64 protein-coding genes and 6 pseudogenes are annotated in these 55,034 nt (G+C 53.7%); 58 read left to right on the forward strand and 12 right to left on the reverse strand.

Annotated features, from left to right (window positions below):
• The 3 genes and pseudogenes from HV477_RS23350 to HV477_RS28585 all read left to right on the forward strand — a co-directional run.
• Positions 1 to 490 (forward strand): annotated as a pseudogene (locus tag HV477_RS23350) (hypothetical protein); the annotation flags it as partial.
• 452 nt (positions 491 to 942) lie between these two features.
• Positions 943 to 1,377 carry an antirestriction protein gene (locus HV477_RS23355; RefSeq protein ID WP_080102342.1) on the forward strand — a complete coding sequence of 145 codons (435 nt, stop codon included), beginning with the start codon at positions 943 to 945 and terminating at the stop codon, positions 1,375 to 1,377.
• A gap of 124 nt (positions 1,378 to 1,501) precedes the next feature.
• Positions 1,502 to 1,681: a hypothetical protein gene (locus HV477_RS28585; RefSeq protein WP_309224868.1), complete on the forward strand. Its 180-nt coding sequence runs from the start codon at positions 1,502 to 1,504 to the stop codon at positions 1,679 to 1,681.
• Positions 1,682 to 2,052: 371 nt separating this feature from the next.
• Here the strand turns inward: HV477_RS28585 and HV477_RS28590 are convergent.
• A pseudogene (locus HV477_RS28590) lies at positions 2,053 to 2,204 on the reverse strand (hypothetical protein); the annotation flags it as partial.
• A gap of 85 nt (positions 2,205 to 2,289) precedes the next feature.
• On the opposite strand from HV477_RS28590, the gene HV477_RS28595 reads away from it, so the two are divergent.
• The 11 genes and pseudogenes from HV477_RS28595 (at position 2,290) to HV477_RS23410 (ending at position 11,257) form a co-directional block, all read left to right on the forward strand.
• Complete coding sequence (locus tag HV477_RS28595) at positions 2,290 to 2,493, forward strand: single-stranded DNA-binding protein (protein WP_254621701.1); 204 nt, start codon at positions 2,290 to 2,292, stop codon at positions 2,491 to 2,493.
• A 30-nt stretch (positions 2,494 to 2,523) separates the two neighbouring features.
• On the forward strand, positions 2,524 to 3,087 hold the full coding sequence (gene ssb / locus HV477_RS23370; RefSeq protein WP_175065418.1) for a single-stranded DNA-binding protein: 564 nt from the start codon (positions 2,524 to 2,526) through the stop codon (positions 3,085 to 3,087).
• Between the two features lie 559 nt (positions 3,088 to 3,646).
• The gene (gene ltrA, locus HV477_RS28270) at positions 3,647 to 4,456 is read left to right on the forward strand and encodes a group II intron reverse transcriptase/maturase (RefSeq protein WP_217487829.1); all 810 of its coding nucleotides are present in this window, start codon (positions 3,647 to 3,649) and stop codon (positions 4,454 to 4,456) included.
• A gap of 92 nt (positions 4,457 to 4,548) precedes the next feature.
• Entirely contained in the window at positions 4,549 to 4,992 is a 444-nt protein-coding gene (locus HV477_RS28275) for a group II intron maturase-specific domain-containing protein (RefSeq protein WP_217487830.1), read from the forward strand.
• A gap of 162 nt (positions 4,993 to 5,154) precedes the next feature.
• Entirely contained in the window at positions 5,155 to 5,397 is a 243-nt protein-coding gene (locus HV477_RS23380) for a DUF905 domain-containing protein (protein WP_175065419.1), read from the forward strand.
• A 66-nt stretch (positions 5,398 to 5,463) separates the two neighbouring features.
• Positions 5,464 to 7,488, forward strand: a complete 2,025-nt coding sequence (locus HV477_RS23385) for a ParB/RepB/Spo0J family partition protein (protein WP_175065420.1) — start codon at positions 5,464 to 5,466, stop codon at positions 7,486 to 7,488.
• A 55-nt stretch (positions 7,489 to 7,543) separates the two neighbouring features.
• Positions 7,544 to 7,975, forward strand: coding sequence for a conjugation system SOS inhibitor PsiB (gene psiB, locus HV477_RS23390; RefSeq protein WP_175065421.1), 432 nt, complete (start codon positions 7,544 to 7,546; stop codon positions 7,973 to 7,975).
• Positions 7,972 to 8,703, forward strand: coding sequence for a plasmid SOS inhibition protein A (locus HV477_RS23395; RefSeq protein ID WP_175065422.1), 732 nt, complete (start codon positions 7,972 to 7,974; stop codon positions 8,701 to 8,703). The genes psiB and HV477_RS23395 overlap by 4 nt, the downstream gene beginning before the upstream one ends.
• Positions 8,700 to 8,909, forward strand: coding sequence for a hypothetical protein (locus HV477_RS23400; RefSeq protein ID WP_175065423.1), 210 nt, complete (start codon positions 8,700 to 8,702; stop codon positions 8,907 to 8,909). Before HV477_RS23395 ends, HV477_RS23400 begins: the two co-directional genes overlap by 4 nt.
• Before the next feature lie 126 nt (positions 8,910 to 9,035).
• Complete coding sequence (locus HV477_RS23405) at positions 9,036 to 9,983, forward strand: Rpn family recombination-promoting nuclease/putative transposase (RefSeq protein WP_175065424.1); 948 nt, start codon at positions 9,036 to 9,038, stop codon at positions 9,981 to 9,983.
• A 527-nt stretch (positions 9,984 to 10,510) separates the two neighbouring features.
• A pseudogene (locus tag HV477_RS23410) lies at positions 10,511 to 11,257 on the forward strand (DUF932 domain-containing protein).
• 307 nt (positions 11,258 to 11,564) lie between these two features.
• On the opposite strand, the gene HV477_RS23415 reads toward HV477_RS23410, so the two are convergent.
• Complete coding sequence (locus HV477_RS23415) at positions 11,565 to 12,074, reverse strand: transglycosylase SLT domain-containing protein (protein WP_175065425.1); 510 nt, start codon at positions 12,072 to 12,074, stop codon at positions 11,565 to 11,567.
• 423 nt (positions 12,075 to 12,497) lie between these two features.
• Here HV477_RS23415 and traM point away from each other — a divergent pair, with 423 nt between their 5' ends.
• The 30 genes from traM to traG all read left to right on the forward strand — a co-directional run bounded on the left by traM (position 12,498) and on the right by traG (position 35,641).
• Positions 12,498 to 12,884: a conjugal transfer relaxosome DNA-binding protein TraM gene (gene traM / locus HV477_RS23420; RefSeq protein ID WP_175065426.1), complete on the forward strand. Its 387-nt coding sequence runs from the start codon at positions 12,498 to 12,500 to the stop codon at positions 12,882 to 12,884.
• 104 nt (positions 12,885 to 12,988) lie between these two features.
• On the forward strand, positions 12,989 to 13,660 hold the full coding sequence (locus HV477_RS23425; RefSeq protein WP_175065427.1) for a hypothetical protein: 672 nt from the start codon (positions 12,989 to 12,991) through the stop codon (positions 13,658 to 13,660).
• Between the two features lie 133 nt (positions 13,661 to 13,793).
• Positions 13,794 to 14,021 (forward strand): conjugal transfer relaxosome protein TraY, encoded by a 228-nt coding sequence (gene traY, locus HV477_RS23430; RefSeq protein ID WP_175065428.1) that lies wholly within the window; start codon positions 13,794 to 13,796, stop codon positions 14,019 to 14,021.
• A gap of 36 nt (positions 14,022 to 14,057) precedes the next feature.
• Positions 14,058 to 14,420: a type IV conjugative transfer system pilin TraA gene (traA, locus tag HV477_RS23435; RefSeq protein WP_175065429.1), complete on the forward strand. Its 363-nt coding sequence runs from the start codon at positions 14,058 to 14,060 to the stop codon at positions 14,418 to 14,420.
• Positions 14,421 to 14,434: 14 nt separating this feature from the next.
• Complete coding sequence (traL, locus tag HV477_RS23440) at positions 14,435 to 14,746, forward strand: type IV conjugative transfer system protein TraL (protein ID WP_175065430.1); 312 nt, start codon at positions 14,435 to 14,437, stop codon at positions 14,744 to 14,746.
• A gap of 21 nt (positions 14,747 to 14,767) precedes the next feature.
• Positions 14,768 to 15,334, forward strand: a complete 567-nt coding sequence (gene traE, locus HV477_RS23445) for a type IV conjugative transfer system protein TraE (protein ID WP_154074320.1) — start codon at positions 14,768 to 14,770, stop codon at positions 15,332 to 15,334.
• Positions 15,321 to 16,061, forward strand: coding sequence for a type-F conjugative transfer system secretin TraK (gene traK / locus HV477_RS23450; protein WP_175065431.1), 741 nt, complete (start codon positions 15,321 to 15,323; stop codon positions 16,059 to 16,061). Before traE ends, traK begins: the two co-directional genes overlap by 14 nt.
• Entirely contained in the window at positions 16,061 to 17,485 is a 1,425-nt protein-coding gene (traB, locus tag HV477_RS23455; RefSeq protein WP_175065432.1) for an F-type conjugal transfer pilus assembly protein TraB, read from the forward strand. The genes traK and traB overlap by 1 nt, the downstream gene beginning before the upstream one ends.
• Positions 17,475 to 18,020, forward strand: a complete 546-nt coding sequence (gene traP / locus HV477_RS23460) for a conjugal transfer pilus-stabilizing protein TraP (RefSeq protein ID WP_175065433.1) — start codon at positions 17,475 to 17,477, stop codon at positions 18,018 to 18,020. Before traB ends, traP begins: the two co-directional genes overlap by 11 nt.
• A complete protein-coding gene (locus HV477_RS23465; RefSeq protein WP_175065434.1) occupies positions 18,007 to 18,312 on the forward strand; it encodes a conjugal transfer protein TrbD in 306 nt (101 codons plus the stop codon). The genes traP and HV477_RS23465 overlap by 14 nt, the downstream gene beginning before the upstream one ends.
• Positions 18,309 to 18,824 (forward strand): type IV conjugative transfer system lipoprotein TraV, encoded by a 516-nt coding sequence (gene traV, locus HV477_RS23470; protein ID WP_175065435.1) that lies wholly within the window; start codon positions 18,309 to 18,311, stop codon positions 18,822 to 18,824. Before HV477_RS23465 ends, traV begins: the two co-directional genes overlap by 4 nt.
• 134 nt (positions 18,825 to 18,958) lie before the next feature.
• Positions 18,959 to 19,180 (forward strand): conjugal transfer protein TraR, encoded by a 222-nt coding sequence (traR, locus tag HV477_RS23475; protein WP_154074314.1) that lies wholly within the window; start codon positions 18,959 to 18,961, stop codon positions 19,178 to 19,180.
• Entirely contained in the window at positions 19,173 to 19,640 is a 468-nt protein-coding gene (locus HV477_RS23480) for a hypothetical protein (RefSeq protein ID WP_175065436.1), read from the forward strand. Before traR ends, HV477_RS23480 begins: the two co-directional genes overlap by 8 nt.
• Positions 19,637 to 20,020 (forward strand): hypothetical protein, encoded by a 384-nt coding sequence (locus tag HV477_RS23485; protein ID WP_079955209.1) that lies wholly within the window; start codon positions 19,637 to 19,639, stop codon positions 20,018 to 20,020. The genes HV477_RS23480 and HV477_RS23485 overlap by 4 nt, the downstream gene beginning before the upstream one ends.
• Positions 20,021 to 20,035: 15 nt before the next feature.
• A complete protein-coding gene (gene traC / locus HV477_RS23490) occupies positions 20,036 to 22,684 on the forward strand; it encodes a type IV secretion system protein TraC (protein WP_175065437.1) in 2,649 nt (882 codons plus the stop codon).
• Positions 22,659 to 23,045 carry a type-F conjugative transfer system protein TrbI gene (gene trbI, locus HV477_RS23495; RefSeq protein WP_154074311.1) on the forward strand — a complete coding sequence of 129 codons (387 nt, stop codon included), beginning with the start codon at positions 22,659 to 22,661 and terminating at the stop codon, positions 23,043 to 23,045. Before traC ends, trbI begins: the two co-directional genes overlap by 26 nt.
• On the forward strand, positions 23,042 to 23,674 hold the full coding sequence (traW, locus tag HV477_RS23500) for a type-F conjugative transfer system protein TraW (RefSeq protein WP_175065438.1): 633 nt from the start codon (positions 23,042 to 23,044) through the stop codon (positions 23,672 to 23,674). The genes trbI and traW overlap by 4 nt, the downstream gene beginning before the upstream one ends.
• Positions 23,671 to 24,657 carry a conjugal transfer pilus assembly protein TraU gene (gene traU / locus HV477_RS23505; RefSeq protein WP_175065439.1) on the forward strand — a complete coding sequence of 329 codons (987 nt, stop codon included), beginning with the start codon at positions 23,671 to 23,673 and terminating at the stop codon, positions 24,655 to 24,657. The genes traW and traU overlap by 4 nt, the downstream gene beginning before the upstream one ends.
• Positions 24,658 to 24,670: 13 nt before the next feature.
• Positions 24,671 to 25,213: a hypothetical protein gene (locus HV477_RS23510; protein WP_175065440.1), complete on the forward strand. Its 543-nt coding sequence runs from the start codon at positions 24,671 to 24,673 to the stop codon at positions 25,211 to 25,213.
• Between the two features lie 109 nt (positions 25,214 to 25,322).
• Entirely contained in the window at positions 25,323 to 25,904 is a 582-nt protein-coding gene (locus HV477_RS28600) for a hypothetical protein (RefSeq protein WP_254621702.1), read from the forward strand.
• 90 nt (positions 25,905 to 25,994) lie between these two features.
• A complete protein-coding gene (locus tag HV477_RS23520) occupies positions 25,995 to 26,297 on the forward strand; it encodes a hypothetical protein (RefSeq protein WP_175065441.1) in 303 nt (100 codons plus the stop codon).
• On the forward strand, positions 26,282 to 26,917 hold the full coding sequence (gene trbC, locus HV477_RS23525) for a type-F conjugative transfer system pilin assembly protein TrbC (protein ID WP_175065442.1): 636 nt from the start codon (positions 26,282 to 26,284) through the stop codon (positions 26,915 to 26,917). Before HV477_RS23520 ends, trbC begins: the two co-directional genes overlap by 16 nt.
• 173 nt (positions 26,918 to 27,090) lie before the next feature.
• A complete protein-coding gene (locus HV477_RS23530) occupies positions 27,091 to 27,510 on the forward strand; it encodes an HNH endonuclease (protein ID WP_175065443.1) in 420 nt (139 codons plus the stop codon).
• Positions 27,507 to 29,333, forward strand: a complete 1,827-nt coding sequence (gene traN / locus HV477_RS23535) for a type-F conjugative transfer system mating-pair stabilization protein TraN (RefSeq protein WP_175065444.1) — start codon at positions 27,507 to 27,509, stop codon at positions 29,331 to 29,333. The genes HV477_RS23530 and traN overlap by 4 nt, the downstream gene beginning before the upstream one ends.
• Before the next feature lie 96 nt (positions 29,334 to 29,429).
• Positions 29,430 to 29,645: a conjugal transfer protein TrbE gene (gene trbE, locus HV477_RS23540; RefSeq protein WP_175065445.1), complete on the forward strand. Its 216-nt coding sequence runs from the start codon at positions 29,430 to 29,432 to the stop codon at positions 29,643 to 29,645.
• Positions 29,646 to 29,657: 12 nt separating this feature from the next.
• Positions 29,658 to 30,404, forward strand: a complete 747-nt coding sequence (gene traF, locus HV477_RS23545; RefSeq protein ID WP_154074302.1) for a type-F conjugative transfer system pilin assembly protein TraF — start codon at positions 29,658 to 29,660, stop codon at positions 30,402 to 30,404.
• A gap of 211 nt (positions 30,405 to 30,615) precedes the next feature.
• Positions 30,616 to 30,909, forward strand: a complete 294-nt coding sequence (gene traQ / locus HV477_RS23550) for a type-F conjugative transfer system pilin chaperone TraQ (RefSeq protein ID WP_175065446.1) — start codon at positions 30,616 to 30,618, stop codon at positions 30,907 to 30,909.
• Positions 30,896 to 31,453 (forward strand): type-F conjugative transfer system pilin assembly thiol-disulfide isomerase TrbB, encoded by a 558-nt coding sequence (trbB, locus tag HV477_RS23555; RefSeq protein ID WP_175065447.1) that lies wholly within the window; start codon positions 30,896 to 30,898, stop codon positions 31,451 to 31,453. The genes traQ and trbB overlap by 14 nt, the downstream gene beginning before the upstream one ends.
• Positions 31,443 to 32,825, forward strand: a complete 1,383-nt coding sequence (gene traH / locus HV477_RS23560) for a conjugal transfer pilus assembly protein TraH (protein ID WP_175065448.1) — start codon at positions 31,443 to 31,445, stop codon at positions 32,823 to 32,825. Before trbB ends, traH begins: the two co-directional genes overlap by 11 nt.
• Positions 32,822 to 35,641: a conjugal transfer mating-pair stabilization protein TraG gene (gene traG, locus HV477_RS23565; protein WP_175065449.1), complete on the forward strand. Its 2,820-nt coding sequence runs from the start codon at positions 32,822 to 32,824 to the stop codon at positions 35,639 to 35,641. The genes traH and traG overlap by 4 nt, the downstream gene beginning before the upstream one ends.
• A 2-nt stretch (positions 35,642 to 35,643) precedes the next feature.
• On the opposite strand, the gene HV477_RS23570 is transcribed toward traG, so the two are convergent.
• Entirely contained in the window at positions 35,644 to 35,955 is a 312-nt protein-coding gene (locus tag HV477_RS23570; RefSeq protein ID WP_175065450.1) for a heavy metal-binding domain-containing protein, read from the reverse strand.
• 98 nt (positions 35,956 to 36,053) lie between these two features.
• Here HV477_RS23570 and traT point away from each other — a divergent pair, with 98 nt between their 5' ends.
• Positions 36,054 to 36,785 (forward strand): conjugal transfer complement resistance protein TraT, encoded by a 732-nt coding sequence (traT, locus tag HV477_RS23575; RefSeq protein ID WP_154074296.1) that lies wholly within the window; start codon positions 36,054 to 36,056, stop codon positions 36,783 to 36,785.
• Positions 36,786 to 37,150: 365 nt separating this feature from the next.
• The gene (gene traD, locus HV477_RS23580; protein WP_175065451.1) at positions 37,151 to 39,307 is read left to right on the forward strand and encodes a type IV conjugative transfer system coupling protein TraD; all 2,157 of its coding nucleotides are present in this window, start codon (positions 37,151 to 37,153) and stop codon (positions 39,305 to 39,307) included.
• A gap of 8 nt (positions 39,308 to 39,315) precedes the next feature.
• Here the strand turns inward: traD and vapC are convergent, their stop codons facing one another.
• Positions 39,316 to 39,714, reverse strand: coding sequence for a tRNA(fMet)-specific endonuclease VapC (vapC, locus tag HV477_RS23585; protein ID WP_175065452.1), 399 nt, complete (start codon positions 39,712 to 39,714; stop codon positions 39,316 to 39,318).
• Positions 39,714 to 39,941: a toxin-antitoxin system antitoxin VapB gene (gene vapB / locus HV477_RS23590; protein ID WP_175065468.1), complete on the reverse strand. Its 228-nt coding sequence runs from the start codon at positions 39,939 to 39,941 to the stop codon at positions 39,714 to 39,716. Before vapB ends, vapC begins: the two co-directional genes overlap by 1 nt.
• Positions 39,942 to 40,022: 81 nt before the next feature.
• Here vapB and traI point away from each other — a divergent pair, with 81 nt between their 5' ends.
• Genes traI through HV477_RS23610 form a run of 4 tightly spaced genes read left to right on the forward strand, consistent with a single transcriptional unit; the run spans position 40,023 to position 46,910 of the window.
• Positions 40,023 to 45,293, forward strand: coding sequence for a conjugative transfer relaxase/helicase TraI (gene traI / locus HV477_RS23595; protein WP_175065453.1), 5,271 nt, complete (start codon positions 40,023 to 40,025; stop codon positions 45,291 to 45,293).
• 9 nt (positions 45,294 to 45,302) lie between these two features.
• Entirely contained in the window at positions 45,303 to 46,031 is a 729-nt protein-coding gene (traX, locus tag HV477_RS23600; RefSeq protein WP_175065454.1) for a conjugal transfer pilus acetylase TraX, read from the forward strand.
• Positions 46,032 to 46,084: 53 nt separating this feature from the next.
• Positions 46,085 to 46,648, forward strand: coding sequence for a fertility inhibition protein FinO (locus tag HV477_RS23605; protein ID WP_175065469.1), 564 nt, complete (start codon positions 46,085 to 46,087; stop codon positions 46,646 to 46,648).
• A complete protein-coding gene (locus tag HV477_RS23610) occupies positions 46,623 to 46,910 on the forward strand; it encodes a hypothetical protein (protein WP_309224866.1) in 288 nt (95 codons plus the stop codon). The genes HV477_RS23605 and HV477_RS23610 overlap by 26 nt, the downstream gene beginning before the upstream one ends.
• A 4-nt stretch (positions 46,911 to 46,914) precedes the next feature.
• On the opposite strand, the gene HV477_RS23615 is transcribed toward HV477_RS23610, so the two are convergent.
• On the reverse strand, positions 46,915 to 47,274 hold the full coding sequence (locus tag HV477_RS23615; RefSeq protein WP_175065455.1) for a hypothetical protein: 360 nt from the start codon (positions 47,272 to 47,274) through the stop codon (positions 46,915 to 46,917).
• Positions 47,275 to 47,408: 134 nt separating this feature from the next.
• Here HV477_RS23615 and HV477_RS23620 point away from each other — a divergent pair, with 134 nt between their 5' ends.
• The 6 genes from HV477_RS23620 to HV477_RS23645 all read left to right on the forward strand — a co-directional run bounded on the left by HV477_RS23620 (position 47,409) and on the right by HV477_RS23645 (position 49,534).
• Positions 47,409 to 47,753, forward strand: coding sequence for a hypothetical protein (locus tag HV477_RS23620; RefSeq protein WP_175065456.1), 345 nt, complete (start codon positions 47,409 to 47,411; stop codon positions 47,751 to 47,753).
• A 31-nt stretch (positions 47,754 to 47,784) separates the two neighbouring features.
• Positions 47,785 to 48,108, forward strand: a complete 324-nt coding sequence (locus tag HV477_RS23625) for a PerC family transcriptional regulator (RefSeq protein WP_175065457.1) — start codon at positions 47,785 to 47,787, stop codon at positions 48,106 to 48,108.
• Positions 48,102 to 48,458: a hypothetical protein gene (locus HV477_RS23630; RefSeq protein WP_175065458.1), complete on the forward strand. Its 357-nt coding sequence runs from the start codon at positions 48,102 to 48,104 to the stop codon at positions 48,456 to 48,458. Before HV477_RS23625 ends, HV477_RS23630 begins: the two co-directional genes overlap by 7 nt.
• 124 nt (positions 48,459 to 48,582) lie before the next feature.
• Positions 48,583 to 48,849 carry a hypothetical protein gene (locus HV477_RS23635; RefSeq protein ID WP_154074279.1) on the forward strand — a complete coding sequence of 89 codons (267 nt, stop codon included), beginning with the start codon at positions 48,583 to 48,585 and terminating at the stop codon, positions 48,847 to 48,849.
• Positions 48,850 to 49,000: 151 nt separating this feature from the next.
• Positions 49,001 to 49,207: a hemolysin expression modulator Hha gene (gene hha / locus HV477_RS23640; RefSeq protein WP_175065459.1), complete on the forward strand. Its 207-nt coding sequence runs from the start codon at positions 49,001 to 49,003 to the stop codon at positions 49,205 to 49,207.
• Between the two features lie 108 nt (positions 49,208 to 49,315).
• Positions 49,316 to 49,534, forward strand: a complete 219-nt coding sequence (locus HV477_RS23645; RefSeq protein WP_154074277.1) for a YdcH family protein — start codon at positions 49,316 to 49,318, stop codon at positions 49,532 to 49,534.
• Here the strand turns inward: HV477_RS23645 and HV477_RS23650 are convergent.
• Positions 49,508 to 49,744, reverse strand: coding sequence for a hypothetical protein (locus HV477_RS23650; protein WP_175065417.1), 237 nt, complete (start codon positions 49,742 to 49,744; stop codon positions 49,508 to 49,510). The genes HV477_RS23645 and HV477_RS23650 overlap by 27 nt on opposite strands.
• 152 nt (positions 49,745 to 49,896) lie before the next feature.
• Between HV477_RS23650 and HV477_RS28605 the strand changes: the two are divergent.
• Both HV477_RS28605 and HV477_RS28610 read left to right on the forward strand, forming a co-directional pair.
• Positions 49,897 to 50,043 (forward strand): annotated as a pseudogene (locus HV477_RS28605) (DsbA family protein); the annotation flags it as partial.
• 27 nt (positions 50,044 to 50,070) lie between these two features.
• A pseudogene (locus tag HV477_RS28610) lies at positions 50,071 to 50,532 on the forward strand (thioredoxin domain-containing protein); the annotation flags it as partial.
• A gap of 683 nt (positions 50,533 to 51,215) precedes the next feature.
• Here the strand turns inward: HV477_RS28610 and HV477_RS23660 are convergent.
• The 5 genes and pseudogenes from HV477_RS23660 to HV477_RS23680 all read right to left on the reverse strand — a co-directional run bounded on the left by HV477_RS23660 (position 51,216) and on the right by HV477_RS23680 (position 54,826).
• Complete coding sequence (locus HV477_RS23660; protein ID WP_175065461.1) at positions 51,216 to 51,587, reverse strand: molecular chaperone; 372 nt, start codon at positions 51,585 to 51,587, stop codon at positions 51,216 to 51,218.
• Positions 51,588 to 52,017: 430 nt separating this feature from the next.
• Positions 52,018 to 52,377 (reverse strand): annotated as a pseudogene (locus tag HV477_RS23665) (IS110 family transposase); the annotation flags it as partial.
• A 399-nt stretch (positions 52,378 to 52,776) separates the two neighbouring features.
• Positions 52,777 to 53,568 (reverse strand): site-specific integrase, encoded by a 792-nt coding sequence (locus tag HV477_RS23670; RefSeq protein ID WP_175065462.1) that lies wholly within the window; start codon positions 53,566 to 53,568, stop codon positions 52,777 to 52,779.
• A complete protein-coding gene (locus HV477_RS23675; RefSeq protein ID WP_154074273.1) occupies positions 53,558 to 53,869 on the reverse strand; it encodes a cytoplasmic protein in 312 nt (103 codons plus the stop codon). The genes HV477_RS23670 and HV477_RS23675 overlap by 11 nt, the downstream gene beginning before the upstream one ends.
• Positions 53,870 to 54,826, reverse strand: coding sequence for a hypothetical protein (locus HV477_RS23680; RefSeq protein WP_175065463.1), 957 nt, complete (start codon positions 54,824 to 54,826; stop codon positions 53,870 to 53,872). It lies immediately after the preceding gene.
• Between the last annotated feature and the right edge of the window lie 208 nt (positions 54,827 to 55,034).

Consider the following 55,034-nt stretch of genomic DNA (forward strand, 5'->3'; position numbering starts at 1 on the left):
CCCTGCCACGGTACGCGAATGTACCGAAATCCGCCTGCCATATGCACAGGAATGGCTGACCACGGAAGAATGCGCCGACCTGCTGACGTTCCTGAAAGCATCCGCTGACCGGGTATGTGAAATTGTCCGCCAGGATGCGCGGCGCATTGTGGCGGCACTGACGCCGTCCGGCGTGCCCCGTCTGCTGGAAAAGCGCATCGGGAACTGGCGGCTTCTGGCCGACGAATACGACCATGAGAACTGGCTCGATGCAGACGACGGGGACGAACTCGATAAGGTGCTGGATGCCATTCTTGTCCGCAATGCCCATTTCTGCCCGGTACTGCTGACGCTGGTTAATGAGCAGGAGGAGGATATCGAAGGTTGTGCTGTGATGACTGATATTCTGCGCTTCCCGGGGGAACCGGTCCGCCGATGGCTTGACCGCCGCGTGCTCCGGGATGTGGTGAACGAAGCCCGGAGTATCAGCCAGGTGAGCGATAAGCTGTAAACGGTAACGGGTGAGAGAAGGGGAGGCGAATCCCTTCTCTTTTTTAGTTTTTCAGCCGGCGGCTGCGACGATGCCGGGGATGACAGGCAAAAATGATGTCGCCTTTCCGGCTCCGCATTCACCCGGCTCAGGCCTCCCGGCCGTCGCCTTGTGGTTTTCCACTCTGCGGCTTCTGTGTTGTGACGGGCTGTGCCGTGCATCCATCGTAGCCGGGCTGCCGTGGATGCAAGGGTAAAATGCACGCTGCGGTCACCCGGTCCTTCCTTCCCGTCAGGCGTCATCCTCCGGTCGTTCGTCCGCTCAGGTTTCGCGTCCTCACCCTCCGGCTTCCGTCTGCCGTGTCGTCAGGCTGCGGCTTCCCTTGCGCCCCTGCATCCCCGGCTTTAACGCCCGGCTGTTATGGATGCACGGCACCGCCCGGTGTCGCGGACAATGTGATTACGGAGGTTTTTATGCATCATTCAAATCAGCAACATGCGCGCATCATTAACGTCGAAGAGTCAGACCGCCTGTCTTTTCTGCCGTACCTGTTTGGCGATGATTTTATGATTGCAGAAATGCAGGTGTACGCGCTGGCCGGAAAAATGATTACCGGATATGAGGGCGGTTTCTGGCACTTCATCCGCCTGCCGGACGGTGGCGGCTACATGATGCCGGACTGCGGGCCTGTACATCTGGTTAACAGTGAAAACTGGTTTGACCGTACCGTCAGCGCGGATGCGGCTGGGATTATCCTCACCACCCTCGCCGTTAACCGCCGTCTGTGGACGCATCACGAGTGCGGTAACGCCGCGCTGACACGCCTTTTTCAGATGCGGGACGCTCAGTTATGGAATCACGTCGAATTTCACCCCGAATGCAACGCGATTTACGCGGCACTGGACTGATTTACGGACGGGGCGGCAATGCCGCCCCTGTAAAGGAGACGAGAAAATGTACCGTACTGTTAAAGAAATCATCCGCGAAGTGCTGGATACAGACGTGCCGGACAGTGAATGTGTTTTTGCCGTGGTGCTGACCCGCGAAATTCTGCGCAATTACAGGGCCGTGATTAATGCGCGGCGTCGTGAGATGGGGCAGAAACCGCTCACCACCGCGCAGATTGTTGATGAAATCTGCGATTTTGTGGTGATTCAGCAGGCTGTTTTCCTGGGCGGTCACTACATCCTTCAGGGCAGCAGACACAGGTGATACAGGGGCAGGCGGTGGAGGCCGCCTGTCAGCCCGCGCGAAAACCCTTGGCAGGCTGGCACCTGCCGGAAGGGAAGCGGGCCACGCTGACGCGTCGCCCGTTACCCTTCCCGTTTGTGATGTGTCCGGCTCAGGAATGTTTCTTTCTTATGTTATGGCACTGTTCCTGGTGGTGGTGTTGTTTTTTTATCTGCTGCTCTGATTCTGACTTCTGCAGTGTTGTCCTGTCTGCTGGTTGCACCTTCGGCTCCCGGCTGCCTGGAGGCATCCGGTCGTCAGGCCCGACTCCGACAGGCAGCTGCTGACGCACCCGCCGGTCTCCGCCGAACCCGCTGGCGCGGTTTCGGGCTGCCGCTACGGTCCGATACATGAAAACCCCGGCCTGCAGCGACCGTTCCGGTCGCGCCGTCTCTGTCGCGCCGTGGCCTGCGCTTCCTGCATCCCGGCAACAGGACGCCGGGATGTAAGGTGCAACGCCGTTTCGCGCACGCGCTCTTCGTCGTTGCGGCGGGTCCCTGCTCATCTCCGCTTCTGGCGCCGTTACCCGTTTAAGCCCCTGTCGCCGGGGGCTGATACAGCCACAACCTGCCGCACCTGTCCAGGGTGAAATGAACAGCCCACAAAACTTTTTGCCGCAGACGTCAAAAACTTTTGCGTTCTGCCCCGGACAGGTGCGTCAGGCCGTGGCAGTGATGCCCCTTGCGGCGAAGGTTCTCAAACGGGTGATGGCAGTACCAGAGGGAACAGAACAGCAGGTCCCCGCAAAACGTCAAAACCGCGGCTCCCGAAACTCAACGGGTGATGGTTTTTAAAGTCAGAACAACGAATTAAGGAGATTTATCATGTCAGTACGCGGCATCAACAAAGTCATTTTAATCGGCTTCCTGGGCAATGCGCCGGAAATCCGTTACATGCCAAACGGCAACGCAGTCGCCCATTTAAGCCTCGCCACCTCCGAAACGTGGCGAAGCAAGCAGACCGGAGAGATGAAAGAACTGACCGAGTGGCACCGCGTGGTGCTGTTCGGAAAGCTAGCGGAAGTGGCTGGCGAGTATCTGCGCAAGGGGTCACAGGTTTACATCGAGGGACAACTGCGCACCCGTAGCTGGGACGATAACAACGGCGTCACCCGCTATACCACTGAAATCGTGGTCAGCACACAGGGCACCATGCAGATGCTGGGAAACCGTCAGGCACAGAACTCCGGTGACTGGTCACAGCAGCAGCCGCAGGGAAATCAGTCTTCCGGCGCTCAGTCCGCGTCATCACAGGCGGCAAAACCTGCTGCTGCCGCGAAAAAAGGGCGCGGAAAGGCTAAAAGCAACCAGACAAAAAACCCGCCGGCACCCGTCACGCCGGACCCGTCTGAACCACCTTATGACTTTGATGACGATGTGCCGTTCTGAGCGGTTCGAAAGCTGCTCAGTGTCTTGCAGGTGAGAGTCCTGCCGCAGTAATTGGTTAGTTTGACTGCGTAGCGATGGCGTACATGTGGAGGGCGACCGAAGCATGGGAGCAACGCCGGATAAACGTGTCCCCCGACCCAGACAGTGGGAGCGCGCAAGTATGCAGCCCGTAACGCAAGTGAACCTGAACAAGCCTCGTAAATGTCAGACACATATTCATGCTGGGAGAGTGTGGTGTAGGGTGGTTCCGCCGAGTCTTTAGAATGGGGACGAAGGCCAGTGTGTCATGGTGGATCAACAACCACACGAAGCCATGACAGGAACTCGGGGTATTGAGGATGGGATGCATACACAGCACTGAGCGGAACGAACGAGACCTCTACCCGTCGCGGTCTAACCCACCGTGTAATCGACGATATAAGGTAACCGCCGAAGTTCTGAGAAACGCGGGATAGAGGAGTCGGAGGGGGTCATAGTACTGCTGATGTCGAGGACAACATAACCTCGGCGGAGGGAAGGACCCCTGCTTCTGTCATGCTTATTTTGTAGGAGGCACTGCGTGATTGCGAAAGCTATAAACACGCCGCTAGAAAGTGTGCGAGTACTGCAACGCAAGCTATACCTGGCAGCCAAGGCGAATCCGAAGCGGAGATTCGGAGTGCTGTACGACAAGGTATGCCAAATTGATGTGCTTTGGTCGGCTTACGAACAGGTTCGGGCCAACAAAGGTGCCCCAGGCATCGACCGACAAACCTTCGACGTGATCGAAGGTGAAATCGGGGTGGCTACGTTCCTAGACGAAATTCGAACACGGCTCATCGAAAAGCGGTACAGGCCAATGCCGGTCAGACGGGTGTACATCCCCAAGACCGACGGAACGCAAAGACCGCTGGGCATTCCTGTCATTGCAGATCGTGTAGTGCAGGCAGCAGTGAAACTCGTCATCGAGCCAGTATTCGAGGCGAGCTTCAAGGATTTTTCGTATGGCTTCCGGCCTCGCAAGAGCGCCCAGCAAGCCCTGCGCGAAATCTACAAGTGGCTGAACTTCAAGTGTCACTGGGTTGTTGATGCGGATCTGAAGGCGTATTTCGATACGATCCCGCACGACAAGCTGCTGCTGTCGGTAAGGTCCAAGATCATTGATCGGTCTGTTGTGAAACTGATCGAAATGTGGCTGACGGCTGGTGTGATGGAAGATATGCGTCTCCGGCGGGAAACCACCGGAACGCCGCAAGGAGGGGTTATTTCTCCCCTGCTGGCGAATCTTTACCTGCATTGGCTGGATCACTCTTGGGAGATGAAGTCGTTTGGCAAACGGCCACATGATGCTCACATCGTGCGGTACGCGGATGACTTTGTGATTTTGTGATTTTGTGCAAAGAGAATCCAGAATTTTATCTGAAACAGGCTAAGAAGGTTTTGGACCGACTTGGGCTGACACTCAATGCTCAGAAGACGAGGGTGGTGAACGCCCGGGAAGAGCCGTTCGACTTTCTGGGGCATAGGTTTGCAGTTCAGCCGTCGAAGCTGACGGGCAAACTGAAAACCTACTACTACCCTGCTCCCAAGGCGATGAAATCCATCAAGAGGAAGATTCGGGAAGTTGTCCGGACTGGGCAACACTGGAATCTACCGCAGCTCATCAAGGAAAAAGTCAATCCGATTCTGCGGGGCTGGGGCAATTACTTCAAGACAGGTAATTCAAGGAAGCACTTCTTGAGCATCGCGAACTACACGACTTGGACACTCTGCATCATGTTGAGGAAGAAGCACAAGAAGCGAACTAAGGGGTGGCGGGACCACCCGCCGTCATGGTTCTACGAGTACCACGGGCTATTCAAGATATACAGTCTGTCGGTAACCGGAGATGAATCAAGTCGGTACGCTCGCCCTGTGCCGCTGTAACGCTACAGGAAGAAGGCAGTCGGAAAGCCGTGTGCGGGAAAACCGCACGCACGGTTTGACGAGAGGCCGCTGGGGAGATTACTTCAAACCAGAGGCCTACTCTACGAGGCCGCTGATTTCCACTGAAGCCCCGTCTGGCGGGGCTTACACAGGAGAAACACGATGACCGAAAGCACCATGCCCCCCCTGAAATCCCTGCCTGATGGCTCGTTCACCCGCGAACAGGCCGAAGCGGTGGCAGCACAGTATCAGAATGTCGTCATCGAAGACGATCAGGGAACGCATTTTCGCCTGGTTGTGCGTAAGGACGGCGAAATGGTCTGGCGTACATGGAATTTTGAACCGGGAGGCGAGTACTGGCTCAACCGCTGTATCGAAAGCTACGGTATCCGCAAAACGCAGTAAGCCGTAAGAGGTGCCGGACGGGAACACGTCCGGCAGACAATCATCAATACAAATGAGGCATTAACTATGTCAGTAACAGAGTCTAAAGCAAAACCCGCAGGAAAAACCAGCCGTAAGGGAAAAAATGCCGCTATCGTCAGCGCCAGTGACACCGTATTGTCTGAGGTGCTGGCGCAGACCGAAGAGCAGCACGTACCGCTGTCTGCCCTGGTCAAATCCCCGCAGAACGTGCGTATCGTGCCGTATTCCGCAGAGAGCGTCCGCGAACTGGCGGATTCCATTAAAGGGATTGGACTGCTCCAGAATCTGGTTGTTCACGCCCTCCCTGACAGCCTGTACGGCGTTGCCGCTGGCGGTCGCCGTCTGGCGGCGATGAATCTGCTGGTCACTGAGAACACGATCACCCCGGACTGGCCTGTCCGCGTGAAGGTGGTGCCGGATGATCTGGCGACCGCCGCTTCACTGACCGAGAACGGGCAGCATCTGGAAATGCACCCTGCCGAACAGATTGCGGGATTCCGCGCGATGGCAGCGGAAGGTAAAACCCCCGCGCAGACAGGCGATCTGCTGGGCTATTCGCCCCGCCACGTACAGCGGATGCTGAAACTCGCGGGGCTGGCTCCGGTTATCCTGGAAGCGCTGGCTGCGGACAAAATCACCACGGAGCACTGTCAGGCGCTGGCGCTGGAAGACAATCCCGACCGTCAGGTGCAGGTGTACGAGGCCGCCTGTCGTGAGAGCTGGAACAATAAGCCGGAGGTACGGGTGATCCGCAATCTGATCACCGAAAGCGAAGTCCCCACCCACAATAACAGTAAGTTCCGGTTTGTCGGGGAAGCGGCATTTTCAGCGGATGAAGTTCGTGCAGATTTGTTCAGCGACGAGCAGGGCGGTTTTGTGGACAGGCTGGCGCTGGATACCGCCCTGCTGGAAAAGATTCAGTGGGTGGCGGAGTGCCTGAAAGAGGCCGAGGGCTGGGCGTGGTGCGCGGGACGGATGGAGCCTGTCAGCCGCTGTGGTGAGGATGCCGCAGTGTACCGCATTCAGGACGAGCCTGATGAGGTTTACACGGAGCAGGAACAGCAGCGCCTGGACGAGTTGCAGGAACTGTACGACGAAAACCAGACCGCCAGCGATGAAACCGACGCGATGGAGTCAGAGATGGAGGCCATCGAATGCTCGGCACAACTCCGGGCATGGACGCCGGAGATGCGCGCGGAAAGTGGCGTGGTGGTGTCCTGGCGTCACGGTGACATCTGTGTCCAGCGCGGGGTGATGCTGCGTGAACCGTCTGAAACGGAAGATGAACCCGCTCAGGTTCCGGTATATGAGCGGCAGCCGGAGCCTGTGGACGAAATCAGTGTACCCCTGCTGACCAGAATGTGTGCGGAGCGGACGCTGGCAGTCCAGGTGGCACTGATGCAGCAGCCGGAAAAATCCCTGGCGCTTCTGGCATGGACTCTCTGCCTGAACGTGTTCGGTAGCGGCGCGTATAACCGACCCGCGCAAATTTCCCTGGACTGTAAGCACTACTCCCTGACGAATACCGCCCCGTCCGGTAAAGAGGGCATGGCATTTCTGACCCTGATGCAGGAAGGAAAACGACTGGAAGCCCTGCTGCCGGAGGACTGGTCACAGGATTTCACCACCTTTTTCACCCTCAGCGCCACAGACCTTACCGCCCTGCTCAGTTTCTGTACCGCATGCAGCCTTGACGGTATGCAGACGCGTGGTACAGGCGGCACCACCCGCAGTCCGCTGGACAGGCTGGAAACTGCCCTCGGATTCCATATGCGCGACTGGTGGCAGCCGACGAAGGAAAATTTCTTCGGCAGCCTTAAAAAGCCGCAAATCATCGCCGCGCTGAATGAGGCCGGACTGACCGGAGCAGCGCGGGACGCGGAGAAAATGAAGAAAGGCGACGCGGCTGAACTGGCTGAAGACAAAATGCGGGGCAACCGCTGGGTACCTGTCTGGATGTGTGCACCTGATGCACAAAGCAGCGATTCTGATGCGCCGGATACCGTGACTGATGCAGAAAATGCGGGGTCTGATGCAGATATCCGTAACAACCTGCCGGATGCAGCCTGATAAATGTTAACGCCACGCCGCCCCTGATCGGGGCGGCGGTATCAAGGATATACGTATGAAAACTAAATATACCCCGGAAGACCTTGCCTGTATGACAGCCGAAGACTTTGAACTGTGCCGCGAGGCGGGACATGAATTTCGTCGTAACCTGACACATGCCGTAATGGTGATGCTGGCAGTCCCGGAATCATGGGATATGAATGGTGAGTATGCCGGTGAATATGGCGGGTTGTTTCCGGTACAGGTACGTTTTGCCCCCGGGCACGGACGTTTCCGTTTTGCCCTGTGCAGCCCCGGAGAAGTCAGCGACCACTGGCTGCTGTTGCTCATTTCCGCTGACGGGCGTTCGGTGACGTGTGTACGTGACTGCCCGCAGTTTGCTCCGGAAATGTTCAGCGCCGCCCTGCGTCTGGCGGCAACACTGGATGACGAAGGATATAACCTTTGTTATATCCTTGCGATGCTGACGGGGGAGGGGGCTGTATGAAGAGTGAATGTCGTGCCCTGGTGCCGCTCAGTCCGGTGTGTCAGGCTGCCCTGAAAGCCGCCACGGAGACGGAAAACCGCCGCCAGCGCAGGAGCAGGCTGGCCGCGTACCCGTATGCGACGGCCTTTTTCCGCTTTCTCAGCGGTCGCCGCCGTGTGAGTCTGGATGAACTTCGCCTGTTCTCCCCGACGCTGACGGCGGACGCGCTGCGCGGCAGCCGGTCGCAGTGGCTGAATGCTGTTGATATGCTGATTGAAAGCCGGGGTGAAATCTGTTGCCTGCCGCTGCCGTCTGATGCGGGCGACCGGCTTTTTCCGTCCGTGCGGTTCCGTGCCGGTGAAAGAGATCGCCAGAAAATGTTGCTGAAGGAGCAGAAATACTCCCGCCAGCTGCACCGCGAGGCGGTGAGCCGGGAAAGTGCGTACCAGGCGCGTGTCGGGCAGGCCGAAATCGAACTGGCCTTTCATACCCCGGAGACAGTGGGTAGCTGGCTGTCGCGCTGGTCGGGCAGTGACGTACCGGATTACGAGCTGGAGAGTCTGTTCTGGCGCTGGAGCGAACGTTTTCCGTCACTGGCCGGATTTGAGCGGGGGCTGTGGCAGGACGTCCCGTTGTGGCGGGTAGTGTATGAAGCCAGCTTGTCGGGATGGGAGGCGTGTGCGCCTGTCCGTGAGCTGGAGCGCTGGATGGTGCCGAACAAGCTGCGGGATGCGGGAGGTGTCCGGTGAGTGAAAAACGTCCGGCAGCAGGGCAGCGACGTTCACTGTCTGCCCTGAAAAGAAAAATCACCGGTCTGGCCGTCGAACGGGGTGATACGGATTACAGCGTGATGGCGGCACTCAGCCGTATCTGCGACAGCACTGATGAGGCGGATGAACAGTTGCGTTACGTTCCGGAGGAAAAAGAGCTTATCCGCCAGAACGATGATATATAATCCGGCTGGCGTGAGCGGGTCGTTGTCATCATCGTTTCATTCACGGGATGGTTTGTTCGTTGTGAAGCGGCCCGCCCGCGCTCTTTTGTGGTAGGATCACGCATCATTCACCCGTCACAGACCGTTATGGATAATTCAGGTACGTCACACGCGCACGACGCTTTTTTCAAAATAGTTATGTCACAGCCGGAGGCCGCCCGCGACTTCCTTAACCTGCACCTGCCTCCGGCCCTGCTGGCGATTTGCGATCTGGACACCCTGCAGCTGGAGTCCACCTCGTTTGTTGACGCCGACCTGAAACCGTATATCAGTGATATCCTCTGGTCAGTGGAGACCACCCGGGGGAGCGGGTACGTATACGCACTTATCGAACACCAAAGCAGACCTGAAAAACATATTACTTTCAGAATGTTAAGGTACTCTGTGGCCGCCATGCAGCGCCATCTGGATGTGCATAAAACCCTGCCGCTGGTGATCCCGGTGCTGTTCTATGCCGGGAAACGTAGTCCGTATCCGTTCTCCATGAACTGGCTGGACGCGTTTGATGATCCGGAAATGGCAGCCGCGCTGTACTGCCGGGATTTTCCGCTGGTTGATATCACCCGTGTGCCGGATGATGAGATCCTCCGACACCGCCGCGTGGCGCTGATGGAGTTTCTGCTTAAAAATATCATCCGCCGTGACCTGATGGAGCTGACGGACACGCTGACTGACCTGCTGGTCAGCCAGCTGGAATCAGGCTACACTACGGAAAAGACCCTGCTGGCGGCGATTAATTACGCCGTCCGTGATGGTGATACTGACGATTATCACCGTTTTATCAATACGCTGGCACAGCGATTACCGCAACAGAGGGAAAACATTATGACCGTGGCACAACGACTCCGTGAAGAAGGTATTCAGATTGGTGAGGAAAAGGGACTCATCAAAGGTAAGCTGGAAGGCCGTGAGGAAGGTAAGCTGGAAGGTAAGCTGGAGGTGGCGCAGCAGATGCTGGCCAGCGGTATGGATCGCCATACCGTCCTGACACTGACCGGCCTGTCTGACGATGACCTGAGAAACCTTCGCCACTGATGTTTCTGTCATCCCCGGACGTCTGTGCGGGATGACACGCCGCTGAACCCCCGAAAACAGAATGCAGGGCAGTGCTGACGCACTGTTCCTCATTCTCATTCACTTTTTCCGCCGTTCGGGACTGCTGTGACGGATACCCGGTTCCCTGTGATGGCTGTTCTGATTTTTCCTGCTGCTGTGTCCCGTCCGTTGTGTTTCAGAACAAACGCGGGCGCATCCCCTGGCGGGGACCGGGCTGTCGTGAACGGAGCCGGCGGGGCTGTCTCCGCCCTGCGGGATTCCATCCCTTGCGCTGGCAAACGCCCTGGAAAATTGATCTGACCGAAAAAAAGATCAATACGATTCTGGCGAACCGCTTACCAGGATTATTGAGAAACCGCCGGTGAATTCGGCGGTTATATAAATATGCAAGTCAGGTCACGGTTTTAGCCTGATATTTTTAAATAAATGTTAAATTTTAGCACTAAACAGAACTTTATCGAAATAAACGTTAAAAAATTTTTCCTTTAATAAAGAGGGCAGTGATCATGAGATTAGCATCCCGATTTGACAGACATCATTCTGTTCGTTGTGACCGTCTTTTGAATAACGATGAATTAATGCAGGGTATACCATCTGTATTTTCAGGTGATAAATATGAGTTTCGATTGATATTCAAACCATTAATATCATCAACAGGTTACATGATAAAGGGGTTCAGCCGTTCTTTGCCTGTCGGAGTCGGGGGCGTGATTTAAGTCGCCGGAAATACAGTAAACATATGCTGAGTCTTCGTCGTGAATAACCTGTTAAAGGGAAAGAGGTTCCTGAAATTATTTTACTCAAATCTCATGGTTGTTAGTCAGGTGATCAGATGTTCTCCGGGCTGTTTCATTTTGTCTGCGCAAATGGTCTGGTGTGTGGAAATAATTTCGGTGAAATCCGTGAGCCATATAAAGGCGATAGTGTCAGGCAGGTCATCGGGAACGCTTATGACGTTCCGGGCGTTTTTGATAAGGTGACAGACATTATGGCAGAGATGAAATCCATTATCCTCAACAACGATGAGCAACGTTTATTTGGCAGGGCGACGTTCACGGTCAGGTATGAGAATAAAATTCATGTAATATCTGAGCTGATAATTACTCCCCGTTGTCGGGAGGATAAACAGGATGGTCTTTGGACCACCTGGTAACGTGTTCAGAAAAATATTATTAATGTGGAATTGCCAGGAAGGAGTACCTCCGGGAAATTCCAGGACAAGAGCTGTTACCGGAATAGATGGTGATAGCTGAACAGTTGACTGTGTGGACGTCATGATACGATAATAAAATCCCGAAAAAAACGGGCTTTTTCATCGTATCATTTTGCGGCATAGTTATCTTGTTTTCTGTTCCCTTGTTTAATCAACTGGTCGTCGAATTTTATTTTAATCATTATATCCGTCTCCAAAAATCTGGCAGGAGACTGTGTCATTTCTGATATATAAGAAGAGGTCTGCTTTGCCCGGGCCAGTCAGAATTATCATTATTATGATACATTCGTGTATGGTCTTTCATGTTGTTGTTGCGGAATGACCGGTATTTGACAATGTATATAAGATTAATTTTTCTGCGAACTGTTGATTTTTGAAAACGGTTTCTTACTTACCGGAAGCTGGATACCTTTACTGCTTTTTATCCCGGTATAAATCCGGTAGATGTCTGATGCATAGGCAAGACGTCTCTGGTTCTGTCGTTCGCTCTTCCTGAATCCAGCGTTGTATGCACCCACGGCCTCCCAGGATACGCCCCATTTTTTAAAGGCTATTGCCAGATAATAAGCTCCGGTATAAATGTTCATGCAGGGATCTGTTGTCAGATGTTCCGGCGTAATTCCGTAGCGGGCCAGTTCGTTAAAATGCCGGGAGTCTACCTGCATAAGTCCGCTGCCATATCCCGTTACCGGATTAATACCGATGGCATTAACCCGGTAACGGGATTCCTTCCATGAAATCGCCCGCAGTAGATCCGGATCTATTTTGTAGTCTCTCCCGGCCAGATCAAAACAATCAGCAGCGTGAACTATTGTACTGATTAACATCAGGAGGACAGAAAGGAGCCATTTATGCATTATTTTGCCTCTTGCGTAGTTAGCCGGTAATAATTTAACCCACTCCAGCTTTATACTCAACAAAATTGCCGTTCTCACCACCAAAAGCACCACACCCCACGCAAAATTAAAATTTTTCTGATTTTGTTTTTAAATCATGAAGATATTGGTTTACATTTATACTATATAATTCTGATTTATTTAAATGCGATTCATCGGTGACTCTTTGAAGATTCACTCATGAATTGCCGGTGATTCATTACTGAATCACAAATAATAAAACAATGAGTTAAGTTGAATTGACTCCAGATTCAATTCGTGGTGTGATGCGTCGCATGAATCATGCTGAATCGCGATTCGATTCACGATTCAATTCATCGATGAATCGTCATCCTGGGATGTAAGAAATAAGAGGTTTATTACTTTTTATATAAGGAGAAGGATGTGGCAAAAGTGCAGGCTTATGTCAGTGATGAAGTGGCTGAAAAAATAAATGCGATTGTGGAAAAGCGGCGACAGGAAGGAGCAAGAGATAAAGACATCAGTTTTTCTGGTACAGCTTCGATGTTGCTGGAGTTAGGTCTTCGTGTTTATGAGGCACAAATGGAACGTAAGGAGTCAGCATTCAATCAGACAGAATTCAATAAAGTATTACTTGAAAATGTAATCAAAACACAGTCATCAGTAGCAAAAATCTTAGGTATAGGATCTCTCAGTCCTCATGTAACTGGAAATCCAAAATTTGAATATGCAAATATGGTTGAAGACATAAAAGATAAAGTGTCATCAGTGATGGAGAGGTTTTTCCCTTACGATGACAATACCGAGTAACTCCAGCATAATATTCTATTGTATTTTATATAATAGTATAAAAAACCACATTTAAATCGTGACAAAATACCCCTGCATATATTAATACTTGAATTGTTAACGCAATGTTAATAATCAAGGTATTAAGGAGATTTTTATGTCTGCAAAAGAAAAAAATAAAACCCTGCAATCAGGTATATTTACCCCGCTGCATAAAAGAATTTATATCATGGCAGGAGTATCCTGTCTGCGTCAGACGAGGGGATGGCGTTTTTGTCGGGAAAAATTCTGCTTTTGAGAAAATAATAAGCTCTCAGGCTGAGTGGTTTCATTTATTAGATATTGATGTTCAGCTTACCTTTTTGAAAGCAGAAATCGATTCCTGTTCTGCTTTCAACCATCTCTGTGTGATTGAGGATGTTTTTTTAAACGGTACTCTCTGGGTGATTCATATTGAATATGTTCTGGTCGGGAATGAAAATTACTTCGTATGGAGGTTTATTGATTTACATTATACAAAAATACGAATAATTTCCCGTCCTTGTACGGAAGACGAATTGTTAAATGCCATTATTCTTACTGACAGATATAATGATATTACTCCATACCTGATTGGATTAAGTCATGAGTTTTCGGCTGATTTGATGAGTATAAAATCACCTTCTTCCAGAAAGAAGGTGATGAATTTTTTTAAGAATACATCTTATTATAACAGAGATCGTTTTCTTTATGATTTTTTAATATCAGGAAAAATAAATATTTTATACAGAAAAGTTTTAAAATTAATTTGCAAGTAATTGTTAATATTTTGTTGAGTGACGGGAACATTTTGTTCCCGTCAGTGTTAATGTAATTTACTTTTTTATTATTTCAGTTCATTGTGTTTTATGTAAATATTTTGATTAAAACTCTTTAGATTGAGGAGGGAGTTTGAAAAAGGGGAATTTAAGGCCTGCACCAGGCAAAAAATTATCATTAACTTTGGATGAGGCAACAAACAGACAACTACTAAACGCAAGGGAGAGAAGTGGAAGAACCAAGACGAACGAGGCGTTAGTAAGGCTTCAGGATCATCTGAGCAGATATCCGGATTTCTATAATGAAGAAATTTTCAGGGAGGTAACAGAAGAAAAAGAATCTACCTTTAAAGAACTGTAATTTTCATATTTACTATATATCAAATAGAGGAATCGTATGAGCGCTACTTTAAGTGTTCAGGGTGCTTCTGTGCCCGTCAAAAAGAAATCGTTTTTTTCTGTATTCACACGTCTGAACCTGCTGAAAGTTGCCCGTGCAGTGATCCCTGCTGCGGTACTGATGTTCTTTTTCCCGCAACTGGCAATGGCCTCCGGCGGCGCGCAGGACCTGATGGCCAGCGGTAACACCACGGTTAAGGCGACCTTTGGTAAGGACTCCAGTATCGTTAAATGGATTATCGTGGCGGAAGTGCTGGTTGGGGCTGTGATGTACATGATGACCAAAAACGTCAAGTTCCTGGCCGGTTTTGCCATCATTTCCGTGTTTATTGCCGTGGGTATGGCCGTCGTTGGCCTCTGACAGGAAATAAAACCATGTCGGGAGACGAAAATAAGCTCAGGAAATATCGTTTCCCGGAAACACTGACAAACCAGAGCCGCTGGTTTGGTCTGCCACTCGATGAACTGATCCCGGCAGCAATCTGTATTGGCTGGGGAATGATGACATCAAAATATCTTTCCGGTATTGGCGCTGCGGTTCTGGTTTATTACGGGATTAAAAAACTGAAAAAAGGGCGTGGAAGCTCCTGGCTGCGTGACCTGATTTACTGGTATATGCCGACAGTCCTGCTAAGGGGGATTTTTCATAATGTTCCCGACTCATGTTTCCGGCAATGGATTAAATAATCTTGATACCTGGATTGTTATATGGAACACGGTGCCCGTTTAAGTACAAACCGTATACTGGCCATCAGCTTTATTTTTATGGCTCTGCTGATTGTGCTCAGTCTTGCTGCCAACGTTATACAGGGAATTAATAATTACCGCCTGCAGAATGAGCAGCGTACAGCCATAACCCCGATGGGATTTAACGCACCCTTTGCGGTGTCACAGAACAGTGCTGATGCCTCTTATTTACAGCAGATGGCACTGTCGTTTATTGCCCTGCGTCTGAATGTGTCTCCGGAAATGGTTGATGCCTCGCATCAGGCGCTTCTGCAATATATTCGTCCGGGCGCGCAGAATGAAATGAAAGTCATTCTGGCAGAAGAAGCGAGACGTATTAAAGCGGACAACGTCAATTCCGCCTTTTTTCAGACCAGCGTGCGTGTCTGGCCGCAATACGGGCGGGTGGAAATTCGCGGTGTGCTGAAAACCTGGATTGGGGATTCAAAGCCGTTCACCGACATTAAGCATTACATCCTTATTCTGAAGCGGGAGAACGGTGTGACCTGGCTGGATAATTTCGGGGAAACAGACGATGCAAAAAAATAAGCCGTATAAGCCATTTTTAATGGCGGCCGGATGGTTGTTTTCCGGTCTGGTAATGGCATCGGGCTCCGGTACGCTGGCTCCGGTGGTGGTTTCCCTGGCCAACGGCGGTCAGGCGAACATTGCTGTCAGCAACACCGACCCGAACCTGTTTACGGTACCGGGCGACCGTATCACTGCGGTCAGCGGTCTGGATGGCATGCTGACAAACAGTGAGCAGACAGGATCTGGTGGCGTGGTGGTGGCCACGGCCAGTAAAAAACCGTTCACCTTCATTCTGGAGACGGAGCGCGGGCTGAATTTCTCCGTCCGGGCTGTTCCCCGGGCCGGTGACGGACGTACCGTTCAACTGGTCAGCGACCTGCGTGGTACCGGTGAGGAGGCTGGCGCATGGGAAATGTCCACGCCCTATGAATCCCTGCTGGTTTCCGTCAGCCAGGCGGTACGTGGCGGCACGCTGCCTGCCGGCTGGTATCAGATCCCCGTCACGAAAGAAGTGTTACAGGCCCCGGCGGGTATGTCTGCACAGGCTGACGCTGTATGGACCGGCAACCATCTGAAGATGGTGCGGTTTGCTGTGGAAAATAAAACATCGTCTGTCCTGAACATCCGGGAAAGTGATTTCTGGCAGCCAGGAACCCGTGCCGTGATGTTCAGCCAGCCTGCCGGCCAGTTACTGGCGGGCGCCCGCATGGACGTGTATGTCATCCGTGACGGGGAGGGCAGCTGATGGCCAGTATCAACACCATTGTGAAACGCAGGCAGTACCTGTGGCTGGGGATTGTGGTTGTCGGGGCTGCTTCTGCTATTGGGGGGGCCCTTTATTTGTCTGATGTGGATATGTACGGAAACAGTGAAACCGTGGCCGGACAGGAGCCGGTGCCGGATATGACCGGAGTGGTGGATACCACCTTTGATGACAAGGTACGTCAGCATGCCACGACAGAAATGCAGGTGACGGCTGCGCAGATGCAGAAGCAGTATGAGGAAGTCCGTCGTGAGCTGGATGTCCTTAACAAACAGCGCGGTGATGACCAGCGTCGTATTGAAAAGCTGGGGCAGGACAATGCAGCACTGGCAGAGCAGGTGAAAGCCCTGGGGGCGAACCCGGTGACGACCACCGGGGAGCCCGTGCCGCATACGCCTGCCTCACCACCCGGCCCGGAAGGAGAACCACAGCCGGGTAATTCACCGGTGACTTTCCCGCCACAGGGTGCCGTTCCTCCGCCAACCGCTTTTTATCCGGGTAATGGCGTCACGCCGCCACCACAGGTGATATACCAGTCCGTGCCGGTGCCGAACCGTATACAACGTAAAACGTTCAGCTATGACGCTGCCGTGAAAAAAGGCCCCTCGCTGCCGTATGTTCCGTCTGGGAGTTTTGCCAAATCGGTGCTGATTGAGGGGGCGGATGCCAATGCGTCGGTCACCGGTAATGAGTCGACGGTTCCCATGCAACTGCGGATTACCGGCCCTGTGGAGATGCCGAACAGTAAGACCTATGATCTGACAGGATGTTTTGTGGGGCTGGAAGCCTGGGGGGATGTTTCCAGCGAACGGGCAATTGTCCGTACCCGGAATATCAGTTGTCTGAAGAACGGCAAAACCATCGACCAGCCGATTAAGGGCCATGTCAGCTTCCGGGGTAAAAATGGCATCAAAGGGGAAGTGGTGATGCGTAACGGTAAAATCCTCGGCTGGGCATGGGGGGCCGGTTTTGTCGACGGTATCGGGCAGGGGATGGAGCGTGCCTCACAGCCGGCGGTCGGCCTGGGAGCAACTGCCGCTTATGGAGCCGGTGATGTCCTTAAGATGGGACTTGGCGGTGGTGCATCGAAAGCCGCGCAGACACTCAGTGATTATTACATCAAACGTGCCGAGCAGTATCACCCGGTGATCCCGATTGGTGCCGGTAATGAGGTGACCGTGGTGTTTCAGGATGGATTCCAGCTGAAAACCGTGGAAGAAATGGCACTGGAGCAGGCCCGTCACCGGAAGGAGGATGAGAATGCGGAAAGCCCGGTGCCCGTACCTCCGTCAGTCGACAGCCATATGAACGGTTTTAACACGGATCAGATGCTGAAGCAGCTGGGTAACCTGAATCCACAGCAGTTTATGTCCGGCAGCCAGGGAGGTTCTGCAAATGAAAAGTAACCAGCCGGACAACCTGAAGGGACGTGTCGTTTTTTATCGTATTGCCGGTCTGCTGCGCTGGCTGTTCTGGACCGTGAAATATGCTGTTATCTGGCCGCTTGCCACCACAGCCATCGTTGTCATTCTGCTCTTCCGGACGGGGAATACCACACCAGGACAACAGATGGCGCAGGAAATCGGGCGGGTGAGGGCAATGGCTCCGTCCGGGATGTTTCCGGTCCGGGACTGCCCCGAACCGGTTTTCACGGTGCCGTCACCTGCACCGGAGAATCTGCCATCGCTGACGGAAAACTGTCCGCTAAAAATAACCGGCGCGGAAGAATACGCGGCAAATATCGACCAGGCCCTGTCGCAAACGGGATGGCTGCTATGGGGGATGCTGGCACTGTTGTATACCGCGGTGGCTGTCATGACCGGAGACCGGCCGTACCGTCCATGTGAATTTAAATACGGAACCCGCAGGGCAAACGGACAGATTGCTTATTCCGGAAATAAAAACTCTGAAAATGAGGGGGATAAAAATGGATGCGTCTGATGTTATTTTAGTGACAGGGAAATCTGTGTCAGATAAATGCATAAACACGGGTTTCAGTAACTGCCCTGTTGAAATAAAACATCCTGTCACGAAGGAATTCAGTCCGGTCTCTCTGTTTTGCAATATAAATATTGCCTCAACGGGTGTTATGAAAAAAGGAATGACGGCAGAGTGGATTATTCATCCAGGAATGTATGTTATTGCCGGCGCTCCTTTGGCAGGGAAATCGTTACTGATGACTGAATTCATCAAAAATATGTTGTGTGATAATAAAAAAGAAGGGGAGTCATGAACCGAATTTCATGGTTTATTCCTTTATGGGGAGTTCTTCTGCTTTCCGGATGCGCCGGTACTGCCGGCGATTTTGAATGTACCGCCACCACGTCAGACACCTGTATGACGATGGAACAGGCTAATGAAAAAGCCAAAAGACTGGAGCAACCGGAGACGGTAAAGCCGGCTGCGGCATCACTGCCGCACCTGGCTGAAGGCCACTTCCGGACAACGCCGGTACGGACAGTCACCACGACAACACTCCCGGCCGGCAGACCCGGGGTGACGGCTTTCCCGGAGCAGAAGCCGCTGTCACCACGCCCGTTGTTTACCCCTGCCAGGGAAGTGAAAACGGTCGTCCCGGTCAGTGCCGTATCTCCGGTTATTCCTCCCCGTCCATTACGAACGGGGGAGCAGACGGCGGCATTATGGATAGCGCCTTATATTGATAATCAGGATGTTTATCATCAGCCATCCAGCGTGTTTTTTGTTATTAAACCGTCTGCATGGGGAAAACCACGCGTTAATTAACTTCCTCCGTGGTTATATATCAGCCGGAGATCCCGGCGGGCTGTTTATATTTAAAATCTGCCTGTAAAACGAGTGCCCTGTGCGTGAAAAGGGACGGGCGGTAGCGTGCCAGAGCGTGGCGGGAGACATATTTCATGAGCGATGAAGCCGATGAGGCATATTCAGTGACAGAACAACTGACCGTGACGGGAATTAACCGGATACGGCAGAAAGTAAACTGTAAAGGTATTCCGGTTTACCGGTGTGAGGCATGCGGTGATCCCATTCCGGAAGCGCGGCGAAAAATATTTCCTGGCGTGACGTTGTGTGTCGAATGCCAGTCTTTTCTGGAAAAACAGGGCAGGCATTATGCATAAATCAGACGCAGAAAAAATTGAATCCATTATTGATAAACATGACCGGATAAACCGGCGTCAGATCCGGGTATTTAAAAACGTGGGCGTCCTCTCAGTAATTACCGGCGTACTGAGTGTGATGACTGCGTTATTCAGTACCTCCCTGCTCCTGACATACACGCTGTGTGTCGTGATATGCGTTTGTCTGATTTATCTGGTTGTCATGTTCTTCTGCCTGGACAGGTATATCGCGCTCAGTCGTCCGACACTGCTGTGGCTGATGCGCCGGGTGGAAGATACCGCAGACGTTCGCCGGGAGCTGCTCCGCCGCCTGCGGTCCGGGAGAACGCTGACCGGACGGGATGAAGACAACATCCTGCGTCTCTGGTGGGAGAGCAGAAATGAATCGGAAGAGGCAGCAACCCGTCAGAGTGAACAGGATGCCATCCGGAAGTTTGTCGGCGGGGATAAATCAGAATGAAGGTTTATCTGCAGCGTTACGGCGTAGCCGGGTTTCTCCTGGTGTACTGGAGTCTTTCCTTTGTGAATGAATATTTCCTGCATGAGCATCCGCTTTCTGCTGAATCCTGGAAGTGGATGAGATTACAGGCGCTGCTGGTAACAGGCTCTGTTGTGGTGACCGTGCTGCGGCTTTTTCTCCTGAACTCCGCGGTACGCCGGGAGGCAGCGGCCATCATGACTGGGGTCGCTGCAGGTCTTCATGTTTTTGCCCTGCTGGTTCCTTCCGTCTGGTTGTTTTATCAGTGGCAGTGGAACGGACTGTTTCTTCTGCAGTGGCAGGGAGCTGTCTTCCTGTTCTGTCTGTTCGCGCTTCCCGTTTCAACATTCTGTTTTTCTTAAGGTTAAGGTGTTCATGTGAAGAACCTGCTTGATACTGTCACTCAGGCGGCCAACTCGCTGCTGACCGCGCTGAAGCTGCCGGATGAATCCGCAAAGGCCAATGAGGTTCTGGCTGAAATGAGCTTCCCGCAGTTCAGCCGTCTGCTGCCGTACCGGGATTACAACCAGGAATCCGGTCTGTTCATGAATGACACCACGATGGGCTTTATGCTGGAAGCCATTCCCATCAATGGTGCAAATGAGTCCATTGTGGAGGCCCTCGACCACATGCTGCGCACCAAACTGCCGCGCGGGGTACCGTTCTGCATCCATCTGATGTCCAGCCAGCTGGTTGGTGACAGGATTAAGTACGGACTGCGTGAGTTCTCCTGGTCCGGCGAACAGGCAGTACGGTTTAACGCCATCACCCGTGCCTATTATATGAGAGCGGCAGCGACACAGTTTCCGCTGCCGGAGGGGATGAACCTGCCCCTGACCCTGCGTCATTACCGGGTATTTTTCTCGTACTGCTCTGCCTCGAAGAAAAAAAGCCGGGCCGACATTCTGGAAATGGAAAACCTGGTGAAAATCATCCGGGCGTCGTTACAGGGTGCCGGTATCACCACACAGACGGTGGATGCACAGGCATTCATCGATATTGTCGGGGAGATGATTAATCATAACCCGGATTCCCTGTACCCGAAAAAACGTCAGCTGGACCCGTATACTGATCTGAATTATCAGTGCGTGGAGGACAGTTTTGACCTGAAGGTCAGGGCAGATTACCTGACGCTGGGACTGCGTGAGAACGGCAGGAACAGTACGGCCCGCATCCTGAATTTCCATCTGGCCCGTAACCCGGAAATAGCCTTCCTGTGGAACATGGCCGACAATTACAGCAACCTGCTGAACCCGGAACTGTCCATTTCCTGCCCGTTCATTCTGACGCTGACTCTGGTGGTGGAAGACCAGGTGAAAACCCACGGCGAAGCCAACCTGAAGTACATGGACCTGGAGAAAAAGTCGAAGACCTCCTATGCCAAATGGTTTCCGTCCGTGGAGAAAGAGGCGAAGGAGTGGGGGGAACTGCGTCAGCGGCTGGGCTCCGGTCAGTCTTCCGTGGTGACCTACTTCCTCAACATCACAGCATTCTGCAAGGACAATAATGAAACGGCTCTGGAAGTGGAGCAGGACATCCTGAACAGCTTCCGTAAAAACGGTTTTGAGCTGATTTCACCGCGCTTTAACCACATGCGTAATTTCCTGACCTGCCTGCCCTTTATGGCCGGAAAAGGGCTGTTTAAACAACTGAAAGAGGCCGGTGTGGTACAGCGGGCAGAGAGCTTTAATGTGGCCAACCTGATGCCGTTAGTGGCAGATAACCCCCTGACACCGGCAGGTCTGCTGGCCCCCACCTACCGTAACCAGCTGGCGTTTATCGATATTTTCTTTAAGGGGATGAATAACACCAACTACAACATGGCGGTCTGTGGAACATCCGGGGCCGGTAAGACCGGACTGATACAGCCACTTATCCGCAGTGTGCTGGATTCCGGGGGTTTTGCCGTGGTGTTTGATATGGGGGATGGCTACAAGTCCCTGTGTGAGAACATGGGCGGCGTATATCTGGACGGTGAAACCCTGCGCTTTAACCCGTTTGCGAACATCACCGATATTGACCAGTCAGCAGAGCGTGTCCGCGACCAGCTGTCGGTGATGGCCAGCCCCAACGGCAACCTGGATGAAGTACATGAAGGTCTTCTGCTGCAGGCGGTCAGGGCCTCCTGGCTGACCAGACAGAACAGGGCGCGTATTGATGATGTGGTGGATTTCCTGAAAAACGCCCGTGATAACGACCAGTATGCCGAGTCACCGACCATCCGCAGCCGTCTGGATGAAATGATTGTCCTGCTGGATCAATATACCGCCGGCGGCACTTACGGTCAGTATTTTAACTCTGATGAACCGTCCCTGCGGGATGACGCCAGAATGGTGGTACTGGAGCTGGGCGGACTGGAAGACCGTCCGTCCCTGCTGGTTGCGGTGATGTTCAGCCTTATCATCTACATCGAGAACCGGATGTACCGCACGCCGCGTAATCTCAGGAAGCTGAACGTGATTGATGAAGGCTGGCGCCTGCTGGACTTCAAAAATCACAAAGTCGGTGAGTTTATTGAGAAAGGCTACCGTACCGCCCGCCGTCATACCGGTGCCTATATCACCATCACACAGAATATCGTCGACTTTGACTCCGACAAGGCATCCAGTGCTGCCCGTGCAGCATGGGGTAACTCCTCTTACAAAATTATCCTCAAGCAGAGTGCGAAGGAGTTCGCGAAATACAACCAGCTGTATCCGGATCAGTTCCTGCCACTGCAGCGTGACATGATTGGCAAGTTTGGTGCGGCCAGAGACCAGTGGTTCAGCTCGTTCCTGCTGCAGGTGGAAAACCATTCCTCCTGGCACCGTCTGTTTGTCGATCCGTTAAGCCGCGCCATGTACAGCTCGGACGGTCCGGACTTTGAGTTTGTGCAGCAGAAGCGCCATGAGGGCCTGAGTATTCATGAGGCGGTGTGGCAGCTGGCGTGGAAGAAGTCAGGCCCGGAGATGGCTTCGCTGGAAGCCTGGCTGGAAGAGCATGAGAAATACAGGGGGGGGCATGAGTACAACGCAAAAAACGACTGACGTTACAGCCCGTCGACGCAGCCACTGGCGGTGGACTGTACCGGGATGTCTGGCAGTGGTGTTACTGAACGCTGCCGTCAGTTACGGCATTGTCAGACTGAACGCACCGGTGACCGTCGCCTTCAACATGAAACAGACCGTGGATGCGTTTTTTGACAGCGCCAGTCAGAAACAATTGTCGGAAGCACAGGCAAAGGCCCTGTCCGGTCGTTTTAACACGGCACTGGAGGCGAGTCTGCAGGCGTGGCAGCAGAAACACCACGCCGTCATTCTGGTGTCGCCTGCCGTGGTACAGGGTGCGCCGGATATCACCCGGGAAATCCAGCAGGATATTGCCCGGCGAATGAGGACGGAACCATGAGATGCCGGGGGCTGATCGCCCTGCTGGTATGGGGGCAGAGTGTGGCGGCAGCCGATCTTGGCACCTGGGGCGATCTGTGGCCGGTACAGGAGCCGGACATGCTGGCGGTGATTATGTACCGGCTGGAAGCCCTGCAGCAGTCCGGTGAGATGAGCCGCCGGATGGAGGCCTTTAAGGCACGGGTGATCCGCAACAGCCTGCGGCCGCCGGCGGTGCCGGGTATCGGGCGGGCGGAGAAATACAGCAGCCGGCTGTTTGATCCGTCGGTCAGACTGGCGGCCGATATCCGGGATAACGAAGGACGGGTGTTTGCCCGTCAGGGGGAGGTGATGAATCCGCTGCAGTATGTGCCCTTTAACCAGACACTGTATTTCATCAACGGCGATGATCCTGAACAGGTGACGTGGATGAAACGCCAGACGCCGCCGACGCTGGAGAGCAAAATTATCCTGGTGCAGGGCAGCATCCCTGAGATGGAGAAGGCGCTGGACAGCCGGATTTACTTTGATCAGAACGGGGTGCTTTGTCAGCGCCTCGGGATCGACCAGGTACCGGCGAGAGTGACGGCCGCAACAGACGGGCGTTTTCTGAAAGTGGAGTTTATTCCGGCGGAGGACGGCAGAAAATGAAACGGTGGCTGTGTGTATTGTTCCTGCTGGCCGGTCATGTCCCCGCAGTATCCGCTGACTCTGCCTGTGAAAGTCGTTTTGTAAACCCGATCACGGATATCTGCTGGAGCTGTCTTTTTCCGCTGTCGCTGGGCAGTACAAAAGTGAGCCAGGGAAAGCTGCCGGATACGGCCAATCCCTCAATGCCACTCCAGTTCTGTCCGGCGCCGCCGCCCATTTTCAGGCGGCCCGGACTGGCGATTGGCTACTGGGAGCCGATGGCGCTGACGGACGTCACCCGCTCTCCGGGCTGTATGGTGAATCTGGGGTTCAGCCTGCCGGCCTTCGGGAAAACGGCACAGGGTACGGCGAAGAAGGAGGATAAACAGGTGAACGGGGCGTTCTACCACGTTCACTGGTACAAATACCCGCTCACATACTGGCTGAATATTATCACGTCGCTGGGGTGCCTGGAGGGTGGTGACCTGGACATTGCGTACCTCTCCGAAATTGACCCCACATGGACAGACAGCAGCCTGACCACCATTCTCAATCCGGAAGCGGTTATTTTTGCCAATCCCATAGCCCAGGGAGCGTGCGCGGCGGATGCGATTGCCAGCGCCTTTAATAAGCCGCTGGATGTTCTGTTCTGGTGTGCCGGCTCTCAGGGCTCCATGTATCCGTTTAACGGCTGGGTGAGTAACGAATCCAGTCCGCTGCAGTCCTCCCTGCTGGTCAGTGAGCGGATGGCCTTCAAACTGCACCGTCAGGGCATGATTATGGAAACCATCGGGAAAAATAACGCTGTCTGTAATGAATATCCGTCGCCCATTCTCCCTAAAGAGCGCTGGCGCTACCAGATGGTGAACATGTACCCGGACAGCGGGCAGTGCCATCCGTTCGGTCGCAGCGTGATGCGCTGGGAAACCGGAAAAAATCCCCCCAACACAAAGAAAAATTTCGGTTACCTGATGTGGCGTAAACGCAACTGTGTATTTTTATAACCGGGGGAGTGTGATGCGTAAGGATTCTGCGTTTCTGGTATCAACAGTCAGTCAGGTCAGCCAGGCTCTGAAAACCGATCCCTTAAAGCAGCTGGCGTCACTGGATGCACTCTCTGAAGAGACCGAAAAAATATCAGTGCGGCTGCATAAGGGAAAGCGGGTGACTCCTGCACAGATCCGCGGTCTGTGCGCACAATTGTGGTTGGTACGGATGCGCGGGGTACAGGAGTACGGAAGACATTCAGAGATGATGAATACACTGGAAAAGCAGGTTGAGTTACTTGAGCATGTCTGTAACATATTAAAAGAACGGTGGTTTTACCGGGAGTGGACATCCTCAAAAGCTTCCTCCGTCCTGTCAGGAATTCTGATTACTCCTGTATTTCTTGTGCTGTCAGTGGTTGTAAGTATGGGATATCCCCTGCTGCCAGGCATCATTCCTGCGGGATGTTATCTGGGATGTCTTGTCGCCTGCTCATTATGGGCGAAAGATCCAGTGGGACTTTTCTGGACGGTTTACAGTTTTATTCCATTATATATTCTCAGTAATATATAAGTGGACAAAAAGCTTTACGTTTTGTGTATCTGAACAAAGGATATTATGGTCATTTTATATGCCCCGGAATTGATGAAAGCACTGAAAATACGTTTAAAGGGGATGTTACATGCGGGACGATACAGCAGTAAACGATTTTTCTTATATCAAGAAGACCCTTTTTGACGTTTTTCGTCGGATGAGAGAGGGACCGTTCACACGACTGTATGAAAAACCGGTTGTACAACGAGGACTCACGGAGATCCTGTGGATGCTGCATCATCAATATTATCCGTCACCCCATCAGGTGGAATTTATTATTTCTCTGTTACGAGAAGAAAAATTCAGGATTGTGCGGGAAGAGGATTGTCAGTCAGTTCAGGTGGCAGAAATTCAGTCATTAATTGATGATCTGAAAGATATCCGGAAATTCCTGCAGTTAGTCACACAATATGACAGCGATGGTTGTATCATTACCCTGAATACCAGAACTGACCGTGATGATACCAGTCTTTTTCTTTGTGGTGTGATGGTATTTACGCTTTGCGCAGCACAGTTTCTTATGTTTGCTGGTTATTCACCGCTCATCGTTTATCTCTGTGCTGTGTGTATCTTTTTCCCGGCTCCCCTGTTTCTGGAGAAAATGCCATTTATTACCGCCTGTTCAGGGCTGGTCGTTTTCAGCCTGCTCAGCGTCTGTGCCTTGCCATGATATTAATCCGGTGTGATCCGCTCATTGTGTGACGGGACAAAAACATCACTGCGAATTTCTGTAAACCGATGTGTCAAAGAGAGAAAGTTTATGCAATTTATTTATAAGTGGCAGAATTACTCACCCGTGATATGGAGTGTTTCAGTGACGGCAGTGCAGATACTGAATAACAGCGTAAAGCTGTTTCCGTTTGCGCTGATGATGTTTGCACTGATGGCGTTTTATTTTCTTCCGGAACGTATCATCTCTGATGTTGTTAATTCGTGGATGGAAACAGACACGTCCGGAAAAATATCGCTCATTAAACTTTACCTGGAAGCAACATTTATGCTGTCCCTCGTGTCTTCTTCCCTTTTATTTATGTACCGGGGAAAGCGATGCGCAGGAAAATAAAATACCTGACCATTCTGATTATGGTCATAAGCGGGACGGTATGGGCTGCCGGGAGCGTGAATACCACAGAAAACCACCAGTTCCTGAAACAGCAGGAAAATTTAAGCAGGCAGCTGCGTGAAAAACCGGACCATCAGCTGAAAGCCTGGACAGAGCAGCAGGTACAGGCGAATCCCCTGGTACAGTCAGACCGGCGTTTCCTGGATGACCTTTCCCGAAAGCAGCAGACTTCTCAGGCGGATAAACCGGAGCAGGGCGCGGTGTACTTTATCTCGTTTTCCATTCCGGAAGAGGGACTGAAGCGCATGCTGGGCGAAACCCGTCGCTACGGTATTCCGGCCACGCTGCGGGGGATGCGGGATAACGACCTGAAGGCCACGGCAGATGCAGTTCTGTCCCTGGTGAAGGACGGCGTGACCGACGGTGTGCAGATTGACCCGACTCTGTTCACGACATATGGCATCCGCAGCGTACCGGCTCTGGTGGTGTACTGCCGCCAAGGATATGACGTTATCCGGGGCAATCTGCGGGTGAAACAGGCACTGGAGAAAGTGGCCACTGCCGGGGACTGCAGGCAGGTGGCACAGGGGCTGCTGGACGGTGCCGGAGATAAGCAATAATGAGCTTACCTGTCGGTTATTTCCGGGGGACCCGGAAATTCGCGCTGCTTCCGGCTTCAGACGGAAGGTCCCCATTGCTGGTATCACCGGTACTGCCCCGCTCATTGCCTGCAGACTTAAGGACACTGGTCCGCTTACTGAATCCGTAAATCTGTTCCCGTAGGGAGGTATTGATGGCGCTGACAAAAAAGCAGCGGGAAAAACTGCGTATGAAATTCGGCGGTCGCTGTGCTTACTGTGGCTGTGAACTGCCGGAGAAGGGCTGGCATGCCGACCACGTTCAGGCAGTACTCCGCAAATCAGAGCAGTGCATGAAGGCGGCTGAAAAGGGCATTTTCAGGCTGAAAACTACCGGTGAGGTGTTCAGACCAGAAGCTGACTGCCCGGAAAACATCTTCCCGTCCTGTGCGCAGTGCAATTTGCTGAAAACGACATATTCGCTGGAGATGTTCAGAAAACAGGTGTCCCTGCAGGTTGAGCGGGGGCGCCGGAGCAGCGTTAACTTCCGGACGGCAGAGCGTTTTGGGCTGATTAGTGTGGTGAATAAACCGGTTGTTTTCTGGTTTGAGCAATACGAGGGGGAGAATAAATGAAACGTGTGTTACCTCTGTTTCTGCTTCTGGCAGCCGGCCAGGCACAGGCTGACAATAACAGTGATTATCGTGCGGGTTCAGATTTTGCCCATCAGATTAAAGGCCAGGGCACCGGCAGTATCCAGAGTTTTAATCCGCAGGAAAGTATTCCCGGCTATAACGCGAATCCGGATGAAACGAAGTATTACGGTGGCGTGACCGCCGGCGGCGACAGTGGTCTGAAGAATGACGGCACGACGCAGTGGGCCACAGGCGAAACCGGTAAAACCATTACAGAATCGTTCATGAACAAGCCCAAAGATATTCTGTCACCGGATGCGCCGTTTATTCAGACCGGCAGGGATGTGGTGAACCGGGCAGACAGTATTGTCGGCAACACCGGTCAGCAGTGCAGTGCGCAGGAGATCAACCGCAGTGAGTTCACAAACCACACCTGTGAGCGTGACACCACGGTGGAGGAATACTGTACCCGGACGGCCAACATCACCGGCGACTGGAGAGAGACAACGGAGATAAAAACGTACACCCTGACCGCCTTTAGTTTCAGCCGTTCCGGTAAGCAGATCGTTTTCAGCGTGACCGTGCCGGAAGCGGGTACGATAAGCAGTGCCAGCCTGAATGTGACCACACAGAATTATCTGTGGAATTCCCGCGCCGGTTTTATGAATACCACCTTCAACATGACGTGGGGCAGTACCATTACACTGGGTGGCGCGACGGGAATGATGCTGAGTAAAGGCCTGGTTCTGAGCGGGACAAGCTGCAGCGGGAACGGTAGCTGTATCGGGTCGGTGGATGACCGCATTTTTAACGAGCTGACCAGCGGGAGGACGAAGTTCACGCTGACACTGGTGATGCAGGTTAAGGACCGGGAGTGGATACCCCGGGTGGAGTGGGTGGAAAGCTGCCCGTTTAATAAAGCGGATGGCGTGCTGAAAGGCACAGAATGTTCAGAGCCAGGTGGTACGAAGAGCGGGGTGATGGAAGGAAAACCCTGGAGTATCACACAGTCCTGCTGGGCATACCGCGATAAATATGTCACCCAGTCTGCGGATAACGGCACCTGCCAGACGTATGTTGATAATCCGGCCTGTACCCTTGCCGCCCGGCAGTGTGCGTTTTATTCCGGCGAGGGCACCTGCCTGCATGAATACGTCACGTACTCCTGTGAGTCAAAAACCGCCGGGAAGGTCATGATTTGTGGCGGGGATGTGTTCTGCCTCGATGGGGAATGCGATAAGGCGCAGAGCGGAAAGAGTAATGACTTTGGCGAGGCGGTATCGCAACTGGCGGCGCTGGCGGCGGCAGGTAAAGATGTCGCGGCCCTGAACGGCATTGACGTCCGGGCATTCACCGGCCAGGCGAAATTCTGTAAGAAGGCCGCAGCCGGGTACAGCAACTGCTGTAAGGACAGCGGCTGGGGGCAGGATATCGGGCTGGCGAAATGCAGTAGTGACGAAAAAGCTCTGGCCAAAGCAAAATCAAACAAACTGACCGTTAGTGTCGGGGAGTTCTGTTCGAAAAAGGTCCTGGGTGTCTGTCTGGAGAAGAAACGCAGCTACTGCCAGTTTGATTCGAAACTGGCGCAGATAGTGCAGCAGCAGGGGCGTAACGGCCAGCTGCATATCAGTTTCGGCAGTTCAAAACATCCTGACTGCCGGGGTATCACCGTGGACGAACTGCAGCAGATTAAATTCGACCAGCTGGACTTCACGAACTTCTACGAAGACCTGATGAATAACCAGAAAATCCCGGACAGTGGTGCGCTGACGGAGAAGGTGAAAGAACAAATCGCTGACCAGCTGAAACAGGTCGGGAAATAAGGAGGCCATGATGAAACCAGACAGTGAACGGGAAAAACTGAAACAGTCAGCCTGTGAGAGTGCGTGCCAGATGTATAACAGTTAATAAGGAACCTGATGAAGATGACAGCTTTTTTGGTTCGACTGGTGTTAACGCTTATTGTGGCATCCCCGGTAGTCTACTGGTCGTGGGATGTGGTAAGTACAACCACAGCGGAAGATATCATGCTGTCGGCGATCATTATTGTCGCTTATGGCGTGATGGTCACGTTGCTGTACTGTTTCGTGAGTGCACTGACTAAACTGCTGCATCATGATAATAAATCCAGCTGAAGGGGGCGTCTGATGCGAAAAATACAGGCCGCATGGCTGGCGTTTTTACTCTGTGGTCACATGACGGTATACGGGAAAGATGCCGGCTGGCAGTGGTATAACGAAAAAGTCAGTCCACAGGAGACGGAGAATAAACCTGCTGCTGTACCACATCAGGAGCCGGATATTATGCAGAAATTATCTGCGCTGCAGACCGCAACAAAGCGGGCGCTTTATGAAGCCATTCTGTATCCCGGCGTGGATAATTTTGTGAAATATTTCCGGCTGCAGAATTACTGGACGCAGCAGGCGGGGCTTTTCAGCATGAGCGCCAAAAAAGCCATGCTGGCGCATCCGGAACTGGACTATAACCTGCAGTACAGCCACTACAACGGCACGGTACGTAACCAGCTGGCCGCAGACCAGGCTCAACAACGGCAGGCCATATCAAAGCTGGCTGAACACTACGGTATCATGTTCTTTTACCGCGGGCAGGACCCCATTGACGGCCAGCTGGCGCAGGTGATTAATGGCTTCCGTGCCACTTACGGTCTGAGCGTTATCCCGGTGACCGTGGACGGGGTGATTAACCCGATGCTGCCGGATACGCGTCCTGACCAGGGGCAGGCGCAGCGTCTTGGCGTGAAATATTTCCCGGCCATGATGCTGGTAGACCCGAAACAGGGCAGTGTCCGTCCGTTGTCATACGGGTTTATTACGCAGGACGACCTGGCAAAACAGTTCCTGAATGTGTCAGAAGATTTTAAGCCGAATTTCTGAGGTAATATCAGGGGATGGTATTATTACTCGCTCTCAGGTAAATAATGCAGATAAAGCGGCTGTCTTTATGTCATTTATTTTTAATTCAGATAAATAATTTCCCTCGGTTAAAAAGTTTATTCATGGCGGCGTTTTTTAGCTGATGAATATTCTGTTCTCTGATAATAAATCAGGAATCGCATATATTAAATAACAATGGAGTGACTCCACTGTGCGTAAATATAAATTATCGCTTCCTTTACCGGATATTACGGGAGTATGGATTTTTTCCCTGGGCGTCTGGTTTCACATTGTCGGGCGGCTGGTTTACCGCAGTCCCCGGATGGCGTTTTTCCTCGCAGAACTGATTGCCGTCATTCTGGTGCTGGCCGGCGCTTATCAGGTACTCGATGCCTGGATAGCCCGCGTCAGCCGGGAAGAGCGGGAAGCGCTGGAAGCTCGTCAGGCCGCCATTCTGGCCGCAGAAAAAGAGGATGACGGGGATGAACCACATGTCTCTCAGTAAAACTCTGCTGTTTATGTTGTTCCTGGTGGGAGCGGGTGCTGATGCTTCCACGCGGGAAGAGATTGAACGACTGTATAACCCGCACGGGATGGCCACACAGTCCGTACAGCCTGAGCAGGAACTGCCTGCAGATAAACAGGGCCTGCAGAAGGTAACGCCGGTGCCCCGGTGGTTTCGTCTCAGCAACGGTAAAACGGTTAACCTCGCCAACTGGAAAGTGGTGTTGTTCATGCAAAGAAGCTGCCCCTGGTGCCACCAGTTTGACCCGGTACTGAAACAGGTGGCGCAGCAGTATGGATTTTCGGTATTCCCTTACACCCTGGACGGCCAGGGGGATGCCGCGTTTCCGGAGGCGCTGCCGGCACCGCCGGAAGTGATGCAGACCTTCTTCCCCAACATTCCCGTCGCCACCCCGACAACATTTCTGGTTAACGTGAACACACTTGAAGCATTACCTCTTCTGCAGGGGGCCACCGACGCCGCCGGTTTTATGGCCCGGGTGGATACCGTTCTGCAGATGTACGGAGAAAAACATGCAGGGTAAAACGCGAATTAAACCGCTTTTCATATTATGTGCGGCGTTGCTGACCGTCGCCCCCGCCGTCTCTGCCGATGTGAACAGCGACATGAACCAGTTCTTCAATAAGCTGGGCTTTGCTTCCAATACCACACAGCCCTCCGTCTGGCAGGGACAGGCGGCAGGATATGCCTCCGGCGGTTCTTTATACGCCAGAACACAGGTAAAAAATGTCCAGCTGGTCTCCATGACCCTGCCGGATATCAATGCCGGTTGCGGGGGCATCGATGCCTATCTCGGCTCATTCAGTTTCATTAACGGCGAGCAGCTGCAGCGTTTTGTGAAGCAGATTATGAGTAACGCCGCAGGGTACTTTTTTGACCTTGCGCTGCAGACGACGGTACCGGAAATCAAAACGGCAAAGGATTTTCTGCAGAAAATGGCCTCCGACATTAACAGCATGAACCTCAGCTCCTGCCAGGCGGCACAGGGGATTGTCGGGGGGCTTTTTCCCCGGACCCAGGTTTCCCAACAGAAGGTCTGCCAGGACATTGCCGGTGAGAGCAACATCTTTGCCGACTGGGCGGCGTCCCGGCAGGGATGTACTGTGGGCGGGCAATCCGACAGCGTCAGGGATAAAGCCAGTGACAGGGATAAGGAGCGGGTGACCAAAAATATCAACATCATGTGGAATGCGTTGTCCAGAAACAGGATGTTTGACGGCAACAAAGAGCTGAAAGAGTTCGTGATGACGCTGACCGGTTCACTGGTTTTTGGACCCAACGGCGAAATCACGCCCCTGCCTGCCAGAACCACCGACCGGGCTATTATCCGGGCATTAATGGAAGGCGGAACGGCGAAGATATACCACTGCAATGATTCGGATAAATGCCTGAAGGTGGTGGCCGACACGCCGGTAACCATCAGCCGTGACAACGCGCTCAAATCACAGATTACGAAGCTGCTGACCAGTATTCAGAACAAAGCTGTCAGCGACACTCCCCTGGATAATAAGGAAAAAGGCTTCATCTCCAGCACCACCATCCCGGTCTTCAGATACCTGGTTGACCCGCAGATGCTCGGCGTGTCAACCAGCATGATTTATCAACTGACGGATTATATCGGGTACGACATCCTGCTGCAGTATATCCAGGAGCTGATCCAGCAGGCCAGGGCGATGGTGGCCACGGGTAATTATGACGAGGCGGTTATTGAACACATCACCGACAACATGAATGACGCGACCCGGCAGATAGCGTCCTTCCAGGCGCAGGTCCAGGTACAGCAGGATGCGCTGCTGGTTGTTGACCGCCAGATGAGCTACATGCGCCAGCAGCTTTCATCCCGCATGCTCAGTCGCTACCAGACCAACTATCATTTTGGCGGAGGTGCGCGGTGAACGAAGTCTATGTGATTGCAGGCGGAGAATGGCTGCGTAATAACCTGAACGCCATTGCGGCCTTCATGAGCACCCGGACGTGGGACTCCATTGAAAAAATTGCGCTGACCCTGTCTGTTCTCGCGGTGGCCGTTATGTGGGTACAGCGGCATAACGTGATGGACCTGCTGGGCTGGGTGGCGCTTTTTGTGCTGATATCACTTCTGGTGACCACACGGACATCGGTACAAATTATTGATAACAGCGACCTGGTGAGGGTGTACCGGGTGGATAATGTGCCGGTCGGACTGGCTCTTCCTCTTTCGCTGACAACCCGGATCGGGCATGCGATGGTGGCCGGTTATGAGATGATTTTTGCCCAGCCTGACAGTGTCACCTACAGTAAAACCGGCATGCTGTCCGGCGCAGGACTGGTGACGAAAAGTACCGACTTTCTGTCACGTAATCCGGAAATTACCGGCCTTTTTCAGGATTATGTCCAGAACTGTGTGATGGGAGATATTTACCTCAATCACAAATATTCCCTGGAAGAACTGATGGAATCCGGTGATCCCTATACGCTGATTTTTTCAAATCCCAGTCCATTACGGGGTGTCTTTGACAAAAATAATCATTTTCTCACCTGTAAGGATGCGTCGGTCACGCTGAAAGACAAGCTGAATCTGGATACGCAGAACGGGGGAAAAACCTGGCATTATTATGTGCAGCAGTTATTTGGTGGACGTCCGGACCCGAACCTGCTGTTCAGCACGATGCTCGGGGACAGCTACAGCTATTTCTACGGCTCCAGCCAGTCAGCCAGCCAGATTATCCGCCAGAACGTCACGATTAACGCCTTAAGGGATGGTATAACCAGTTATGCCGCCCGGAGTGGTGATACGGCCAGCCTGATGAACCTGGCCACCACATCTTCACTGGAAAAACAGCGTCTGGCGCATGCCTCCATCGGGCAGGTTGCAATGCGTACCCTGCCGATGGTACAGACTATTCTGCTGGGGATAGCCATCGGGATTTTCCCCCTGCTGGTGCTGGCCGCTGTCTTTAATAAGCTGACGCTGTCGGTACTGAAAGGGTATGTGTTTGCGCTGATGTGGCTGCAGAGCTGGCCGTTATTGTATGCCATTCTGAACAGCGCCATGACCTTTTATGCCAGGCAGAACGGTGTGCCGGTGGTGCTGTCTGAAATGTCACAGATACAACTGAAATACTCCGATCTGGCCACGACGGCAGGGTATATCTCGATGATGATCCCGCCGTTGTCGTGGGCGATGGTAAAAGGTCTGGGCGCTGGATTTTCCAGCGTGTACAGTCACTTTGCGTCTTCGTCCATCAGCCCGACGGCCAGTGCGGCAGGCAGTGTGGTGGATGGCAATTATTCCTACGGCAACATGCAGACGGAGAACGTCAATGGCTTCAGCTGGAGCACCAACAGTACCACGTCATTTGGTCAGATGACGTACCAGACAGGCAGTGGTGCAACCACCACGCAGACCCGGGACGGCAATATGGTGATGGATTCAAGTGGGGCGATGTCCCGTTTACCGGTTGGCATTAATGCTACTCGTCAGATTGCGGCAGCACAGCAGGAGATGGCCCGCGAAGCTACGAATAAAGCTGAAAGTGCCCTGCATGGTTTCAGCAGCAGTATTGCCAGTGCCTGGAATACGCTCAGTCAGTTCGGGACGAACCGGGGCAGCAGCGACTCCGTGACCAGTGGTGCTGACAGCACCATGAGCGCGCAGGATTCCATGATGGCCAGCCGGATGCGCAGCGCAGTGGAAAGCTATGCGAAGGCACATAACATCAGTAATGAGCAGGCGACAAGAGAGCTGGCGTCCAGAAGCACGAGGGCATCTACAGGGATGTATGGTGATGCCTATGCTAAGGGGCACTTAGGTCTCAGTATGCTAGGAACTGGCGGTGGTGTAGGCTTCCAGGCCGGAGTTAAAGCGAGTGTTGATGGTAGTGATGATGACTCTCATGAGGCCAGTAGTGGTTCGCGAGCCAGCCATGACGCCCGTCATGATATCTATGCAAAAGCCAGCAGAGACTTTAAGGAAGCCAGTGATTACTTCACAAGCCGTAAGGTGAGTGAGTCCGGGAGCCATACGGACAATAATGCTGACTCCCGTGTGGAACATTTGTCTGCAGCCCTGAACTCAGCGAAACAGAGTTATGACCAGTACACGACAAATCTCACCCGTAGCCATGAGTATGCTGAGATGGCATCCCGTACAGAAAGCATGAGCGGACAGATGAGCGAAGATTTGTCACAGCAGTTTGCGCAGTATGTTATGAAGCGGGCCCCGCAGGATGCGGAAGCCATTCTGACAAATACCAGTTCACCGGAGGTGGCAGAACGACGTCGGGCAATGGCCTGGGCCTTTGTTCAGGAGCAGGTACAACCTGGTGTGGATAATGCCTGGGGTGAAGCCCGTGGTGATATTGGCAGTGGTATGGGCACAGTATCCGGTGGTGGTAATAAACAGGATGTGATAGCCGATCATCAGGCCCATCAGGCAATAGTGGAGCAACGGACACAGGATAGTAATATCAGTAATGATGTAAAACATCAGGTTGATAATATGGTCACAGACTATCGTTCCGATATCAGTAATACTCAGGAAAGTATTCATGGAGAAGAAAAGACAGTCAGCCAGCAGTATTCTGACCTACAGAAAGGGCATAAAACAGAAGCTCTTTCACAGAATAATAAATATAATGAGGAAAAGGCGGCACAGGCAAGGATACCTGGTGCGGACAGTCCGGAGGAACTGCTGAAAAAAGCTCAGGAATATCAGGATAAGAACAATTGATGTTATATATCATCCAGCAGTACAGCATCACCAGTCGCTATTAGGTAACTTGTGACAAAAGCTGCTCCGTTTCTTTGGTATGAACCTGAAGAATAACGAAAATTTATTATTGCATTAGCCCCCATGTTGGTAGCTTCAGATAACAATGCAGAAAGCAGTTCATCATCCTCGTTGTGATATTTAGCAGAAATCTCTGCTGTGGTGGCTTTTATTAGACCAAAGTTTTTCACAATCTTCATTTGTAGAGGAATGGAAGTAAAAATCTGATTGTGGGCAGTAATGCTGATATCCAGTTTTCGATCAAATAATCCCATATTTGTACCCTGCATATTTTGTTGTAGAAAATGATAACTACGTACTTTATTATACAATACTTCAAATGTGTAGGTAAAAGGATAATAAGGAAATCCTGATGAAAATGAAAAAAATAATGATAGTTACACTGGTCAGTTCCACTCTGGCCCTGTCAGGGTGTGGTGCGATGAGCACAGCAATCAAAAAGCGTAATCTTGAAGTGAAAACCCAGATGAGCCAGACCATCTGGCTTGACCCGTCCAGTGAACGGACGGTGTATCTGCAGGTGAAAAACACCTCCGATAAGGATATGAGTGACCTGCAAAGCCTGATCGCAAAAGATATTCAGGCGAAAGGCTATACCGTAGTGAACTCGCCGGATAAGGCATACTACTGGATTCAGGCTAATGTGCTGAAAGCCGACAAGATGGATTTACGGGAATCTCAGGGATGGCTGAGCCGGGGATATGAAGGGGCTGCTGTAGGGGCTGCGCTCGGGTCCGGTATTACGGCCTACAATTCTAATTCCGCCGGCGCAACGCTGGGTGTGGGACTGGCCGCCGGGCTGGCGGGTATGGCTGCCGATGCACTGGTTGAGGATGTCAACTACACCATGATTACGGATGTGCAGATTGCCGAACGTACCAAAGCGACGGTCACAACCGATAATGTTGCCGCGCTTCGTCAGGGAACCTCGGGTGCAAAAATCCAGACCAGTACTGAAACCGGTAACCAGCATAAATACCAGACCCGTGTGGTATCTAATGCGAATAAGGTTAACCTGAAGTTTGAAGAGGCGAAACCTGTTCTGGAAGAACAGCTGGCCAAATCAATCGCAAATATTCTCTGATCTTCTTCAGGAGGCTGGGCTGACTGGCCTCCTGGCTGACGCCTCGCGTTGCTCGTTGTCCAGGGGCGGAAAGTAACAAAATAAATTTTGTCACTTCCCGGCGTTTCCGAAATAAATATGAAAACACTGAGCGGTTGTGCAAATTCTTTGTGCGATCGTGAAGTGTTGCCGGCGCAGCCGATGCTCCATGTCCGTAATTGAAATCCTTAATCATATGTTTCCCGACAATCCGTTCGCCTGGCTGTTTGCTGTACTGGTCATTAATATTATGGTTCTCTGTTTGTTGCGAAAGCGGAAGTAACACGCCGTAGCCTGTTTAATTCTGTTTCCCGTCCCGACTGATTCTCTTTCTCAGGAATGATATCATGAGCTTTACCGCAAAGGATATGACCCAGGGCGGTCAGATTGCGTCCATGCGTATCCGCATGTTCAGCCAGATCGCCAATATTATTTTCTACTGTCTGTTTATTTTCTTCTGGATACTCGTTGGTCTGGTTTTATGGATAAAAATAAGCTGGCAGACGTTTGTGAATGGCTGTATTTACTGGTGGTGTACCACGCTGGAAGGCATGCGGGATTTAATAAAGTCCCAGCCGGTATATGAGATCCAGTATTACGGTAAAACCTTCCGGATGAATGCTGCTCAGGTGCTGCATGATAAATATATGATCTGGTGCGGTGAGCAGTTATGGTCCGCATTCGTTCTGGCTGCTGTTGTGGCACTGGTTATTTGCCTGATCACCTTCTTTATTGTCTCCTGGATTCTGGGGCGTCAGGGAAAACAGCAGAGTGAGGATGATGTTACCGGAGGTCGACAGCTTACCGACAATCCGAAAGACGTTGCCAGGATGCTGAGAAAAGACGGAAAAGCGTCCGATATCCTGATTGGCGATTTGCCAATCATTAAGGATTCAGAGATTCAGAACTTTTTGCTCCACGGGACAGTCAGTACCGGTAAGTCTGAAATCATTCGCCGGCTGGCTAACTATGCCCGTCAGCGCGGCGACATGGTGGTGATGTACGATCGTTCCTGTGAGTTTGTCAAAAGCTACTACGACCCGTCCATCGATAAAATTCTCAACCCCTGTGACGCGCGGTGTGCCGCATGGGATTTATGGCGGGAATGCCTCACCCTGCCGGACTTTGATAATGCGGCGAATACTCTTATCCCGATGGGCACGAAGGAAGATCCTTTCTGGCAGGGCTCCGGACGAACCATTTTTGCGGAAGCGGCATACCTGATGCGTAATGACAGCGACCGTAGTTACAGCAAACTGGTTGACACGCTGCTTTCCATCAAAATTGAAAAACTGCGTACCTATCTGCGTAACTCTCCGGCAGCTAACCTGGTGGAAGAAAAAATCGAGAAGACGGCCATCTCCATCCGGGCCGTGCTGACCAACTATGTTAAAGCTGTTCGTTATCTGCAGGGCATTGAACGTAACGGTGAACCGTTCACCATCCGTGACTGGATGCGCGGCGTCCGGGAGGATCAAAAAAACGGCTGGCTGTTCATTTCTTCAAACGCTGACACGCATGCATCCCTGAAGCCGGTGATCTCCATGTGGCTGTCCATTGCCATCCGTGGGCTGCTGGCGATGGGAGAGAACCGTAACCGTCGGGTGTGGTTCTTCTGTGACGAGATCCCGACGCTGCACAAGCTGCCCGACCTGGTTGAAATTGTCCCGGAGGCCCGTAAATTCGGGGGCTGCTATGTCTTTGGGATTCAGTCCAGTACACAGATGGAGGATATCTATGGTGAGAAAGCGGCGGCAACCCTGCTGGATGTGATGAACACAAGGGCCTTCTTCCGCTCACCCAGCTATAAGATTGCCGACTATGTCGCTCATGAGATTGGTGAAAAAGAGATCCTGAAAGCCAGTGAGCAGTATTCCTATGGTGCCGATCCTGTTCGTGACGGGGTGTCGACCGGTAAGGAGATGGAGCGTGTCACACTGGTCAGCTACTCCGATATTCAGTCACTGCCCGACCTGACCTGTTATGTCACGCTGCCCGGACCCTATCCGGCAGTGAAGCTGGCCCTGAAATACCAGGAACGTCCCAAAGTGGCACCGGAATTTATTCCCCGGGAAATGAATCCGGAGGCGGAAGCCCGTCTGAGCGCCGTTCTGGCCGCCAGGGAAGCCGAGGGACGTCAGATGGCCAGTCTGTTTGAACCGGATAAAGAAGCGGTTACGTCGGCAGTAACAGAAGCACAGGCTGAACAGCCGCAACAGCCTGCGCACGCCAGTGGTAAAAAAACGTCGTCAGATACTTCATCTTCAGGCCATTCGCCAGTGGGGGGGATTTCTCCCGAACTGGAGACAAAAGCTGAAGAGGCAGACCCGCTTCCTCCGGGGATCGATGAGTCCGGTGAGGTGATGGATATGGCCGCTTATGAGGCCTGGCAGGCAGAGCAGGAAGTGAATGTCCAGCAGCAGATGCAACGGCGGGAGGAAGTGAATATCAACGTTCACCGTGCGCGCACAGAGGATGAACCGGAACCGGGAGATGATTTCTGATGACCATATCAGCTCCAGTCCTCCGTTCTCAGTCCGTCCACACGTTCAAACTCCCGGGTGTTGTTTGTGACAACAATCAGGCCCCGGCTGCGTGCGTGTCCGGCAATCATCTGATCGAATGGCCCGACGGGACGTCCCTGACGCGCAAGATCTGCTCTTATCTGCCCGGTATGAGTGGCTGCCGCAGTGTCATAATCCAGAACATCAAGACGGGAGAAAAAACCCTCGATCACAGCAAGATTTCGTTCCGGCATCTGGCTTTTTTCGGCACCGTAAATCAGCTCCATCAGGGTAACCGAACTGATACACATTCTTCCCTGGTTCAGGTTAAAACGCTCCCTGACGCTGGCAGGTTTGTTTTTTATCGTAAAGATACAGATATTGGTATCCAGCATAAACTTCAGCATCAGAATGATTCCCGTTCCTGCACAGAGGGTTGTTCCCGGTTATCCATAAAATCGGCGCTGACGCTGTTTCCGTCAAACCATTCATCCCACGATTCTCCGGCCGGCGTAATGATACGGGTTCGCCCGACGGCAATAATCTCAACCCGTTTTACATTTTCCGGCAATGCAACGGCTTTTGGCAGTCTGACAGCCTGGCTGCGGTTACTGAGAAATACGCTGGTTTCCATCATGTACCTCCTTACAGGGATATGCCTTACGTATATCCATTATGGTTTTTGTGATGGGATATGTCAAAGGGATATACATTTATGATGAGTATTGCGCAGGTCAGATCCGCCGGGAGTGCCGGAAACTATTACACCGACAGGGATAATTACTATGTGCTGGGCAGCATGGAGGAACGCTGGGCCGGCAAAGGGGCAGAACAGCTGGGGCTACAGGGGAGTGTGGATAAGGATGTCTTTACCCGTCTTCTGGAAGGGAAGCTGCCGGACGGGGCGGATTTAAGCCGTATGCAGGATGGCAGTAATAAGCATCGCCCCGGCTACGATCTGACGTTCTCAGCGCCTAAAAGCGTGTCCATGATGGCAATGTTGGGGGGCGATAAGCGTCTTATTGAAGCGCATAACCAGGCCGTGGATTTTGCTGTCCGTCAGGTGGAGGCGCTGGCCTCCACACGGGTGATGACGGACGGGCAGTCAGAAACGCTGCTGACCGGTAATCTGGTGATGGCGCTTTTTAATCACGACACCAGTCGCGATCAGGAACCACAGTTACACACGCATGCGGTGGTGGCCAATGTCACGCAGCATAACGGCGAGTGGAAGACACTGAGCAGTGACAAAGTGGGGAAAACGGGGTTCATTGAGAATGTGTACGCTAATCAGATTGCCTTTGGCAGGCTCTACCGGGAAAAGCTGAAAGAGCAGGTTGAGGCGCTGGGCTATGAAACTGAAGTGGTCGGTAAGCACGGTATGTGGGAAATGCCGGGCGTGCCGGTGGAGGCCTTTTCCGGACGCTCGCAGACCATCCGGGAGGCCGTCGGGGAGGATGCCTCGCTGAAATCCCGGGATGTGGCGGCACTGGATACGCGAAAATCCAAACAGCACGTCGATCCGGAAGTCAGAATGGCCGAGTGGATGCAGACACTGAAGGACACCGGGTTCGATATCCGGGCGTATCGTGAATCAGCGGATCAACGGGCGGAGACCCGTATGCAGGCGCAGGAGTCTGTTTCACCGGACGGACCGGATGTGCAGCAGGCGGTGACGCAGGCCATTGCCGGTTTAAGTGAACGAAAAGTACAGTTTACGTACACGGACGTGCTGGCCAGAACGGTCGGCATACTGCCGCCGGAAAATGGTGTGATTGAGCGGGCACGCGCAGGCATTGATGAGGCCATCAGCCGTGAGCAACTCATCCCTCTTGACCGTGAGAAGGGGCTGTTCACGTCCGGGATTCATGTGCTCGATGAGCTGTCGGTCCGCTCTCTCAGCCGTGACATCATGAAACAGAACCGGGTGACCGTGCATCCGGAGAAAAGCGTTCCCCGGACTGCCGGATACAGCGATGCGGTCAGTGTTCTGGCGCAGGACCGTCCGTCACTGGCCATTATTTCAGGTCAGGGTGGCGCCGCCGGGCAGCGTGAACGGGTGGCAGAGCTGGCGATGATGGCCCGGGAGCAGGGGCGTGAGGTGCAGATTATTGCCGCCGACCGCCGTTCACAGATGAACCTGAAACAGGATGAACGTCTGACCGGGGAACTGATAACCGGGCGTCGTCAGCTGCAGGAGAGTCTGGCCTTCACGCCGGGCAGTACCGTTATCGTCGACCAGGGAGAAAAGCTGTCCCTGAAGGAGACGTTAACCCTGCTGGATGGTGCGGCGCGTCATAACGTTCAGGTGCTCATCACTGACAGTGGCCAGCGTACCGGTACCGGCAGCGTACTGATGGCCATGAAAGATGCCGGGGTGAACACGTATCGCTGGCAGGGCGGAGAGCAGCGACCGGCCACCATCATCAGTGAACCTGACAGGAATGCCCGCTATGCCCGGCTGGCCGGGGATTTTGTGGACAGCGTGAAAGCCGGAGAAGAGAGCGTGGCACAGGTCAGCGGGGTACGGGAACAGGCCATACTGACACAGGTCATTCGCAGTGAGCTGAAAACACAGGGTGTGCTCGGACAGGCGGAAGTAACCATGACCGCCCTGTCACCGGTCTGGCTGGACAGCCGGAGCCGTTATCTGCGGGATATGTACCGTGAAGGGATGGTGATGGAGCAGTGGAGCCCGGAGACACGCCGTCATGACCGCTATGTTATAGACCGGGTGACGGCGCAGAGTAACAGTCTGACCCTGCGGGATGCGCAGGGCGAAACACAGGTGGTGCGTATTTCTTCCCTGGACAGCAGCTGGTCGCTGTTCCGGCCGGAGAAGATGGCGGTGGCAGACGGTGAGCGCCTGAGAGTGACGGGAAAAATTCCCGGCCTTCGCGTCTCCGGCGGTGACCGCCTGCAGGTGTCGTCCGTCAGTGAGGACACGATGACGGTTGTCGTGCCGGGGCGGGCTGAACCGGCCTCCCTGCCTGTGGGCGACTCACCGTTCACGGCACTGAAGCTGGAGAGCGGCTGGGTGGAAACGCCCGGGCATTCCGTCAGTGACAGTGCGAAAGTTTTTGCCTCCGTCACACAGATGGCGATGGACACCGCCACCCTGAACGGTCTGGCCCGCAGTGGTCGTGACGTTCGACTGTATTCCTCACTGGATGAGGTCCGTACCGCTGAAAAACTTTCCCGTCATCCGTCTTTTACTGTCGTGTCATCACAGATAAAGGCGCGTGCCGGTGAAACATCGCTGGAAACCGCCATCAGCCTGCAGAAAGCCGGGCTGCATACGCCGGCACAGCAGGCCATTCATCTGGCCATTCCGGTGGTGGAAAGTAAAAACCTGGCATTCAGTCAGGTGGATCTGCTGACGGAGGTGAAGTCGTTTGCTGCAGAGGGAACCGGTTTTGCTGACCTGGGACGGGAAATTGATGCGCAGATAAAACGGGGCGATTTACTGCATGTGGATGTGGCAAAAGGTTATGGTACAGACCTGCTGATTTCCCGTGCGTCGTATGAGGCTGAAAAGAGTATTCTGCATCATATCCTTGAGGGCAAGGAGGCGGTCACGCCACTGATGGAGAGGGTACCCGGCGAACTCATGGAGACTCTGACGTCCGGACAGCGTGCCGCCACCCGTATGATACTCGAAACGAAAGACCGTTTCACCGTGGTGCAGGGGTATGCCGGTGTGGGGAAAACCACCCAGTTCCGGGCGGTGATGTCTGCCGTGAACATTCTGCCGGAAGGCGAACGCCCCCGTGTCGTGGGGCTTGGCCCCACACACCGTGCGGTCGGGGAGATGCGAAGTGCCGGCGTGGAGGCACAGACGCTGGCGTCCTTCCTGCATGACACGCAGTTGCAGCAGCGCAGCGGTGAAACACCGGATTTCAGTAACACGCTGTTCCTGCTCGATGAGAGCTCGATGGTGGGCAACACCGATATGGCGCGGGCTTACGCCCTGATTGCGGCCGGTGGTGGTCGTGCCGTGGCCAGTGGTGACACGGACCAGCTGCAGGCCATCGCTCCCGGCCAGCCCTTCCGTCTGCAGCAGACGCGCAGTGCAGCCGATGTGGCCATCATGAAGGAGATTGTGCGTCAGACGCCGGCGCTGCGGGAGGCCGTGTACAGCCTGATTAACCGGGATGTGAATAAGGCACTGTCCGGGCTTGAAAACGTGAAGCCGGTTCAGGTTCCCCGCCTGGAGGGGGCATGGGCACCGGAAAACTCGGTGACGGAGTTCAGCCGTCTGCAGGAGCAGGAACTGGCGAAAGCCGCACAGGAGGCGGAGAAAAAGGGCGAAGCCTTTCCGGATGTGCCCGTGACGCTGTATGAGGCCATTGTTCGGGACTATACCGGCAGAACGCCGGAAGCCCGGGAGCGGACGCTGATTGTCACGCATCTGAATGAGGACCGTCGGGTGCTGAACAGTATGATCCATGATGTGCGGGAGAAAGCCGGAGAGCTGGGTGAACAGCAGGCAGATATCCCGGTGCTGACAACGGCGAACATCCGCGACGGGGAACTGCGCCGTCTGTCCACCTGGGAGGCGCATCAGGGGGCGCTGGCCCTGGTGGATAATGTGTATCACCGGATTGCCGGTATCAGTAAGGAGGACGGGCTGATTACCCTGGAAGATAAGGAGGGTAACACCCGGCTGATTTCTCCCCGGGAAGCTTCTGCGGAAGGCGTCACCCTGTATAAGCCGGAGACCATCCGGGTGGGCACCGGCGACCGGATGCGCTTCACGAAAAGCGACCCGGAGCGCGGGTATGTGGCCAACAGCGTCTGGACGGTGACGGGGGTTTCCGGTGACAGCGTCACGCTGTCAGACGGGAAACAGACCCGCGTGGTGCGTCCCGGGCTGGACAGGGCAGAGCAGCATATTGACCTGGCGTATGCCATCACGGCGCACGGTGCGCAGGGGGCCAGTGAGACGTTTGCCATTGCGCTGGAGGGAACCGAAGGGGGCCGGAAACAGATGGCGGGTTTTGAGTCGGCGTATGTGGCGCTGTCGCGTATGAAGCAGCATGTACAGGTGTACACCGACGACCGTCAGGGCTGGGTTAAGGCCATCAACAGTGCGGAGCAAAAGGGCACGGCCCATGACGTGCTGGAGCCGAAATCAGAGCGTGAGATGATGAACGCAGAACGCCTGTTCAGCACCGCCCGGGAGCTGCGGGACGTGGCCGCCGGTCGTGCCGTGCTGCGCAACGCCGGACTGGCGCAGGGAGACAGCCGGGCGCGTTTTATTACACCGGGGCGCAAGTATCCGCAGCCGTATGTGGCGCTGCCGGCGTTTGACCGTAACGGTAAATCCGCCGGTATCTGGCTGAACCCGCTGACAACGGATGACGGTGCCGGGCTGCGGGGCTTCAGCGGGGAAGGTCGGGTGAAAGGCAGTGAAGAGGCGCAGTTTGTGGCCCTGCAGGGCAGCCGGAACGGCGAAAGCCTGCTGGCTGACAGCATGCAGGATGGCGTCCGGATTGCCCGCGATAACCCTGACAGCGGCGTGGTGGTGAGAATTGCCGGTGAAGGCCGTCCGTGGAACCCCGGCGCCATGACCGGCGGCCGGGTGTGGGGGGATATCCCGGATAACAGCGTCCAGCCGGGTGCCGGAAACGGTGAACCGGTCACGGCGGAGGTGCTGGCACAGCGGCAGGCAGAAGAGGCCATCCGCCGTGAAACGGAACGCCGGGCGGATGAGATTGTCCGTAAAATGGCAGAGGATAAACCTGACCTGCCGGACGGGAAAACAGAGCTGGCTGTCAGGGAGATTGCCGGGCAGGAACGTGACCGGTCTGTCACCCCGGAACGGGAAGCCGCGCTGCCGGAAAGTATGCTGCGTGAACCACAGCGGGAGCGGGATGCTGTCCGGGAAGTGGCACGGGAAAATCTGCTGCAGGAGCGCCTGCAACAGATGGAGCGGGATATGGTGCGTGACCTGCAGAAAGAGAAAACCCCGGGTGGAGACTGAGGAGAAGGTATGACAATGGAGAACGCCACTCGTAACGATTCGCGGTCGGCCCGGGTGGATACCCGGTTGCTGCGACTTCTGGCCTGGTCACCGGGACAGCGGGATATCATCAAAACCGTGGCGATGCTGCTGATGGTACTGGACCATGTTAACCGTATCCTGCACCTGAACCAGGAGTGGCTGTTTCTGGCGGGGCGGGGAGCGTTTCCGCTGTTTGCCCTGGTGTGGGGGCTGAACCTGTCCCGGCATACGCATATCCGTCAGTCTGCGATTAACCGGCTGTGGGGGTGGGCGGTCATCGCACAGTCCGGGTACTTTCTGGCGGGGTTCCCGTGGTATGAAGGGAATATTCTGTTTGCCTTTGCGGTGGCCGCGCAGGCGCTGAAATGGTGCGAACAGCGCAGCCTGTTTCTCTCTGCGGCCGCGCTGTTACTGCTGACGGTGTGGATACCCCTGTCCGGAACCAGCTACGGAATTGCCGGCGTGCTGATGCTGGTCATCTGTTACCGGCTGTACCGGGCTGGGGATGCTGAAGAGCGCCTGTCGCTTGCGGCCGCCATCCCTGCGCTGAATCTGGACACCAGCGATGTGGCGGCGGTGGCAGGACTTCTGGTGACCGGGGTGGCGGTATGGCTGGTGTCACTGACAGGCAAATCCCTGCCCCGGTTCTGGCCGGCTGATTTTTTCCCGGTATTCTACACCTGTCATCTGGCCGTACTGGGCATTCTGGCACTGTAGCCGGATGTGATATCTTTTGTCCGGACAGGATGAGGCGGTAATGCAGAATGAATATGGCAGACCAGAAACGACCGGTACTGACGCTGAAACGCAGGACGGAGGGTGACGCACCCGTCCGCAGCCGGAAGACCGTGATTAACGTCACCACGCCGCCGAAGTGGAAGGTGAAGAAGCAAAAACTGGCAGAGAAAGCGGCCCGGGAAGCAGAACTGGCCGCGAAAAAAGCGCAGGCGAAGCAGGCTCTTTCCGTGTATCTGAGACTGCCGACCCCGGAAGAGGCGGTGGATACCCTGAAGCCCTGGTGGCCGGGGCTGTTTGACGGCGACACGCCCCGTCTTTTCGCCTGTGGCGTGCGTGAGGCGCTGTTTGAGGATGCCGCCAGACGCGGTATCCCGCTGTCACACAAAAAGATAATCCGTGCGCTGAAAGCGATTGCCCGTTCTGAAGCGTATCTCAGCGCGATGAAAGCCGGGGCCTGCCGGTATGACACGGAAGGGTATGTGACGGAGCATATCACAGTGGAGGAAGAACAGTACGCGCTGGCGCGACTGGCAAAGGTCCGGGCGCAGAACGCCAGAAAAGCGGAACTCCGTGCGGTGCTGGCGCAGACGGTCTGAACCGGAGGGGCAGGGGATAATGAGTGAGCGGATGAAACAGGAAGGCCTCCTGCAGGGCGTGACGTCTGCCGCCCTCCGGCAGCACCAGAGCCGGGGACGTGAGGCACTCCGGCTGGAAATGGCGGGGGACTATGCTGCCGCCGCCCGTGCCTGGCAGCAGACCGCGAACCGGGCGCCCCATCCGCAGTGGAGGCTGTTTGCCCGGGAAAGGGCGCGCCAGTGCCGGGGGAAAAAGGCTATCATCCACCGGCAGGGAAACTGAGGTGTCAGCCCGTATCTTTATGTTCAGCCCCTGAACGACGAACTGTATCCGGCAGGCTGAGTACGCTGAAGTATTTCACCTGCCGTTTTCGTTTGCTCACAGGGTTGCGGACATAGCGACCTTCCAGCCTGCAGAGGGTGCCGTCAGCACGGCGCATAATGGCGTGGACAAGCAGCCGGGCAGTATGGATATGCAGGTCAAAATACCTGGCAATTTCGGCGGCAGTCACAGGCTGTTTTTTCCTGAAAACCCACAGGGCAATCCGGTCTTCCAGACGGGCTTTTTCTTGCGGGGTCAGTGGTCCGGTGCTGATGGCCAGCTCCCTCCTCCGGTGAAGTGATAAACCAGTATCTTTTTTACACAAAAACAGGTGCCATGCGGGGCGGGTGGGCTTGCTCTCCTGAATCTGCCGTGATTATATTTTATGCTTATTAGCCTTGCTGGTAATGTGGTTTATATTCTTGCTGAAGAATACCACACCGTGCTGAGGATACGGGGATGCACAAGACGACGGATGTGACCGGCCATAAGGCGCTGGCGGTACTGCGCTCATTCACTGCTGACATGCGGGAGTGGGGCGTTACGGTCAGTAGTGAAGAAAAACTGACGGCGCTGGCCCGGGCGTATTTTGTGGACAGCCGGAACACGCTGGACGGGCTGCTTCTGTATATTGCATGGTACGGTAGCGGAGAAGATGTGGTGTTTGAACGGGAACGTCACGATGATGTTTTTGGTCTGATGACGGTCACCTTTTTCTCTCATCTGGTCACAGGGTGGGGCATGCCGCCGGTTCATGCGTGTTATTTTTACTCCTCGATCCGCGTCCGGGCGACGGCGGAATAATGTTACATATGTCATGCGCGGGAGGGCTGCTATGGGACGAAAAGAAAACGAAGAACACCCGGCGGGCAGGGACGCCGTGGCGGAGGCGCTGGAGGCGGCGGGTCTTTACCGCCGGGCGGCGAGACGCTGGCTGGACGTGCTGGACCGGTGCCGTGACAGTGAGGAACGGGCCTGGCTGGCTGCCCGTCGCAGTCAGTGTCTGGAAAATGCCAGAAAGCCTGAACCGACGGCAGAGCGCTTTGGTGATATATGCCAGGCGGCGTCTGACACGCAGAAACGAATGGGTATCCATGCACAGAAGAGGTTCAGAAGGTACCCCGCTGACGGTGGTCCTCCCAAAAAATCATCATGCTGATTACCGTGGAACTGCTGCTCGCTGATAACCCGCGCCGCAGTCTGCTGACCATCGGGGAGATGGATATCAGTTCCCTGCCGGGGGTGGAGGCGGTCACTGAATGTTATACCGAAAGATTTGCCACTATTCCTCCCGGTATGTGGTACAGATATTATCAGGGGCGGCGGTGGCGGACCCGCAGCATCCCGGGGCCGGCTTTTTTTCTGTTTCTCAGCCGCTGGCGGAATATACCGGAAGTCAGATGCTTTCTGGAAAGCCACGGTCGGTTTGTTTTCTCGTCGCGTGAGTCCGCTCCGGAAGTGCTATGCAATGTCTGGATACATCAGTCTGAAGCGCCGGAGACAGAATGACACCTCCGGTCAGAATGAGTCTGATACCATTCTGTAGTGAATACGCAGGTTCCGACTGGTTCATGCAGCCGTGCAGACTGTGCGGTAACCTGTTGAATGGAATCCCGCAGAGGAGGATACCGGTATGAGCCGGACAGAAAAATTATCATTACTGAGTGAATATGAACGTTTTGTGCTGGAGTCCCTGTACTGGCAGGCGGAGGAAGAGAACGGACATCCGCCGGGCGCGGCGGAACGTAAACGTATCAGGGATGAATATATTGCCTCTCCGGGGAAAAACACCCCGCAGACCCGTCCTTACCGGAAGCATAAAAAGCCGGGGAGTGACGACAGGACGTTTCACTGGCAGCCAGGCGGTCCCATGCGGACAATCCGCAGGGCAGGAAAGTAATTATGCTGGTGGTGCATGCCCGCAGAAGTGTAAAACAGGTTAAATATCCGGAAAATTATTTTAACCGGGCTGTTATTCCACCCTGCGACAGAGTATAAATTAATCTGGTTGTTATTTACAGAAATAAGCATATACGGATAAAAGGATAACGATGAAAAGTAAATCTGACTGGCTGTTTCAGCTGAGAAGATGCAGTAATAAAGAAACTCTGGAGAGAGTGGCTGAATCTAACCGTTACAAACTGTCGGATGATGAGCTGGAAATGTTCAACTCCGCAGCAGACCACCGTCTGGCTGAGCTGACGATGAACCGTCTGTATGACAAAGTGCCAGCCAGCGTGTGGCAGTTCGTCAGGTAGTGAGCGTGCCACGGTAATATTCCGGTACATAATATCCTGCCCGGATGCTTTACATTTTCCCTGTGCCTGTATTAAAGAGGAAATAACGTTACCACCTGTGGAGGGATTATGTTTCCGGAATACAGAACGCTGATATCACGCCTGAAAAACGAGGATGCACATTTTGCCGGGCTTTTTCATAAGCACAACGCGCTGGATGCTGAAATAAAACAGCGGGAAATGATTTCCGGTTTCGGGGATGCAGAAACGGAAATGCTGAAAAAAAAGAAACTGTATATAAAGGATGAACTTTACCGGATATTAAAATCGTATGACGCAAAAAAATGAGGTGGCATTATGGTCAGTAACAGAAAAATGAAACAACGCCTGTGTATAAAAGGAAAAATCAGCAATACCCGGCGCAGCACCGCGTTCTGCCAGGACACACAGGGTGTTTTCCGGGTGGTCAGCACAGAGCGTGTCAGACAGAAAAGCACCGCGGCATGACCGGCTGACAGTACCCCGTGTATCTGTGCCTGATCCCGGTTGATCAGGCATGGCTGCCTCCGTTACGCTCACCGGTATTCCTCAGCACGGTTTTTTCCCTCAGACGGACGGAACCGGCAATTTTAACGGGAGAAAACCCCATGACATACCCCCGAATCACACTGTCAGCCCTGGCGGGGCTGGTGCTTTTATCCGGTCAGGTGATGGCCGCAGGAACGACCCCGTCCGCAGACGGGCAAACCGGCGGGGTTTTCACCCCGGAGCAGGAAGCCCGTATCGGGCAGGTGGCGGCAGATTACCTGCTGGCACATCCGGATATTCTGATACAGGTGAGTCAGAAGCTGCAGACTCAGCAGCAGGACAGACAGATTAAGGCCATGACGGCGGCAGTCCTGGCGAACCAGGACGCGCTGGTGAATGACAGGGACAATCCGTCATACGGGCCGGCAGATGCGAAAGTGGTGCTTGTGGAGCTGTTTGATTATCAGTGCGTCGTCTGCTCTCAGGAAGCCCCTGAGCTGGAGGCAGTGATGAAAGCCAGGCCGCAGGTACGCTATGTGTTTAAATCCTGGCCCATATTTGCGTCGCGGTGGGAGAACTCGCTGAAAGCCGCACAGAAGGGGCTGAAAATCTGGAAATCAGCGGGGGCGGATGTGTGGCTTGCGTATCACAACGGTATTTTTGCCACCGGCCATTATGAAGGCGCACTCACCAGTGAAGATATCAGCAGTGTGGCTGCTGCAGACCTGAAAGGGCATAAAATCAGGGGCGGAGATGTGAACACGAAGAGCATACTGGATGCCAATAACAAACTGGCACAGACGCTTGCGCTGCAGGGCACGCCGGCGTTGATTGTGATGCCGGTTAAGGGCGCCACGGAGAAGAACGTGACGGTGATACCGGGCGGTGCGGGACAGGAAACCCTGCTGAAGGCTATTGATAAAGCTGCCGGAAAGCCGCAGGCGTGATTTAATTTTTTCGGGAAGCAACCTCAGAACGGAGAATCCCATATGTCTGGCTGCGATCTGTTGTCAGGTGGCACTGTGCCAGCTACCCGGCCACTTCCCCAACTTGGAGAAAGCGGTCGCGCTGATTCTGGCCGGGATGGAGCGTCATGATCGTGCCACCACCAGGAAAGGCAATAACAATTTATCCTGACGCCTCCGCCGCAGGCGTCGTTGTCCAACCCCGGTAATCGGGGAAAAACGAGTTTCCCCCGATTCCGGCGTTTCTGAAGTAGCAGCAGCCCTTCATTAAACAGGGAAACATCCACCGTTCCTTTCCCGCCATCAACCAGCGCAGGGTCAAACGTCCATGTGCGTGCAGACGCCGTCAGCGGCAATAATGCAGCGCTGACATATAAAGCCAGAATGGAATATTTCAACGTTCCGGTCCCTTATTACCTGTTATATCCGGCACAGACGTTACCGGATATTTGTCATTCAGATATCGGTGAAAAGCAGATTAAAGATAAAATTACCAGCACTGCCAGAAAATACAGTCAAATGGAATAACACCGCAGTTATTTTACTGAAAATGTTTTTTCACGCGTTTCGCCATAATCCCCGATAACTGACCATTTAACGGTGCCTTTTATTTCATTTCCGGGTAACGGATATTTTTCATCAGAAAAAGGCGGAATATAGCTTTTATCCATCGTCAGATTTTTTCCGTTAAAGGAGGCCTGACTGATATTCATGTAAAACGGCGTCGGGTTGGTGGCGGTAATCGTTTTGCCGGAGACCGACCAGGAGACCTTATCTGCCACATCCACAGAATCACCCTGAACCGATGGCGGGCGAACCAGTAGTTTTATACAACTGCCGGGCACAACCTGGACAATAGTGGAAATATTACCCTTACCGACAGAACCTTTTTTATTTTCATCCCACAAGCAGCGAATGACTTCTCAGCGATTTCTGTCAGGAAAAAACGCTTTAATTTAGGTGTGGAGTCTCCTGAGTACTGTCAGCATTACCTTCCTGTTAGCGCGGCTACGTCGTGACCTGTCGGCTTCATCTACAGTGCTTAATAAAACAACATCATGCCGTCTTACATGCGCTACGCGCATCTGAAGACAAACAGTCCGTATCAAACGGTTTTTGTGTTTTCAGTGCACAATAGCACCAGTGCACGAGCTTTTTCATCAGTGCACCAGTGGCACACTTTTTTGCCTTACTTCTCAGGCATAACCGTAATGGGTTAAATTTCAGACCACACAACGCTGCCAGATACAGCTTCACCCGGATTTCCGGCGGACCGATTTTTGATAGTCCCGGTCAGAGGGGGGGCCCCTATTAAGTTGTCAAGCATATTTATGACGCCGTACGGGCAGCTTCGGCGATGATGGCCGCATCACGGGCATCGGTTTTGGCTTCACCGGCGTGTAAGTCGGCGATGCGGCGCATTGCCAGGCCAGGTAGCTATCCGACAAGGATGCCTTCAGAGCGGGCAACCGCGACGGGTAATGCACCGATGGTGGCAGGCTGGTCAACGACCAGCAGTATCTGACCATGCTGTTTCAGGTCAGATATCAGCGACCTGAGTTTGGCTTCGTCGTTGGGTAATGCTTTATCGAACAGTCGCTTACCTGAACGATTAACGGCAACGGCGTGATGTGTATCTTTACCGACATCAACGCCAATAAAGATCTGAACTGATTCGTAATCGCTGGATTCGGTCATTCTGTCTCCCTTGTATATGGGTTAACCAGATAACCACGGGGAGCAGGTACCGGCATCCACGTTACAGACGGTCCCGGCAAATGTGCCTGACCTGGCCCCTATTAGCGGTTACCAGCGCCCCACCAGACCCGGTGACATCACCCCCCGGATCATGGACGACTGGGGGCTGTAATCATGCCGGGTCTGGCTGGCTAACACCCCATTATAAGGGGTACGAATAAGGTAACGGGGCGGGACTGAGAAGACTGCCATGTTTCGATTATTCGAAATAAACGAAACATGACAACACACAAAGCGATACCAGAACAAGACAGGATCCGGAGAGGATGTGCAGACCATATCTTTCCGGCAATAATAAATAGCCCAAGGTCCACACAGGAATGTCAGGGGCATCAGCTCTCACATCTCTCCTTTCAGCATGGCCACCGCCTCATTTTCCGGCATCTGAAACTGCACCCGGTGCCGTGCGGCAACATCAAGCGCAAACACCTTAGTATACACTTCCGTCGAGCTCACAGACTTGTGGCCCATCAGCGACTGCAGAACTTTCAGCGGTATACCTGCATATAACATATGCATGGCGTAACTGTGGCGGAACGTATGCGGCGTCACCGGTACTGAGAACGTCACGCCGTCAGTCGCTGCTGCCTCAACCGCCTCCCCAATCCAGGTACGGACCGTCCGGTCGGTGATCTCCCAGATGCGTGCCTTCTCCGTTCTTCCGGTACGTCTGTTACGACGTTCCAGCGGGATTTTCAGCGTGGCCACCATCATCTGCAGCTGGCTGACATACTGGTTATCGGAGAGTGGCACCAGGCGGTGAAGCTGGCTGCCGGACGGCATCCGCCCAGCCGTTCTGGACGCTTTTTCCGCCCGCTGTTTCAGGGTGGCCAGTTGTACGAACGGATACGGTGGCGCCAGGGAAAAATCCCCCCGGGTAAGCGCCAGCGCTTCGTTGATGCGCGCTCCGGTGTTCCAGAGGGTGGCCAGCAGCATTTTGCGGTGCAGATCCGGCACATAGTGAAGCAGGGCGCTGACTTCCGGTGCCAGCAGGTATTTCGGCAGTTCGTCCTGTACCAGAGCCATCTGCCGCAGGGCCAGTGCGGCCGGATAATCAACAGCCACCGGCAGATGGACGGGTTGAACCTGTGACGAAAATGCCGCCTTTTGTACCGGCAGGTTACTGTTCATCCCGTTCTCCGTTGTCCGGCCCGGATGCCGCCAGGTGCGACTCAGTGTCCGTCATAAGACGCCAGACCGCCCCGCCTAACTCCGTTCCCCCGACGGTCTGCGTCAATGTTTCCGCACAGACCAGCCACTTCTGCGCCACCACAAAATCCACATGACAAAGCGGTGTGTCGCCCTGTCCCCCGGGAGTTTCCAGCACCAGGCCGTCCGGCACATCGGGGGGAGGAGTGCCTTCCAGTCTGGCAGCGTGGCGCCAGCAGCTCCGGATACAGCCGACCTGTTTCAGGGCTTCTGAAATCCTCATTCATTTCTCCCCGTCAGGATCTGCCTGTCCGGCAGGAGCACGTGGTTCTCCGGCGGCAGTCTTCGCCACCTCCTGCAGGATCGGTGACCAGCCACCGGCAAACCATTCTCCCGGATCTTCACCACTGAGCAGTTGCTGCAGCCAGCGGGAGGGCGAACAGCGGTTGATGTCGCGGAACCAGACCGGGTGATGCCTTCCCATCACTGACCAGAAATCAAAATCCGGCTCCGGGGGCATGAACTGATACGCATTCATGACCAGGGAACCACCGTGCTGTTTCAGGAACAGCAAAAAGTTTTTCAGATTGCCATAGCCGCCATTCCCCATCCCGGCCCCGAGGTAAAATGCTTCTGTCACCAGACCGGTGGTGACGCGCCCGGAGTGTTCATGCCGGCGCAGGATCAGCAGGGTACCGTCGTGCCGGCCACCCTCGATGCGGATGAACTCAAACACATACCGGTCATCGTCGTCCGGGAAAAAGAATTCCTGCCAGCTGACGCCGGAGTAGGTTCCGAGTTTCACCACCGGAAACGATTCTCCCTCACCACTGAGCAGCCAGTCTCCGCTGGCACCGCACCAGCGATGCAGCGCGTCGGCCATTTCCGGCGTCATTTCCGCGCGTCCTTCAGCAATATCCATCAGCAGGCCGGGGCTGGTTCTCAGCTGGTCACCGAGACGCACATAATCTCCCACTCTGACATCGCCGGTGCGCGCCCGGGTACCGAAGCCGTCCTCGTTCAGGCGCTGCAGGAGCCACCGCAGACGCTGTCCGGTTTCCTGCTGCCAGCGATCGCGCATCGACAGCGGCACAATGTTCTGTGAAGGATCGGCTGCCGGGTAGAGTGTGGCCAGCGCGAGGCGGATCTCACCTTCGACTGACCGTTCATTTTTCATTGCTGACTGCTCAATGCGCGCAAACAGCGCATCGTCCACATTCCTTGCCTGTATCTTTGCCATGAATACACCATAAGTCAGATAAACTGTAGCGACTGCATTTCAGGTAATAAATATATCACTGAATACTCAGTTTCAGTCCATAAATAAAAAAACCCGTAATGAGTCGTTATGACTTCATGGATGGATTTTTACAGATAATAAAAAGGGTGACAGTTTCACGGCGCAATTACCGTATCCACGATCCGGTATGATCCGGTTTTCCGGATTA

Source organism: Salmonella sp. SG203 (assembly GCF_013350575.1).
In the GTDB taxonomy this organism is placed as follows: Bacteria; Pseudomonadota; Gammaproteobacteria; order Enterobacterales; family Enterobacteriaceae; genus Salmonella; species Salmonella enterica.

What these genes read in the sequence shown, in the direction of transcription:
- trbC (WP_175065442.1), top strand. Translation starts at nt 26,282, where the DNA reads ATGCGCAGGAAAATAAAATACCTGACCATTCTGATTATGGTCATAAGC.
- traT (WP_154074296.1), top strand. Translation starts at nt 36,054, where the DNA reads ATGAAAATGAAAAAAATAATGATAGTTACACTGGTCAGTTCCACTCTG.
- HV477_RS23380 (WP_175065419.1), top strand. Translation starts at nt 5,155, where the DNA reads ATGACCGAAAGCACCATGCCCCCCCTGAAATCCCTGCCTGATGGCTCG.
- HV477_RS23485 (WP_079955209.1), top strand. Translation starts at nt 19,637, where the DNA reads ATGAAGGTTTATCTGCAGCGTTACGGCGTAGCCGGGTTTCTCCTGGTG.
- HV477_RS23480 (WP_175065436.1), top strand. Translation starts at nt 19,173, where the DNA reads ATGCATAAATCAGACGCAGAAAAAATTGAATCCATTATTGATAAACAT.
- traP (WP_175065433.1), top strand. Translation starts at nt 17,475, where the DNA reads ATGAAAAGTAACCAGCCGGACAACCTGAAGGGACGTGTCGTTTTTTAT.
- traD (WP_175065451.1), top strand. Translation starts at nt 37,151, where the DNA reads ATGAGCTTTACCGCAAAGGATATGACCCAGGGCGGTCAGATTGCGTCC.
- traW (WP_175065438.1), top strand. Translation starts at nt 23,042, where the DNA reads ATGAGATGCCGGGGGCTGATCGCCCTGCTGGTATGGGGGCAGAGTGTG.
- trbB (WP_175065447.1), top strand. Translation starts at nt 30,896, where the DNA reads ATGTCTCTCAGTAAAACTCTGCTGTTTATGTTGTTCCTGGTGGGAGCG.
- HV477_RS23680 (WP_175065463.1), bottom strand. Translation starts at nt 54,826, where the DNA reads ATGGCAAAGATACAGGCAAGGAATGTGGACGATGCGCTGTTTGCGCGC.
- HV477_RS23520 (WP_175065441.1), top strand. Translation starts at nt 25,995, where the DNA reads ATGCAATTTATTTATAAGTGGCAGAATTACTCACCCGTGATATGGAGT.
- HV477_RS23605 (WP_175065469.1), top strand. Translation starts at nt 46,085, where the DNA reads ATGGCAGACCAGAAACGACCGGTACTGACGCTGAAACGCAGGACGGAG.
- HV477_RS23395 (WP_175065422.1), top strand. Translation starts at nt 7,972, where the DNA reads ATGAAGAGTGAATGTCGTGCCCTGGTGCCGCTCAGTCCGGTGTGTCAG.
- trbE (WP_175065445.1), top strand. Translation starts at nt 29,430, where the DNA reads ATGAAGATGACAGCTTTTTTGGTTCGACTGGTGTTAACGCTTATTGTG.
- traV (WP_175065435.1), top strand. Translation starts at nt 18,309, where the DNA reads ATGAACCGAATTTCATGGTTTATTCCTTTATGGGGAGTTCTTCTGCTT.
- trbI (WP_154074311.1), top strand. Translation starts at nt 22,659, where the DNA reads ATGAGTACAACGCAAAAAACGACTGACGTTACAGCCCGTCGACGCAGC.
- HV477_RS23675 (WP_154074273.1), bottom strand. Translation starts at nt 53,869, where the DNA reads ATGAGGATTTCAGAAGCCCTGAAACAGGTCGGCTGTATCCGGAGCTGC.
- traN (WP_175065444.1), top strand. Translation starts at nt 27,507, where the DNA reads ATGAAACGTGTGTTACCTCTGTTTCTGCTTCTGGCAGCCGGCCAGGCA.
- traL (WP_175065430.1), top strand. Translation starts at nt 14,435, where the DNA reads ATGTCGGGAGACGAAAATAAGCTCAGGAAATATCGTTTCCCGGAAACA.
- ssb (WP_175065418.1), top strand. Translation starts at nt 2,524, where the DNA reads ATGTCAGTACGCGGCATCAACAAAGTCATTTTAATCGGCTTCCTGGGC.
- HV477_RS28600 (WP_254621702.1), top strand. Translation starts at nt 25,323, where the DNA reads ATGCGGGACGATACAGCAGTAAACGATTTTTCTTATATCAAGAAGACC.
- HV477_RS23670 (WP_175065462.1), bottom strand. Translation starts at nt 53,568, where the DNA reads ATGAACAGTAACCTGCCGGTACAAAAGGCGGCATTTTCGTCACAGGTT.
- traX (WP_175065454.1), top strand. Translation starts at nt 45,303, where the DNA reads ATGACAATGGAGAACGCCACTCGTAACGATTCGCGGTCGGCCCGGGTG.
- HV477_RS28595 (WP_254621701.1), top strand. Translation starts at nt 2,290, where the DNA reads ATGAACAGCCCACAAAACTTTTTGCCGCAGACGTCAAAAACTTTTGCG.
- HV477_RS23385 (WP_175065420.1), top strand. Translation starts at nt 5,464, where the DNA reads ATGTCAGTAACAGAGTCTAAAGCAAAACCCGCAGGAAAAACCAGCCGT.
- HV477_RS23355 (WP_080102342.1), top strand. Translation starts at nt 943, where the DNA reads ATGCATCATTCAAATCAGCAACATGCGCGCATCATTAACGTCGAAGAG.
- HV477_RS23620 (WP_175065456.1), top strand. Translation starts at nt 47,409, where the DNA reads ATGCACAAGACGACGGATGTGACCGGCCATAAGGCGCTGGCGGTACTG.
- hha (WP_175065459.1), top strand. Translation starts at nt 49,001, where the DNA reads ATGAAAAGTAAATCTGACTGGCTGTTTCAGCTGAGAAGATGCAGTAAT.
- HV477_RS23635 (WP_154074279.1), top strand. Translation starts at nt 48,583, where the DNA reads ATGAGCCGGACAGAAAAATTATCATTACTGAGTGAATATGAACGTTTT.
- traB (WP_175065432.1), top strand. Translation starts at nt 16,061, where the DNA reads ATGGCCAGTATCAACACCATTGTGAAACGCAGGCAGTACCTGTGGCTG.
- HV477_RS23645 (WP_154074277.1), top strand. Translation starts at nt 49,316, where the DNA reads ATGTTTCCGGAATACAGAACGCTGATATCACGCCTGAAAAACGAGGAT.
- HV477_RS23425 (WP_175065427.1), top strand. Translation starts at nt 12,989, where the DNA reads ATGTTAATAATCAAGGTATTAAGGAGATTTTTATGTCTGCAAAAGAAA.
- HV477_RS23415 (WP_175065425.1), bottom strand. Translation starts at nt 12,074, where the DNA reads ATGCATAAATGGCTCCTTTCTGTCCTCCTGATGTTAATCAGTACAATA.
- traE (WP_154074320.1), top strand. Translation starts at nt 14,768, where the DNA reads ATGGAACACGGTGCCCGTTTAAGTACAAACCGTATACTGGCCATCAGC.
- traI (WP_175065453.1), top strand. Translation starts at nt 40,023, where the DNA reads ATGATGAGTATTGCGCAGGTCAGATCCGCCGGGAGTGCCGGAAACTAT.
- HV477_RS23465 (WP_175065434.1), top strand. Translation starts at nt 18,007, where the DNA reads ATGGATGCGTCTGATGTTATTTTAGTGACAGGGAAATCTGTGTCAGAT.
- HV477_RS23625 (WP_175065457.1), top strand. Translation starts at nt 47,785, where the DNA reads ATGGGACGAAAAGAAAACGAAGAACACCCGGCGGGCAGGGACGCCGTG.
- HV477_RS23570 (WP_175065450.1), bottom strand. Translation starts at nt 35,955, where the DNA reads ATGGGATTATTTGATCGAAAACTGGATATCAGCATTACTGCCCACAAT.
- traA (WP_175065429.1), top strand. Translation starts at nt 14,058, where the DNA reads ATGAGCGCTACTTTAAGTGTTCAGGGTGCTTCTGTGCCCGTCAAAAAG.
- traR (WP_154074314.1), top strand. Translation starts at nt 18,959, where the DNA reads ATGAGCGATGAAGCCGATGAGGCATATTCAGTGACAGAACAACTGACC.
- vapC (WP_175065452.1), bottom strand. Translation starts at nt 39,714, where the DNA reads ATGCTGAAGTTTATGCTGGATACCAATATCTGTATCTTTACGATAAAA.
- HV477_RS23510 (WP_175065440.1), top strand. Translation starts at nt 24,671, where the DNA reads ATGCGTAAGGATTCTGCGTTTCTGGTATCAACAGTCAGTCAGGTCAGC.
- traH (WP_175065448.1), top strand. Translation starts at nt 31,443, where the DNA reads ATGCAGGGTAAAACGCGAATTAAACCGCTTTTCATATTATGTGCGGCG.
- HV477_RS23630 (WP_175065458.1), top strand. Translation starts at nt 48,102, where the DNA reads ATGCTGATTACCGTGGAACTGCTGCTCGCTGATAACCCGCGCCGCAGT.
- traK (WP_175065431.1), top strand. Translation starts at nt 15,321, where the DNA reads ATGCAAAAAAATAAGCCGTATAAGCCATTTTTAATGGCGGCCGGATGG.
- traF (WP_154074302.1), top strand. Translation starts at nt 29,658, where the DNA reads ATGCGAAAAATACAGGCCGCATGGCTGGCGTTTTTACTCTGTGGTCAC.
- traU (WP_175065439.1), top strand. Translation starts at nt 23,671, where the DNA reads ATGAAACGGTGGCTGTGTGTATTGTTCCTGCTGGCCGGTCATGTCCCC.
- HV477_RS23405 (WP_175065424.1), top strand. Translation starts at nt 9,036, where the DNA reads ATGGATAATTCAGGTACGTCACACGCGCACGACGCTTTTTTCAAAATA.
- psiB (WP_175065421.1), top strand. Translation starts at nt 7,544, where the DNA reads ATGAAAACTAAATATACCCCGGAAGACCTTGCCTGTATGACAGCCGAA.
- HV477_RS23530 (WP_175065443.1), top strand. Translation starts at nt 27,091, where the DNA reads ATGGCGCTGACAAAAAAGCAGCGGGAAAAACTGCGTATGAAATTCGGC.
- vapB (WP_175065468.1), bottom strand. Translation starts at nt 39,941, where the DNA reads ATGGAAACCAGCGTATTTCTCAGTAACCGCAGCCAGGCTGTCAGACTG.
- HV477_RS23650 (WP_175065417.1), bottom strand. Translation starts at nt 49,744, where the DNA reads ATGCCTGATCAACCGGGATCAGGCACAGATACACGGGGTACTGTCAGC.